Annotated in this window: 55 protein-coding genes, 3 tRNA genes and 1 pseudogene (1 of these 59 running past the window's edge); 27 read left to right on the top strand and 32 right to left on the bottom strand. The window is 67.6% G+C overall.

Going from position 1 to position 56,489, the window contains the following annotated elements; translation table 11 throughout:
- The 3 genes and pseudogenes from recQ to VIM54_RS05740 all read left to right on the top strand — a co-directional run.
- Positions 1-1,341, top strand: partial view of a DNA helicase RecQ gene (recQ, locus tag VIM54_RS05750; RefSeq protein ID WP_331899811.1) — the 3' portion only. 609 nt of this gene lie to the left of the window's left edge; 1,341 of the gene's 1,950 nt are visible here — the last part of the coding sequence; its start codon lies beyond the left edge, outside the window; its stop codon occupies positions 1,339-1,341.
- 174 nt (positions 1,342-1,515) lie between these two features.
- Entirely contained in the window at positions 1,516-2,475 is a 960-nt protein-coding gene (pip, locus tag VIM54_RS05745; protein ID WP_331899810.1) for a prolyl aminopeptidase, read from the top strand.
- Positions 2,476-2,710: 235 nt separating this feature from the next.
- Positions 2,711-4,133, top strand: a pseudogene (locus tag VIM54_RS05740) (N,N-dimethylformamidase beta subunit family domain-containing protein); the annotation flags it as partial.
- A gap of 249 nt (positions 4,134-4,382) precedes the next feature.
- On the opposite strand, the gene VIM54_RS05735 reads toward VIM54_RS05740, so the two are convergent.
- Entirely contained in the window at positions 4,383-5,027 is a 645-nt protein-coding gene (locus VIM54_RS05735; RefSeq protein WP_331899809.1) for an acyltransferase, read from the bottom strand.
- On the bottom strand, positions 5,027-6,562 hold the full coding sequence (locus VIM54_RS05730) for a sugar transferase (RefSeq protein ID WP_331899808.1): 1,536 nt from the start codon (positions 6,560-6,562) through the stop codon (positions 5,027-5,029). Before VIM54_RS05730 ends, VIM54_RS05735 begins: the two co-directional genes overlap by 1 nt.
- A gap of 416 nt (positions 6,563-6,978) precedes the next feature.
- Between VIM54_RS05730 and VIM54_RS05725 the strand changes: the two genes are divergently transcribed.
- Positions 6,979-7,686, top strand: a complete 708-nt coding sequence (locus tag VIM54_RS05725; RefSeq protein ID WP_331899807.1) for a lysophospholipid acyltransferase family protein — start codon at positions 6,979-6,981, stop codon at positions 7,684-7,686.
- A 150-nt stretch (positions 7,687-7,836) separates the two neighbouring features.
- The gene (locus VIM54_RS05720) at positions 7,837-9,915 is read left to right on the top strand and encodes an acyl-CoA dehydrogenase (protein ID WP_331899806.1); all 2,079 of its coding nucleotides are present in this window, start codon (positions 7,837-7,839) and stop codon (positions 9,913-9,915) included.
- Between the two features lie 236 nt (positions 9,916-10,151).
- On the opposite strand, the gene trxA is transcribed toward VIM54_RS05720, so the two are convergent.
- The gene (gene trxA / locus VIM54_RS05715) at positions 10,152-10,529 is read right to left on the bottom strand and encodes a thioredoxin (RefSeq protein WP_331899805.1); all 378 of its coding nucleotides are present in this window, start codon (positions 10,527-10,529) and stop codon (positions 10,152-10,154) included.
- 82 nt (positions 10,530-10,611) lie between these two features.
- Positions 10,612-11,310: an SOS response-associated peptidase gene (locus tag VIM54_RS05710; protein ID WP_331899804.1), complete on the bottom strand. Its 699-nt coding sequence runs from the start codon at positions 11,308-11,310 to the stop codon at positions 10,612-10,614.
- A gap of 93 nt (positions 11,311-11,403) precedes the next feature.
- Between VIM54_RS05710 and VIM54_RS05705 the strand changes: the two genes are divergently transcribed.
- Positions 11,404-12,192, top strand: coding sequence for a putative protein N(5)-glutamine methyltransferase (locus VIM54_RS05705; protein WP_331899803.1), 789 nt, complete (start codon positions 11,404-11,406; stop codon positions 12,190-12,192).
- Here VIM54_RS05705 and VIM54_RS05700 read toward each other — a convergent pair.
- The 15 genes from VIM54_RS05700 to VIM54_RS05630 all read right to left on the bottom strand — a co-directional run bounded on the left by VIM54_RS05700 (position 12,142) and on the right by VIM54_RS05630 (position 28,039).
- Positions 12,142-14,559, bottom strand: coding sequence for a glycoside hydrolase family 3 C-terminal domain-containing protein (locus VIM54_RS05700; RefSeq protein ID WP_331899802.1), 2,418 nt, complete (start codon positions 14,557-14,559; stop codon positions 12,142-12,144). The two genes, VIM54_RS05705 and VIM54_RS05700, sit on opposite strands and share 51 nt — an antisense overlap.
- 188 nt (positions 14,560-14,747) lie before the next feature.
- Positions 14,748-15,689: an NAD(P)/FAD-dependent oxidoreductase gene (locus VIM54_RS05695; protein ID WP_331899801.1), complete on the bottom strand. Its 942-nt coding sequence runs from the start codon at positions 15,687-15,689 to the stop codon at positions 14,748-14,750.
- A complete protein-coding gene (gene fdxA / locus VIM54_RS05690) occupies positions 15,682-16,011 on the bottom strand; it encodes a ferredoxin (RefSeq protein WP_331899800.1) in 330 nt (109 codons plus the stop codon). Before fdxA ends, VIM54_RS05695 begins: the two co-directional genes overlap by 8 nt.
- Entirely contained in the window at positions 16,008-17,384 is a 1,377-nt protein-coding gene (locus VIM54_RS05685; RefSeq protein WP_331899799.1) for an FAD-dependent oxidoreductase, read from the bottom strand. The genes fdxA and VIM54_RS05685 overlap by 4 nt, the downstream gene beginning before the upstream one ends.
- Positions 17,381-18,607: a uroporphyrinogen-III C-methyltransferase gene (gene cobA / locus VIM54_RS05680; RefSeq protein ID WP_331899798.1), complete on the bottom strand. Its 1,227-nt coding sequence runs from the start codon at positions 18,605-18,607 to the stop codon at positions 17,381-17,383. Before cobA ends, VIM54_RS05685 begins: the two co-directional genes overlap by 4 nt.
- Positions 18,604-19,518: an ABC transporter permease gene (locus VIM54_RS05675; protein ID WP_331899797.1), complete on the bottom strand. Its 915-nt coding sequence runs from the start codon at positions 19,516-19,518 to the stop codon at positions 18,604-18,606. Before VIM54_RS05675 ends, cobA begins: the two co-directional genes overlap by 4 nt.
- Entirely contained in the window at positions 19,508-20,266 is a 759-nt protein-coding gene (locus tag VIM54_RS05670; protein WP_331899796.1) for an ABC transporter ATP-binding protein, read from the bottom strand. Before VIM54_RS05670 ends, VIM54_RS05675 begins: the two co-directional genes overlap by 11 nt.
- 4 nt (positions 20,267-20,270) lie before the next feature.
- The gene (locus tag VIM54_RS05665) at positions 20,271-21,350 is read right to left on the bottom strand and encodes an ABC transporter substrate-binding protein (protein WP_331899795.1); all 1,080 of its coding nucleotides are present in this window, start codon (positions 21,348-21,350) and stop codon (positions 20,271-20,273) included.
- Positions 21,347-22,696: a sulfate adenylyltransferase subunit 1 gene (locus VIM54_RS05660; protein ID WP_331899794.1), complete on the bottom strand. Its 1,350-nt coding sequence runs from the start codon at positions 22,694-22,696 to the stop codon at positions 21,347-21,349. The genes VIM54_RS05665 and VIM54_RS05660 overlap by 4 nt, the downstream gene beginning before the upstream one ends.
- Entirely contained in the window at positions 22,696-23,658 is a 963-nt protein-coding gene (cysD, locus tag VIM54_RS05655; RefSeq protein WP_414673177.1) for a sulfate adenylyltransferase subunit CysD, read from the bottom strand. The genes VIM54_RS05660 and cysD overlap by 1 nt, the downstream gene beginning before the upstream one ends.
- Positions 23,640-24,368 (bottom strand): phosphoadenylyl-sulfate reductase, encoded by a 729-nt coding sequence (locus tag VIM54_RS05650; protein WP_331899793.1) that lies wholly within the window; start codon positions 24,366-24,368, stop codon positions 23,640-23,642. Before VIM54_RS05650 ends, cysD begins: the two co-directional genes overlap by 19 nt.
- On the bottom strand, positions 24,365-26,065 hold the full coding sequence (locus tag VIM54_RS05645) for a nitrite/sulfite reductase (RefSeq protein ID WP_331899792.1): 1,701 nt from the start codon (positions 26,063-26,065) through the stop codon (positions 24,365-24,367). The genes VIM54_RS05650 and VIM54_RS05645 overlap by 4 nt, the downstream gene beginning before the upstream one ends.
- Positions 26,066-26,235: 170 nt before the next feature.
- On the bottom strand, positions 26,236-26,988 hold the full coding sequence (locus VIM54_RS05640; RefSeq protein ID WP_331899791.1) for a sirohydrochlorin chelatase: 753 nt from the start codon (positions 26,986-26,988) through the stop codon (positions 26,236-26,238).
- The gene (locus VIM54_RS05635) at positions 26,964-27,344 is read right to left on the bottom strand and encodes a hypothetical protein (RefSeq protein WP_331899790.1); all 381 of its coding nucleotides are present in this window, start codon (positions 27,342-27,344) and stop codon (positions 26,964-26,966) included. Before VIM54_RS05635 ends, VIM54_RS05640 begins: the two co-directional genes overlap by 25 nt.
- Before the next feature lie 446 nt (positions 27,345-27,790).
- Positions 27,791-28,039, bottom strand: a complete 249-nt coding sequence (locus VIM54_RS05630; protein ID WP_331899789.1) for a hypothetical protein — start codon at positions 28,037-28,039, stop codon at positions 27,791-27,793.
- Between the two features lie 459 nt (positions 28,040-28,498).
- Between VIM54_RS05630 and VIM54_RS05625 the strand changes: the two genes are divergently transcribed.
- Both VIM54_RS05625 and VIM54_RS05620 read left to right on the top strand, forming a co-directional pair.
- A complete protein-coding gene (locus VIM54_RS05625) occupies positions 28,499-28,642 on the top strand; it encodes a hypothetical protein (RefSeq protein WP_331899788.1) in 144 nt (47 codons plus the stop codon).
- An 83-nt stretch (positions 28,643-28,725) separates the two neighbouring features.
- Positions 28,726-29,238 (top strand): hypothetical protein, encoded by a 513-nt coding sequence (locus tag VIM54_RS05620; protein WP_331899787.1) that lies wholly within the window; start codon positions 28,726-28,728, stop codon positions 29,236-29,238.
- A 222-nt stretch (positions 29,239-29,460) separates the two neighbouring features.
- On the opposite strand, the gene VIM54_RS05615 is transcribed toward VIM54_RS05620, so the two are convergent.
- Complete coding sequence (locus VIM54_RS05615) at positions 29,461-30,027, bottom strand: GDSL-type esterase/lipase family protein (RefSeq protein ID WP_331899786.1); 567 nt, start codon at positions 30,025-30,027, stop codon at positions 29,461-29,463.
- A 289-nt stretch (positions 30,028-30,316) separates the two neighbouring features.
- Between VIM54_RS05615 and VIM54_RS15920 the strand changes: the two genes are divergently transcribed.
- A complete protein-coding gene (locus VIM54_RS15920; RefSeq protein WP_414673176.1) occupies positions 30,317-30,622 on the top strand; it encodes a hypothetical protein in 306 nt (101 codons plus the stop codon).
- A 48-nt stretch (positions 30,623-30,670) separates the two neighbouring features.
- Here VIM54_RS15920 and VIM54_RS05605 read toward each other — a convergent pair.
- The 3 genes from VIM54_RS05605 to VIM54_RS05595 all read right to left on the bottom strand — a co-directional run bounded on the left by VIM54_RS05605 (position 30,671) and on the right by VIM54_RS05595 (position 30,962).
- Positions 30,671-30,743, bottom strand: a tRNA-Phe gene (locus VIM54_RS05605).
- A gap of 59 nt (positions 30,744-30,802) precedes the next feature.
- Positions 30,803-30,876: transfer RNA gene (locus tag VIM54_RS05600), tRNA-Asp, on the bottom strand.
- Between the two features lie 13 nt (positions 30,877-30,889).
- Positions 30,890-30,962, bottom strand: a tRNA-Glu gene (locus VIM54_RS05595).
- Positions 30,963-31,250: 288 nt separating this feature from the next.
- Between VIM54_RS05595 and VIM54_RS05590 the strand changes: the two genes are divergently transcribed.
- Positions 31,251-32,498 carry a M23 family metallopeptidase gene (locus VIM54_RS05590; RefSeq protein ID WP_331899785.1) on the top strand — a complete coding sequence of 416 codons (1,248 nt, stop codon included), beginning with the start codon at positions 31,251-31,253 and terminating at the stop codon, positions 32,496-32,498.
- A gap of 66 nt (positions 32,499-32,564) precedes the next feature.
- Here VIM54_RS05590 and VIM54_RS05585 read toward each other — a convergent pair whose 3' ends face one another.
- The gene (locus tag VIM54_RS05585) at positions 32,565-33,056 is read right to left on the bottom strand and encodes an inorganic diphosphatase (protein WP_331899784.1); all 492 of its coding nucleotides are present in this window, start codon (positions 33,054-33,056) and stop codon (positions 32,565-32,567) included.
- Positions 33,057-33,103: 47 nt separating this feature from the next.
- Between VIM54_RS05585 and tilS the strand changes: the two genes are divergently transcribed.
- From tilS to VIM54_RS05510, 15 genes are all read left to right on the top strand, one after another.
- Positions 33,104-34,282 carry a tRNA lysidine(34) synthetase TilS gene (gene tilS, locus VIM54_RS05580; RefSeq protein ID WP_414673175.1) on the top strand — a complete coding sequence of 393 codons (1,179 nt, stop codon included), beginning with the start codon at positions 33,104-33,106 and terminating at the stop codon, positions 34,280-34,282.
- 46 nt (positions 34,283-34,328) lie between these two features.
- Entirely contained in the window at positions 34,329-34,880 is a 552-nt protein-coding gene (gene hpt / locus VIM54_RS05575) for a hypoxanthine phosphoribosyltransferase (RefSeq protein ID WP_331899782.1), read from the top strand.
- 284 nt (positions 34,881-35,164) lie between these two features.
- Complete coding sequence (gene ftsH, locus VIM54_RS05570) at positions 35,165-37,159, top strand: ATP-dependent zinc metalloprotease FtsH (RefSeq protein ID WP_331899781.1); 1,995 nt, start codon at positions 35,165-35,167, stop codon at positions 37,157-37,159.
- Between the two features lie 28 nt (positions 37,160-37,187).
- Positions 37,188-37,787, top strand: coding sequence for a GTP cyclohydrolase I FolE (gene folE, locus VIM54_RS05565; protein ID WP_331899780.1), 600 nt, complete (start codon positions 37,188-37,190; stop codon positions 37,785-37,787).
- Complete coding sequence (gene folP, locus VIM54_RS05560; protein WP_331899779.1) at positions 37,780-38,622, top strand: dihydropteroate synthase; 843 nt, start codon at positions 37,780-37,782, stop codon at positions 38,620-38,622. Before folE ends, folP begins: the two co-directional genes overlap by 8 nt.
- Positions 38,619-38,993 (top strand): dihydroneopterin aldolase, encoded by a 375-nt coding sequence (gene folB, locus VIM54_RS05555; protein WP_331899778.1) that lies wholly within the window; start codon positions 38,619-38,621, stop codon positions 38,991-38,993. Before folP ends, folB begins: the two co-directional genes overlap by 4 nt.
- Complete coding sequence (folK, locus tag VIM54_RS05550) at positions 38,990-39,553, top strand: 2-amino-4-hydroxy-6-hydroxymethyldihydropteridine diphosphokinase (RefSeq protein WP_331899777.1); 564 nt, start codon at positions 38,990-38,992, stop codon at positions 39,551-39,553. Before folB ends, folK begins: the two co-directional genes overlap by 4 nt.
- Entirely contained in the window at positions 39,550-40,035 is a 486-nt protein-coding gene (locus VIM54_RS05545; RefSeq protein ID WP_331899776.1) for a DUF3180 domain-containing protein, read from the top strand. Before folK ends, VIM54_RS05545 begins: the two co-directional genes overlap by 4 nt.
- Before the next feature lie 21 nt (positions 40,036-40,056).
- Positions 40,057-40,539: a PH domain-containing protein gene (locus VIM54_RS05540; RefSeq protein ID WP_331899775.1), complete on the top strand. Its 483-nt coding sequence runs from the start codon at positions 40,057-40,059 to the stop codon at positions 40,537-40,539.
- The gene (locus VIM54_RS05535; protein ID WP_331899774.1) at positions 40,536-42,089 is read left to right on the top strand and encodes a PH domain-containing protein; all 1,554 of its coding nucleotides are present in this window, start codon (positions 40,536-40,538) and stop codon (positions 42,087-42,089) included. The genes VIM54_RS05540 and VIM54_RS05535 overlap by 4 nt, the downstream gene beginning before the upstream one ends.
- A complete protein-coding gene (locus tag VIM54_RS05530; RefSeq protein WP_331899773.1) occupies positions 42,086-42,814 on the top strand; it encodes a Rossmann-like and DUF2520 domain-containing protein in 729 nt (242 codons plus the stop codon). The genes VIM54_RS05535 and VIM54_RS05530 overlap by 4 nt, the downstream gene beginning before the upstream one ends.
- A 43-nt stretch (positions 42,815-42,857) precedes the next feature.
- Complete coding sequence (gene panC, locus VIM54_RS05525; protein ID WP_331899772.1) at positions 42,858-43,721, top strand: pantoate--beta-alanine ligase; 864 nt, start codon at positions 42,858-42,860, stop codon at positions 43,719-43,721.
- 55 nt (positions 43,722-43,776) lie between these two features.
- Positions 43,777-45,288 carry a lysine--tRNA ligase gene (gene lysS, locus VIM54_RS05520; RefSeq protein ID WP_331899771.1) on the top strand — a complete coding sequence of 504 codons (1,512 nt, stop codon included), beginning with the start codon at positions 43,777-43,779 and terminating at the stop codon, positions 45,286-45,288.
- Between the two features lie 6 nt (positions 45,289-45,294).
- Positions 45,295-45,435, top strand: coding sequence for a hypothetical protein (locus VIM54_RS05515; protein WP_331899770.1), 141 nt, complete (start codon positions 45,295-45,297; stop codon positions 45,433-45,435).
- Positions 45,436-45,468: 33 nt separating this feature from the next.
- Positions 45,469-45,657, top strand: coding sequence for a hypothetical protein (locus VIM54_RS05510; protein ID WP_331899769.1), 189 nt, complete (start codon positions 45,469-45,471; stop codon positions 45,655-45,657).
- A 19-nt stretch (positions 45,658-45,676) separates the two neighbouring features.
- On the opposite strand, the gene VIM54_RS05505 is transcribed toward VIM54_RS05510, so the two are convergent.
- Together VIM54_RS05505 and VIM54_RS05500 are read right to left on the bottom strand one after the other, a co-directional pair.
- A complete protein-coding gene (locus VIM54_RS05505; RefSeq protein WP_331899768.1) occupies positions 45,677-46,654 on the bottom strand; it encodes a pirin family protein in 978 nt (325 codons plus the stop codon).
- Positions 46,655-46,758: 104 nt separating this feature from the next.
- Complete coding sequence (locus VIM54_RS05500; RefSeq protein WP_331899767.1) at positions 46,759-49,572, bottom strand: helix-turn-helix transcriptional regulator; 2,814 nt, start codon at positions 49,570-49,572, stop codon at positions 46,759-46,761.
- Between the two features lie 136 nt (positions 49,573-49,708).
- Between VIM54_RS05500 and VIM54_RS05495 the strand changes: the two genes are divergently transcribed.
- Positions 49,709-49,957 (top strand): SCO4226 family nickel-binding protein, encoded by a 249-nt coding sequence (locus VIM54_RS05495; protein ID WP_331899766.1) that lies wholly within the window; start codon positions 49,709-49,711, stop codon positions 49,955-49,957.
- A gap of 67 nt (positions 49,958-50,024) precedes the next feature.
- On the opposite strand, the gene VIM54_RS05490 is transcribed toward VIM54_RS05495, so the two are convergent.
- The 6 genes from VIM54_RS05490 to VIM54_RS05465 form a co-directional block, all read right to left on the bottom strand.
- Positions 50,025-51,668 (bottom strand): MDR family MFS transporter, encoded by a 1,644-nt coding sequence (locus VIM54_RS05490; RefSeq protein WP_331899765.1) that lies wholly within the window; start codon positions 51,666-51,668, stop codon positions 50,025-50,027.
- On the bottom strand, positions 51,665-52,294 hold the full coding sequence (locus tag VIM54_RS05485) for a helix-turn-helix domain-containing protein (RefSeq protein WP_331899764.1): 630 nt from the start codon (positions 52,292-52,294) through the stop codon (positions 51,665-51,667). The genes VIM54_RS05490 and VIM54_RS05485 overlap by 4 nt, the downstream gene beginning before the upstream one ends.
- Before the next feature lie 350 nt (positions 52,295-52,644).
- Positions 52,645-52,863 (bottom strand): helix-turn-helix domain-containing protein, encoded by a 219-nt coding sequence (locus VIM54_RS05480; RefSeq protein WP_331899763.1) that lies wholly within the window; start codon positions 52,861-52,863, stop codon positions 52,645-52,647.
- Positions 52,863-53,594 (bottom strand): hypothetical protein, encoded by a 732-nt coding sequence (locus VIM54_RS05475; protein ID WP_331899762.1) that lies wholly within the window; start codon positions 53,592-53,594, stop codon positions 52,863-52,865. Before VIM54_RS05475 ends, VIM54_RS05480 begins: the two co-directional genes overlap by 1 nt.
- Positions 53,594-54,241, bottom strand: coding sequence for a hypothetical protein (locus tag VIM54_RS05470; protein WP_331899761.1), 648 nt, complete (start codon positions 54,239-54,241; stop codon positions 53,594-53,596). The genes VIM54_RS05475 and VIM54_RS05470 overlap by 1 nt, the downstream gene beginning before the upstream one ends.
- A gap of 125 nt (positions 54,242-54,366) precedes the next feature.
- The gene (locus tag VIM54_RS05465; protein WP_331899760.1) at positions 54,367-54,753 is read right to left on the bottom strand and encodes a hypothetical protein; all 387 of its coding nucleotides are present in this window, start codon (positions 54,751-54,753) and stop codon (positions 54,367-54,369) included.
- 320 nt (positions 54,754-55,073) lie between these two features.
- On the opposite strand from VIM54_RS05465, the gene VIM54_RS05460 reads away from it, so the two are divergent.
- The coding region (locus VIM54_RS05460; protein ID WP_331899759.1) for a Clp protease N-terminal domain-containing protein at positions 55,074-56,489 on the top strand (1,416 nt) is incomplete at its 3' end.

Genomic DNA, 56,489 nt, shown 5'->3' with positions numbered 1-56,489 from the left:
CTCTCGGTGCTGCACGAGCGCTGGCCGACCGTGCCGCGCATCGCTCTCACGGCCACGGCGACCGAGCAGACTCACCTCGAGATCCAGAAACGGCTTCAGCTCTCCGACGCCAGGCACTTCGTGGCGAGCTTCGACCGACCCAACATCCAGTACCGCATCGCGGGCAAGAACGCGCCCCAGCAGCAGCTGCTCGAGCTCCTGCGCACCGAGCATCCGGGGGATGCCGGAATCGTCTACTGCCTGTCGCGCGCGTCGGTCGAGAAGACGGCCGAGTTCCTCGTGCAGAACGGCATCCCGGCCCTGCCGTACCACGCGGGTCTCGACACGCGCGTGCGCGCCGCCAACCAGTCCCGCTTCCTGCGCGAGGACGGTATCGTCATGGTCGCGACGATCGCGTTCGGCATGGGCATTGACAAGCCGGACGTGCGATTCGTCGCCCACCTCGACCTGCCCAAGTCGGTGGAGGGGTACTACCAGGAGACCGGCCGGGCCGGCCGTGACGGGTTGCCATCAACGGCCTGGCTCGCCTACGGGCTGCAGGATGTGGTGCAGCAGCGTCGCATGATCGACTCGTCGGAGGGGGATGCCGAGCACCGTCGCCGGTTGAGCGCCCACCTTGATGCGATGCTCGCCCTCTGCGAGACGATCGAGTGCCGCCGGGTGCAGCTTCTCGCCTACTTCGGCGAGACGTCGACGCCGTGCGGCAACTGCGACACCTGCCTCTCACCGCCGGAGGCGTGGGACGGGACGGTCCCAGCCCAGAAACTGCTCTCCACGGTGGTGCGGTTGAAGCGGGAACGCAACCAGCGGTTCGGCGCCGGCGCGATCATCGACATCCTCACCGGCAAGTCAACGCCGCGGGTCACGCAGCACGACCACGCCAGTCTGTCGACCTTCGGCATCGGTGCCGACCTGAGCGAACCGGAGTGGCGGGGAGTGGTGCGCCAGCTTCTCGCCCAGGGCCTCCTCGCCGTGAACAGCGACGGCTACGGCACTCTGCTCGTCACCGAGGCGAGCGCCGACGTGCTCGGTGGTCGGCGCGCCGTGATGCTTCGGCGGGAGCTCGAGCGACCGACGCGCGCGGCCAAGGCCAGGCGCACCGCGGTCGCCGACCTGCCGGCCGGAGCAGCTCCCGTGTTCGACCTCCTGCGCGCCTGGCGATCGGCAGAGGCCAAGGAGCAGGGGGTTCCGGCGTACGTGATCTTCCACGACGCCACCCTGCGCGAGATCGCGACGGGCAACCCGTCGACCATTGCCGAACTCGGCACCATGAGCGGCGTCGGCGAGAACAAGCTGGCAAGGTACGGCGACGCGATTCTGGCCGTTCTGGCGTCGGCCTGAGCCATCCCGCCCCGCCGCGCGCATCCATCCGCGCTTCGCTCTGGCGGTGGCTTCGAAGACGCAGGAGAATCGCGTCGACAGAGACTCAAATCGCGCATTTTCGACCGGACCAGCGCAAATCTCCTGCGATTTCGGTGAGACGACTCACAACTGGCGGACGCCTAGGCTCGGAGCATGCGAAGCTTCTACCCCGAGATCGAGCCGTACGAGACAGGGATGCTCGAGGTCGGCGACGGCCAGAACATCTACTGGGAGGCGTCAGGAAATCCGGATGGCAAGCCGGCGGTCTTCCTGCACGGCGGGCCAGGGGGCGAGAGCGGCCCGAATCATCGGCGGCTGTTCGACCCGTCGAAGTACCGCATCATCCTGCTCGACCAGCGAGGTTCCGGCCGGAGTCTCCCGCATGCGAGCGACGCCGACGCCGACCTCTCCACCAACACGACGTGGCATCTCGTGGCGGATCTCGAGCGACTCCGTAAGCACCTCGGCGTCAATCGCTGGCTCGTGCTCGGCGGGTCGTGGGGCAGCGCTCTCGCGCTCGCCTACGCGGAGACTCACCCGGACTCGGTGACGGAACTCGTGCTGCGGGGCATCTTCACGCTGCGGGCCAGCGAACTCGACTGGTTTTACGAAGGCGGCGCTGAACAGCTCTTTCCCGACCTGTGGGAGTCGTTTCTCGCCCCCGTTCCGCTCGATGAACGCGGTGGTCTGATCGAGGCATACAGCCGTTTGTTGAACAACCCGGACCCGGCGATTCACGGCCCGGCGGCCGTCGCGTGGTCGACCTGGGAGGCATCCACGATCACCCTCCTGCGTCGCCCTGAGGTGATCGAGATCTTCGCCGAGCCGCGCTACGCGATCGCGTTCGCCCGAATCGAGAACCACTATTTCGTCAACAAGGGCTGGTTCGCCGAGGGCCAGCTCATTCGCGATGCCGGCGTTCTTCGCGACATTCCCGCCGTCATCGTTCAGGGCCGTTACGACATCTGCACGCCCCCGGTGACGGCCTGGGATTTGCACCGCGCGTGGCCGGAGGCCGAGTTCGTGATGGTGCCGGATGCCGGCCACGCCTTCGACGAGCCCGGAATTCTCAGCGCCCTCGTCGAGGCAACCGACCGCTTTGCCGAGGGCTGAGAGCTCGCCCTGACCTGCATTTTCTTTGTTCTTTTGCGACACGCCGTGGTTGTGTAAATGGCGCCTCAAACATAGTCTTGCATTTCGCACGCCGTTTTCCCGTTCTGAAAGTTTCTGTTCCTTTGACAGTCAGAAACCTAGACAGGGAGCGGCGTGCGGCCGTTAAGGCGCTCCAAAAACACCCACGGTTACGTCAGGAGAGCCTCATTTTGGCGATAAAAGAAGACGCCGTGCTGTGTTTGTGACCGCCATTGTCACAACTCTCGCTTTGGTGTGCTCGACGCTTCTGGCGTTGAACCCCCAGCCCGTCCAGGCCGTTACACCGTGCGGCAACGGCTCGAACCCGATCGTCTGTGAGAACAGCAAACCGGGAACAGACCCCTCGGTCTGGGACATCGCCGGAGCCGGTGATCCATCGATCCAGGGCTTCTCCTCCGACGTCAGCGTCAATGTCGGGTCGTCGATCGACTTCAAGATCAACACGAGTGCCAAGGCGTACTCGATCGCGATCTACCGCACCGGCTATTACGGTGGGCTCGGTGCCCGCCAGATCGCCACGGTCACCCCATCGGCCACGCTGCCGCAGACCCAGCCCCAGTGCATCACGGATGCGACCACTGGGCTCTACGACTGCGGCACCTGGAAGGTGTCCGCGTCCTGGGCCGTGCCGAGCACCGCCGTCTCCGGCGTCTACTTCGCGCTTCTGCATCGCAACGACACCGGGGGCGAGAGCCACATCACCTTCGTGGTGCGCGACGTCTCCAGCCACTCCACCGTGCTGTTCCAGACCTCAGATCCCACCTGGCAGGCCTACAACACCTACGGGGGCTCCGACTTCTTACCAGGGCGGCGCCGTCGGCCGGGCGTACAAGATCAGCTACAACCGCCCCGTTACGACACGAGGAGACAACTCGGGCCGCGACTTCTACTTCGCCAACGAGTACCCCCTTGTGCGCTTCCTGGAGAAGAACGGCTACGACGTCAGCTACTTCAGTGGGGTGGACACCGACCGCTTCGGGGCCAATCTCACGAACCACAAGGTGTTCCTTTCCGTCGGCCACGACGAGTACTGGTCGACGGGCCAGCGCGCGAACATCGTGGCCGCCAGGGATGCCGGCGTGAACATGCAGTTTCTCTCCGGCAACGAGGCCTACTGGCACACCCGCTACGAGCCATCCGCCGACACAAGTGCGACTCCGTATCGCACCCTCGTCTCGTACAAGGAGACGTGGAGCAGCGCGAAGCTCGATCCGAGCCCGACCTGGACCGGCACCTGGCGCGACCCGCGGTTCGCCTCGCAGGCCAACGGCGCCGGCCTCCCCGAGAATGGACTCACCGGCACCGAATACATGTCGAACTTCAGCGACCTTCCCGTTACCGTCTCTGCGGCGGAAGGCAAGACGCGACTGTGGCGCAACACGAGTCTGGCTACCCTTGCGCCCGGGACCTCGCAGGCGCTCGCCGCTCACACGATCGGCTACGAGTCCGATGAGGATGTCGACAACGGATTCCGCCAGTCCGGCCTCATCCGGCTGTCGACGACGACCGGGGCGGTGCCGCAGTACCTCCAGGACTTCGGCAGCACCGTTGTGCCTGGCACGACGACTCATCACCTCACGCTGTACCGCGCGTCGAGCGGCGCGCTCGTCTTCTCCGCCCGGGTGCGGGAGCCGCGGCGCCGGGATCGGTTGTCGGCGCGGGCGTGGCGGTGGGATTCGCCGGGCCCGTCGACTGCCCGCTCGGTGTCGCCCGCGCGCTCGGTGTCGTTTGGGCGGAGGGTGTCACCGGAACAGAGTACAGCGACGTGAAAGTCAGGGTCACGATGACGATGACAATGACGGCGGCGGCGGCCAGCCCGCTGACGATCGCGCGGCGCGCGAACGTCGGCTTACCTCCCCCTGAACTCGTCATGCCAACCCCAGCGATCCGCCCGATTCCAGGTACTTCTCTCCGGTGACGGGGCAGACGAAGACTCCGTCTCCCTCGTCGCGCAGCGCCGCTCCGGCGCGGCCGATCCAGCCGATCCTCTTCGCCGGCACTCCGGCGACGAGCGCGTAGTCCTGGACGTCCTTGGTGACGACCGCGCCCGCGGCCACGAGCGACCAGCGTCCGATCGTGAGGGGGGCAACGCAGACTGCCCTCGCCCCGATGGATGCTCCGGTGCGGACGGTGACGCCGACGGCCTCCCAGTCGTCGTTGGACTTGCGGCTCCCATCGACGTTGATCGCGCGCGGGAAGACGTCGTTGGTGAACACGACACCCGGCCCGACGAACACTCCATTCTCGAGCAACGCAGGCTCGTAGACGAGCGCGTAATTCTGGATCTTGCAGTTACGTCCGATGATCACACCCGGCCCGATATACACGCCCCGGCCGACGACGGTGCCCGAGCCGATCTGCGCATACTCGCGCACCTGCGCGAGATGCCAGACGAGGCTCCCCTCGCCAATCCGGCAACGCGGGTCGATGTCCGCCGAGGCGGCGATCTGCGCCGGAACCTCCTCGGGCCGCGATGCGCCCCTCACCGTCTCCGCGCGTGCGTGGTCGATCATCAGTACGCCCCGACCGGCCGGGCGAAGACTCGAAGGGTGCGCCACAGGATGATGAGGTCGCCGGTGAGGGACCAGTTCTCCACGTAGTACAGGTCGAGGCGAACGCTCTCCTCCCAGCTCAGGTCTGAGCGACCGTTGACCTGCCACATGCCGGTCAGCCCCGGCTTGATGTAGAGGCGGCGGTAAACGTGCCGTTCGTAATCCTCCACCTCGGTCTGAAGCGGCGGCCGAGGACCGACGAGGCTCATCTCTCCCGTGAATACGTTCCAGAACTGGGGCAATTCGTCGAGGGAGAACCGGCGAAGGATCTGGCCGACCTTCGTCACGCGCGGATCGTTTTTGAGCTTGAACAGCGGCCCGGACCCCTCGTTCTTGTCGAGTAGCAGGGCGATATCCGCCTCGGCGGTCTGCACCATCGAGCGGAACTTGAGCATCTTGAACGTCTTGCCGTTGCGGCCGACCCGTTCCTGCCGGAAGAGCACAGGACCCTCGCTGTCCCGCCGAATGGCGATCGCGATGATCGCGAAGACGGGGAAGAGCATAAGCAGGGCGAGGCCCGACATCGTCACGTCGAACATCCGCTTGAGCAGGTGCTTTCCGCCCTCGAATTGCGGCAGCTCCACGTGCATGAGCGGCAGTCCTTCGACGGGGCGGAAGTGGATGCGCGGGCCGGCCACGTTGGTGAGGCTGGAGGCGACGACGAGTTCGGCGCCGGTGCCCTCGAGTTCCCACCCCAGGTCACGGATGAAGTGGCCTCGACCGGCGGGTTCGCCGGCGACGATGACGGCATCCGCGCCGATGTTGCGCACCGCGGCCCCGACGCTCTCGAGGTCGGAGACCACGGGGACCGGGTGCCTGGCGAATTGCATCGGTAGCTGCTCGTTCGACGGGAGGGCCACCCCGACGACGTTGTACGCGGCGCCGGACTTCTTGTCGATCTGCCGCACGACATAGCTGACGTCGGATGTCTCGCCCACGACGATCGCGCGCGAGAGATAGTGGCCCTCGCCACGGTTGTGGTTGAGCCAGCGTCGCCAGAGCCAGCGCTCGAGCAGGAGGCCGCCGAGACCGGCCGGGAGAGCCACGATGAAGAAGCCGCGGGCGATCGGCACCTGGAACACGAGGAAGCCGATCGCGAGCAGCCCGAACGTGAGCGAGCTCGCGTTGACGACGCTCTTGTATTCGGCGAATCCCACACCGATGACGCTGGCGTCTCGCGAGTGGTAGGCCGCGAGCATCACCATCCAGGCACCGGCGATGACGGCGGCGAGCGCAGCGTATTCGGCCGAGATGCCGAATCCGCCGGCGGGACCGGCGGCCAGGGCGAATCGCGCGACCAGCGAACTCGCGACCGCGACGATGATCACGACGGTGTCGGAGACGAGGAGTTTCCTGCGGAACCGCCGCGCCCAGGACACCCCGGTCCCTGCGAGAACTGCCGGCGGCGATTTCGACGCGTCGGCGTGTCGGTACCGTTCTCGATACGCCGACTGGGTAATGTCACGAGCGGGAAGGGCGTTGCCGAGCTCGCTCATGACTCACGCACAGTTGACGCCTTGAGGCGAGCAGATGGGCGCAATCCAGCACGATGAGGGCGCGGAAAACGGCTTGAATGGGTCGTCAATGTTCGGGTCATTGAATCATTCCTGTAGTTCGGGTATACAGGGAAAACGGATGACCACTGTTCACGCGAGATGTCTCTCACGACGCTCCGACGGGGTAGGTCAGAACGAACGATCAGTGATCACTCGATTTGACCTAGAGTAGCGCTTCTCTCGCCAATGTGACGGCCCCCATTTTGGGGCTCACGCGCCCCCTCGACACCCCCGCTTCGCACCCACAAAAACGGCTCGAATCATAGCCAACACGGCGCCTCCGATGCACCGAATATGCGGCTCGGGGCATGACCGGCTCCGTATGGTGGAGCGAGCAACGTACACGGGAGGCGTGAGTGCTGAAACGACTGTCGAGGATCTTTCTCGCGCCGCTGGCCCGGCTGCTCTTCCGGCCGCGAATCGTCGGGCGGTCTAGTGTGCCGATCACCGGCCCGGTGATCCTCGCGAGCAACCACCTGTCGTTCATCGACAGCGTGGTGATCACGCTCGTGGCCCCGCGATCGGTGTCCTTCCTCGCGAAGGCGAGCTACTTCACGGGCACGGGCCTGCGCGGCTGGCTTTCCCGCGCTTTCTTCACCGGAGTCGGCGCAATACCGGTCGAGCGAGGCGCCGGATCCGCCGCCCAGCTCGCGCTCGACAGCGGACTCGAGGTGCTGAACCGCGGCGAGGCCTTCTCGATCTACCCAGAGGGCACGCGATCCCTCGATGGCCGCCTGTACAAGGGGCGAACCGGTGTGGCGTGGCTCGCCCTCACCTCCGGCGCTCTCGTGGTGCCGGTCGCTCTCACCGGTACGCAGAACCTGCAGCCGGTCGGGTCGAAGCTTCCCCGGTTCGCCCGCGTGACCGTGGAGTTCGGGGCTCCGGTCGAGGTGAGTCGCCACGGTTCGGCCGAATCCGGTCGCGCCAGGCGCGCGGCGACGGACGAGATCATGGGCGCCATCCAGGCGATGAGCGGTCAGCCCCTGGCCGGCGCGTACAACGAGCCGCCACCGGCGAACGTCACCGAGCGGATGAGGCGGTTCTTCCGCCGGGAACGCACCTAGTCTCTCCATCGCGACGATTCGTCTGGTTCCCACAAAGCCCCGACGCATCTGCCGCCCCGACTTGGTGCAAGACGTACCGTGACATTGTCGAAGCCCGCCGACGCTCGTAGCGTTGAAGTGACCCGCTATTCCCGCGCGAATGGACTCACAATGACGCAGTTGACCGACCGCCCAGCGACGGCGAACACCTCGACGCCGACCGGCACCACCCAGGGCGTGGACGTCGTCGCCCTTGGCGAGTTGCTGCTCGGCAGGTGGGCCGATGCCCGGCGCCACTCGCGGGAGCTCGCGTCGCGGCCCGAGTTCCGGCGAGTCGAGGGCCTCTCCATGGCCGACCACCGCGCGCGGGTGTTCGGCCAGCTCGGCCTGCTCGTCGACGACGGCTCCGTGCACCGAGCCTTTCCCCGCTCGGTCGGAGGCTCGGAGGATCATGGCGGCAACATCGCCGGATTCGAAGAGCTGGTGATCGCGGACCCGTCTCTCCAGATCAAGTCGGGAGTGCAGTGGGGGCTCTTCGGCGCGGCGGTGATGCATCTCGGCACGGAGTATCACCACAGCGAGTTCCTGCCGGGCATCATGAGCCTCGAGACACCCGGCGTCTTCGCCATGACGGAGACCGGACACGGGTCGGATGTCGCGAGCATCGGCACGACGGCGACCTACGACGTCGAGGCCCAGGAGTTCGTCATCCACACGCCGTTCCGCGCCGCGTGGAAGGACTACCTCGGCGGCGCGGCCCTCCATGGTCGGGCCGCGGTCGTCTTCGCCCAGCTGATCACCCTCGGCGTGAACCACGGTGTGCACGCCTTCTTCGTGCCGATCCGCGATGCCAGCGGCGCCTTCCTGCCCGGAATCGGGGGCGAGGACGACGGCCTCAAGGGCGGCCTGAATGGGATCGACAACGGGCGCCTGCACTTCTCGGGTGTACGCGTGCCGCGCGTCAACCTGCTGAACCGCTACGGCAACGTCTCGGGGGACGGCGGATACAGCTCCTCCATCGACAGCCCGGGTCGGCGTTTCTTCACCATGATCGGCACACTCGTGCAGGGCAGGGTCTCCCTCGACGGCGCCGCGGTCGTCGCGAGCAAGCTCGCTCTCACCATCGCGATCACGTACGGCTCCGAGCGTCGGCAGTTCACCGGATCGAGCACTGTCGAGGAGGAGGTCATCATCGACTACCAGCGCCACCAGCGCCGGCTCCTTCCCCGTCTCGCCACGACGTACGCCATGTCCTTCGCCCACGAGAAACTGCTCGCCAAGTTCGACGGTGTCTTCTCCGGACTACACGATTCGGATGCCGACCGTCAGGACCTCGAGACCCTCGCCGCGGCGCTCAAACCGCTCAGCACCTGGAATGCGCTCGACATCCTTCAGGAATCCCGCGAGGCCTGTGGGGGAGCGGGCTTCCTCGCCGAGAACCGGCTCACGAGCCTTCGTGCCGACCTCGACGTGTACGTGACGTTCGAGGGAGACAACAACGTCTTGCTCCAACTGGTCGCGAAGCGACTGCTCACCGACTACAGCCGCAAGTTCGCCGGCGCGAATGCGGGCGCCCTCGCCCAGTACGTGGCGGACCAGGTCGGTGAGGCGGCGATCAACCGCTCAGGCCTGCGTCGACTCGGGCAGGCCGTGGCCGACTTCGGATCGACCGCACGCTCGGTCGGCTACGTCCGCGACAGCGACGCGCAGCGGCAGCTGCTCACCGACCGCGTGCAGACGATGGTCGCGGAGGTCGCCGGCCGGCTGAAGGGGGCGTCGAAGCTCGGAACAAGGGAGGCGGCCGAACTCTTCAACCGCAACCAGAACGAGCTCATCGAGGCGGCGCGGGCGCACGCGGAACTGCTGCAGTGGGAGGCGTTCACCGAGGCCCTCGAGTCGGTGCAGGATGCGGGCACGCGCAAGGTGCTCACCTGGTTGCGTGACCTGTTCGGGCTCGGGTTGATCGAGAAAAAGGCCGCGTGGTATCTCATCCACGGCCGGCTGTCGTCGCAGCGCGCGCTCGCGATCACGTCGTACATCGACGAGCGGCTGTTGCCTCGACTGCGCGCCAACGCCCTCGACCTGGTCGCGGCCTTCGAGTTCACGCCAGAGCATCTTCTCGCTCCGATCGCGCTCGGGGCAGAGCGCGCCAGGCAGGACGAGGCCCGTGCGTACTACGACGAGCTCCGCGCGAGCGGCGTCAAGCCGATCGACGAGAAGACGCTCAGGGTGCGCAAGCCCGCCCTGTAGCCAGTTGCCGGAACACCGGAACGCCGGAACGCCGGAACGCCGGAGCGCCGGAGCGCCGGCGCTGTCCACGACGGCATTCACCACCTGGCTGCGGGCCGCCTCCGGCAGGTTGCGATCGGTCAGGCGCGCGTCGAGGGCCGTGCCGGCGCTGGTGAAGAGGATGGTGCCGAGGATGGCGATGCCGAGCGCCGCCGACCGTTGGGCGGACGGCAAGCGGCCGACGGGCATCGACTCGTTTACTCGGGGGTGCCCGCTGCCTCCTGCGAAGCGATCTCGGCGCGCACTTTGTTCATGTCGAGCCCCTTCACGGCCGTGATTACCTGCTCGAGCGCGGGAGCCGGAAGGGCGCCGGGCTGCGAGAACACGAGGATCCCGTCGCGGAATGCCATGAGCGTGGGGATCGAGGTGATCCCGGCCGCCCCGGCCAGCTGCTGCTCGGCCTCGGTGTCGACCTTGCCGAAGGTGACGTCCGAGTGCTGCTCGCTCGCCGCGTCGTAGATCGGTCCGAACATCTTGCACGGGCCGCACCAGTCGGCCCAGAAGTCGATGAGGGTGATGCCCTCGCTCGCGACGGTCTTCTCGAACGCGTCGTAGGTCAGTTCAACGGTAGCCATGGGGCCCCTTCCGATCGAAGATCTTTGCTGTCACTGTATAGAGCAACGCGGCGGCCGAAAATAATCCCCGGCCTCTTCCTGGTCAGGCAGCCGGCCGGGGCGCATCATCCGTCACGGCGACGACCTCGGTGATTTCGAGGGCCTCGGCGACCGGGATCGCGGCGGCGACGGCCGCGTCGACGAGCGACTGGTCGCCCTCGATGCGGGGATCCAGCCAGTCCGCCCACAGCTCGCGCGGGAGCGGCACCGGGTTGCGGTCGTGGATGTAGTCGAGGGTGTGCACGGAGTCCGCAGTGAGCATCGTCACGGTGAGGGTCCAGGGGTTGGGATCGCTGTCGCCGAGCGTGTGGTCCTTCCACCACGAGTACAGCCCGGCGAACGCCATCACCTCGCCCTCGCCAGGATGGATGTAGAACGGGGTCTTCTTGTTGGTCACCGGATCGGTCTGCCACTCGTAGTACCCCGACGCCGGGATGAGGGCCCGCTTGGACTTGACCGCCGCCGCGAACGACGACTTCTCCGCCGCGCTCTCGCTCCTCGCGTTGAACGTGGGCACCTTCATCTTGAGCGTCTTGGACCAGGACGGTGTGAGCGACCAGCGCGCGAGCTCGAGCCTGCGCACCGGCTCACCGCCGCCCGTGCTCGACTCGATCACGGCGAGGATCGGATCGGTCGGTCGGATGTTCCACCCCGGACGCCAGTCCCGAAAGTCGCCGCCGACTGCCACGAATTCCTCGATCAGGTCGTCCGTGGACTTGTCCATCGAAAAGCGTCCGCACATGGCCCCATTGTTGCCGCAGCAACCGACAACCACCAGCAATCCGGCGGGCAGAGACCCGGCAGCCGGGCCGGAGTCGTTCTAGGCTGGCTAGTCGTGTCACACTCCCCATCCGCTCTCTCCGAGCCCGCCATCGTGTCCGCTCTCCGAGCGGCGGGCTGCGTCTTCGCCGAGGACGAGGCTCGGCTGCTCCTGGCAGCCGAGGCGTCCCCCGCAGAACTCGAAGGCATGGTTGCGCGCCGGGTCGCCGGGTTTCCCCTCGAGCACATCCTCGGCTGGGCGGAATTCTGCGGGCTGCGGATCGCCGTCGGCCCCGGGGTGTTCGTTCCCCGGCGCCGCACCGAGTTCCTCGTACAGCAGGCCGCCGCGCTCGCCCCTCCCGGCGCCGTGGCACTCGACCTGTGCTGCGGCAGTGGCGCGCTCGGCGCCGCGCTGATGGCTGCCGTCGACGGGCTCGACCTGTACGCGGCCGACATCGAGCCCGCTGCAGTGGCGTACGCGCGCCGCAACCTGGATCCGGGCCGCGTGTTCGAGGGCGACCTCTTCGACCCGCTGCCCGCCTCGCTCGCCGGTCGAATCGACATCCTGCTCTGCAACACGCCGTACGTGCCGACCGACAAGATCGAGACGATGCCGCCGGAGGCCCGCCTGCACGAGCCTCGGGTGACGCTCGACGGGGGACCGGATGGCCTGGCCGTGCAGCGGAGGGTGGCCGCCTTGGCGCCGCGCTGGCTGGCACCGGGCGGCCACCTGCTCGTGGAGGCGAGTGAGAGCCAGGCGCCGCTCACCGCCGAGATCTTCGGGAGTGCCGGGCTGATCCCGCGGATCGCCAGCTCAGAGGAGCTCGACGCCACGGTCGTCATCGGCACCCGGCCGTCGCCGTAGCGGGGTCCGCCTGAACAGCACCTTCATGGCGGTGAACGGGCGCCCGTTGGCGAGGGCGATCAGCGCATCGAGGGCTGCCCAGGAGGTGCGTCCGTTCGAGAACTGCACCAGCCCCCGCAACGGAAGCTCATCGGTGGTGCGCACGATCATCGCCATGGTTACCGGGTCCTGCCTGGTCTCCTCGGGGAACGTGGTCGTTCGCCGGATGACGGCTCGCAGCATCCGTCCGACGACGGTCACCGAGAGGTCCCCGACGGTTGTCTCCCTGGTGAACGGCCTCGTTGGCACGGGCGCCGGGATGGCGCGGTCGAGCCGGCGCTCGAAGTCCTCATCGCTGGCAGCGATGGGCCGCGTGGCCGCCGGCTCCGCGGAATCCGAACAATCCCCGTGCACGATGACGGTCAGCGCGGTGACCACCGTCTCGCTCGATCGCGCGACTTCGAGTTCGAAGGCACCACTGGGCGTGCGCCAGTCCTGCACACGAACGTCCCAGAAGGCGAAGGATCGCGCGTCGATCTCGATTTCGACGACACGATGTTCGCCGGGCTCAAGGTGCACCCGCGCGAAGCCCACCAGTTCGCGACGCGGCCGCAGGACGGTCGCCGTCAGGTCCCGCGAGTAGACCTGCACCACATCGCTCGTGCCTCGCTCACCCACATTCTCGACCGTCACCGACACGACGACGCCCTCGCCTGACGGGACGTCGGCGCGGTCCACCGCCGCGCCGGACCAGTTCGTGGCACCGTAGCCGAGTCCGTGGCCGAACGGGAACAGGGGAGTCACGCCGGCGGTTGTCGCATGCCGGTAGCCGACGAAGAGTCCCTCCCGGTACTGAACCTGGTGCGTGCCGCCCGGGAAGAATGGGTCGGCCGCGACATCCTCCCGAGACGTCGGGAAGGTTTCGGCGAGACGACCGGCCGGCTCGACGACGCCGAGCAGGGCGTCGACCGCGGCGCCGCCGCTCGCCTGGCCGCCCAGATAGCACTCGAGAATCGCCGACACGCCGGCATGCCACGGCATGAGCACTGGCGCTCCGTTGCTCAGCACCACGACCGTTCGCGCGTTCGCCGCTGCGACCGCCGCGACGAGGTCGTCGTGCTGTTGGGGCAGGGACAGCGTGGTGCGATCGAAGCCCTCGCTCTCCTGGATGTCCGGAAGGCCCACCATCACGATCGCCACGTCCGCCGAGGCGGCGAGGGCGACCGCGTGTTCGATCAGCGCCGCGTCCGGCTCCGATCGATCGGGATCGTACCCGGGCGCGTAGCCGACGTCGATGCCCGCCGCGGTGAAGGCGTCGAGCATGGTGGTGACGCGAGTGGGGGTGACGAGCGAGCTGCCGCCACCCTGGTACCGGGGCTGCGCGGCGAAAGCTCCGATCACCGCGATGCTCTGGCGGCGGTCCAGCGGAAGCGCTCCGTCGTTGGCGAGAACCACGGCGCTCGCGGCCGCGGCATACCTCGACAGGGCATCGTGGGCATCCACGAGGTCGGCGAGAACCCCGTCCTGCCCGGGAAGCGCGTTCGCGAGTGCCCCGATCCGTCCCGCGCTGGTGCCGATCGCCTCGGCCGTGAGAGCCCCGGCGGACACGGCCGCCAGGAGCTCGGCCCGGCGGTCGAGTCGCCCCGGCATCTCCAGGTCCATGCCCGCGCCGATGCCCGCGACTCGATCCGCCTCGGCGCCCCAGTCGCTGACGACAACACCGTCGAAGCCCCACTCGTCGCGCAGGATGCCGGTGAGGAGTTCGCGGTCGTCGGCACAGTGCACGCCGTTCACCCGGTTGTAGGCCGCCATCACCATTCGCGGACGGGATTCACGCACGGCAATCTCGAACCCGCGAAGGTACAGCTCGCGTCGAGTTCGTTCGTCCACAATGGCGTCGATCACGAAACGACGGTGCTCCTGGTTGTTGACCGCCAAGTGCTTGAGGCACGCCCCCACCCCGGTGCCCTGGATGCCGATCACGGCCGCCGCAGCGAGGCGACCGGAGAGCAGCGGATCCTCGGAGTAGTACTCGAAATTGCGGCCACAGAGCGGGTGCCGCTTGATGTTCAACCCCGGCCCGAGCACGATTCCGACGCCGAGCGCCCGGGCCTCATGTCCGACGGCCTCGCCCACCTGTCGCACGAGGTCCGGATCCCAGCTGCTCGCGAGGGTCACCGCCGGCGGAAAACACGTCGATGGCACACTTCCATTGAGCCCCAGGTGGTCGGCATCGTCGGCCTGCACCCGTAACCCGTGGGGACCGTCCGCCAGGCGGATTGCGGGGATGCCGGGGAGCGCTCGCGTGCGCCAGAAGTCCGCGCCGGACAGCAGGGACATCTGCTGCTCCAGCGTCAGTGCCGCGTGTTCAGCCGCCGTCGTGCTCATGTGGTGCTCCGCTCCGTGGCCCATCGTCCTGCGTCCGGGCGTGAACATCAAGCAGCGGGCGTGCGGGGATCGTCGAGGATCTATTGGTGCGGATCCGCAACAGATCATTCTCGATGACTCCACCGCCCCAAACCCCACCCCGCTCGAGCCTCGCGAAACCCCCACGCGGTACTGAAAACGGACCGCCGTCAATGAGAGGTGGTGATACCCAGAAGGTCGTGGGTGATGATTGCGGCGGTGCGGGCACCGGCGCCGGCTGCCACAATGAGCTGCTGCGGTCCGGGTGCAGCGACGTCGCCGCTGGCGTAGAGGCCGTCGACGCTCGTTCGTCCGTCGCGGTCAGTCACCAGGTGCCCGTCCGCATCGAAGGTCAGCGACTCCCGGTCGATCGGGCGCAGAAACTCGAGCGCCGGATGCCAGACCGGCCGGATGAAGCCGCCCGTGACAGCCACGCGGTCACCATCTGCGAGACGCACTGCCGCGAGCGAGCCGTGCGAACCTTCGACGTCGTGAATCTCGCGCCGATCAACGCGGATGCCATTGTCGGAGAGCGTAGAGGCGTGTCGGTCGCTGAGGTGCGCGACGCCGTTCGTGAACACGGTGAGGTTCTTACTCCACCGGGCGATGAGCAGGGCTCTGTCGTAGAGGTCGTCGGTCTCCCCGATGAGGGCGAGGGGCTGGTCGGTGCGCTCGTAGCCGTCGCAGGCGACGCAGCTGAACAGACTCATGCCGTAGTAGCCGCGCACGGACGGGATCGCGGGCAGCGTCTCTCGTAGCCCGGTCGCGAGGAGAACCGTTCGGCCCGCGACTGTCCTCGACCAGGTGCCGGCGGAGAATTGCACCGAGAACGGATGCTCGTCCTCCCGATCCCGTGCGACGAGGGTCACCGCCGAGCGTTGCGCGAATTCCACCTCGGGGTAGCCGTCGAGTTCGGCGCGGGCGAGTTTGCGGAGTTCGTTCGGCGGTATCCCGTCTCTGGTGATGAATCCGTGGGAGAAAAGCGTCGGGGCGTTCCGCGGTCGGTTGCTGTCGATCACCAGGACGGTTGACCGGGAGCGCGCCAGGTTGAGAGCGGCGGACAGGCCAGCGGGTCCACCGCCGACGATCACGCAGTCGAACTCGTCAGCCATGCGCCGCGCCGGATCGGGGCAGGGCGGCGATCAACGGATGATCGAAGTCGAGCACCCCGATCTTCGAGGCGCCCCCGGGGGAGCCGATCTCTTCGAAGAAGTCGACGTTGGCCGCGTGGTAGGCCGCCCATTCGTCCGGAAGATCGGTCTCGTAGTAGATGGCCTCGACGGGGCAGACAGGTTCGCAGGCTCCGCAATCGACACACTCGTCGGCGTTGATGTAGAGGCTGCGTTCGCCCTCGTAGATGCAGTCCACCGGGCATTCGTCGATGCACGCCCTGTCCTTGACGTCCACACAGGGCAGCGCGATCACATAGGTCATCCTGCGAGCACCGATGTGCCGAGGGAGATGCTGACCTGCTCCTCGCGCGGCACGACCTTCACGCGGGTGCGCGGCACTCCCGACTGGTCGGCGTCGCCCAGGGCACGTTCGTGGGCGTCCAGCTCAATCCACCCCTGCCAGGTCGTGAATTCGACGGCCCGCGACCGGAGGAGGTCGACGATGTCGGTGCGGTTGATCGACTCGGCGGCGAGCAGGTCGGCGAGGAGGTGCGCCACGGTCTCGGAGGCGTCGCTCTTGGTGTGGCCGATCAGTCCGACCGGGCCGCGTTTGATCCAGCCCGTGGTGTACAGGCCGGGCAGGATGTCCCCCGACCCGTCGGTGACCCGCCCTTCGATGTTGGGAATGACGCCGCGCGCGTCGTCGAACGGGACACCGGGTAGCGGACTCCCGAAATACCCGACAGCGCGGTAGACGGCCTGCACCGGGTAGTCGACAAATTCGCCGGTGCCGCGGACGACCCCCTCGGCGGTGAGCTCGGTTCGTTCGAACCGGACGGCTTCGACGCGACCGTCCCCGACGATCTCGACCGGGGCGTGGAAGAAATGAAGGTGGAGTCGACGGGACGCGACCCTCGGGCCGGCGTCCAGCCAGCCGCGGAGGGTTCGAGTCATCACCTTCAGCTGGTTGCTGCCCGCCGCGGGCACGCCTGACTCCGAGTCCTGGGCGAAGTCCTCGTCGTACACGACGATATCGACATCGGGGATGTCCCCGAGCTCGCGCAGTTCGATCGGGGTGAACTTGATCTGCGCCGGGCCGCGGCGCCCGAAGATGTGCACGTCCGTCACGGGCGAACCGGCGAGTCCCCGGAATACGGTGGCGGGGATGTCGGTGGGGAGCAGGTCCTCGGCGTGCTTGGCCAGCATCCTCGCCACATCGAGCGCCACGTTGCCGTTGCCGATCACCGCGATGTCGGTGGCATCCAGCGGCCAGTTCCGCGCCACATCGGGATGCCCGTCGAACCATGACACGAAATCGGCCGCGCCGAACGACCCTGGAAGGTCGACTCCGGGGATGTCGAGCGCGACGTCGCGGGTCGCGCCGGTCGCGAAGATGACGGCGTCATAGTGGGTTTCGAGGTCGTCGAGCGTGACGTCGACGCCGAAGGTCACATTGCCGAGCAGGCGGATCGTGCCGGAGTCGAGCATCTCGTGCAGAGAGTTGACGATGCCCTTGATCCGCGGGTGGTCGGGTGCTACACCGTAGCGAATCAGGCCGTAGGGTGCGGGCAGGGCCTCGATCAGGTCGACCCCGACGTCCCTGCCCGCGGCGCGCGCCGAGGTGGTGAGAATGTTGCCGGCGTAGATTCCGGCGGGGCCGGCGCCGATGATGGCGACCTTCAGGGGGGCGGTCATAGCTGTGCCTTTCCGGCGAGTTGATGCGCACGCTGCGCGTGTGGGCTGAGGAGCACGACATCACCGACGACGACGACGGCGGGAGATCGCACGTCGGTCCGCGCGGCGATGTCGGCGATGGTGCCGAGGCTTCCGATGGTGACGCGCTGGTCTTCTGAGTAGCCGTTTTCGATGATCGCGACCGGGCATTCCGCACCGCGGCGGCCCGCGGCGAGCACCGCGGCCGATCCCTCGAGGGCCGCGATTGCCATCAGCAGGATGACGGTGTGATCACGACCACCGCCGACGGCGGCGATCTCCTCGTGCCCGGTCACGACGGTGAATCCGTTGGCGACCCCGCGGTGCGTGACCGGGATGCCGGCCGCTGCGGGCACCGAGATCGCGCTCGTGACCCCGGGAATCACCTCGACTTCGACTCCGTTGGCCCGGCAGTACTCGGCCTCTTCGCCGCCGCGGCCGAGCACATACGGGTCGCCGCCCTTGAGCCGCACGACCCGTCGTCCCGCCTTGGCGTGGGTGACGAGCATCCGATTGATCTCGTTCTGCGGTACCGGGTGGTTTCCCGGGAGTTTGCCCACGTCGATGATCAGCACCGAGTCGCGCAGCTCGCTGAGCAGCGACCGCGGGGCGAGCCGGTCGACGACGACGACGTCCGCGTCGGCGAGGAGGTCCCTTCCCCTCACCGTGATCAGTCCGGCGTCGCCCGGGCCGCCGCCGACGAGGTACACGATTCCCCCGGCCTGGCGCGGCCGGTGTCGTGCGGTGGGGAGCCGGTGCGCATCGAGTTGTTCGCCGATGGCGTCCCTCAGGGCGATCGCCCGGCGCGGGTCGCCTCCCGCGGCGACCGTCACCGTGACGTCGTCACGGCGCAGAACCGCTGGCATCCAGGCCGTCGCGCTGGTGTGGTCGCCCGCGTTCACGCACCACACGCGGTCGCGTTCGGCGTCGGCGGAGACGTTTGCGTCGGCCGCGTCGTCGCCGGTGGCGGTGTGGACGAGCCATGCGCCGTCGAGATCTCCGGTGCGGTATTCGCGCTCCCGCCAGGTGACCGCGCCGGTGGCGAGCAGGGCGAGAAGTGCGGAACTCGCGGCCGGGGCGATCACGGTGACCAGCGCGCCGGCCTCGACGAGTGCCGAGCTGCGACGGGCCGCGACAGGCCCCCCGCCCACCACGATGACCCGTTTGCCGGAGAGGTGGATCCCGATCGGGTAGACGCCGGTCACCGGGTGGTCCTGGTGCTGGTCAGGCCGCGACCGCGCAGAAGTCGACGCTCGATGGGGCCGAACACCGCCAGCTCGACGAAGATGCCGACGGCGAGGATGACCACGATCGTGCCGAGGACGCTGCCTAGATCCGAGAGTTCCCTGCCCTGTTGCAGCAGCGATCCGAGTCCGAATCCGATGGATCCGCCGCTGGCGATGATTTCCGCGGCCATGAGCGATCGCCAGGAGAACGCCCACCCCTGGCGGAGCCCGGAGAAGTAGCCGGGGAGCGCGGCGGGAAGAACGACGATCGTGGCAAGTTGAAGCCGGGAGGCGCCCAGCACGGTGCCGACCCGGGTGAGTTGCGGCGGTACCTGGTCGATGCCGGCGATCAGGCCGTTGGCGATGGAAGGAACCGCGCCCATCAGCACGACGAAGTACACGGTCGCGTCGGACAGTCCGAACCAAATGATCGCCGCGGGCACCCAGGCGACGGACGGGAGAACCTGGAGCCCGGACACCAGCGGGCCGAGCGCTCGTCGAAGGAAGGTGAATTCGGCCAGGAGCAGGCCGAGGGGAGTGCCGATGGCGATCGCAATCACGAATCCGACCACCGCGCGCTGAAGGCTGGTGGTGATCGCCAGAGGGAGAGCGCCGCTGGCCCACGCCGTGGACAGCGATCCGATGACGGCAAGCGGACTCGGATAGAGATCCGGTCGCGGGTGCGCGACGACAACGAAGAGCTGCCACGCGATCAGCGCCGCAACCAGCAACGCGATCGGCGGGAGAACGCCGGCCGTGGCCCGGCGCCACAGCGGGCGTCGGATTTCTGCGACGGACTGGAGCGCGTCAAGGCCAGACTCGAGAGTGCGAAGGTCGGTGGATGTCGAAACGGGATCGGCCCGCTCGGCAACGTGGAGGTCAGGCAGCATTTCTTCGGATCTCCTTACGCAGTTCCTCGGTGATCTCGATCGACAGCCGCGCGACCTCAGGAGATTCGATCCGTCGTTGTGTGGAGGAGTCAACCGCCCAGTCCCTGGCGATTCGCCCCGGGCGCGAGGACATCAAAAGCACCCGCTGACCGAGCCGTGCGGCCTCGCGCACGTTGTGGGTGACGAAGACGATGGTTCGACCGGTGTCACGCCACACGTTCTCGAGTTCCTCGTGCAGCAGATCGCGGGTGATCGCGTCCAGAGCGGCGAACGGCTCATCCATGAGCAGCACCGGGCGGTCCTGGGCGAGCGAGCGGGCGAGCGCGACGCGCTGCCGCATCCCACCGGAGAGTTCGTGGGGGCGCTTCTCCGCGGCATCGGTGAGGTTCACGACGTCGAGGAGGGCGAGCGCCTGTTCTCGACGTCGGTTTCGCGGCACGCCGCGAAGCCCGAGGGCGAGTTCCACGTTCCGTCGGGCGCTCAGCCAGGGGAACAGCGCCGATTCCTGGAACATCATGGCCGCGCGGCCGCTCGCGACGGTGACCGTGCCGCTCGACGGCCGTTCCAGGCCCGCGATCAGGCTCAACAGCGTGGACTTTCCGCATCCGGATGCCCCGAGCAGGCAGACGAACTCACCCGGCGCGATCGTGAGCGACACGTCCTCGAGAACCAGGGCGCCGTCGCTGCCAAAGGCCTTGCTCACGCGGTCGAGCTGGATTGCCGGCGCGCTCGAGGAGTCGAGTCCCACGGCGCTAGTCCGAACCGAGGCCAGCGGCCGAGACCGTCGGCCTGCCGGAGGCACGGAGAACCCGATTGAGCAGGGTCAGGTCGAACAGCCCCGACAGGCTCCCCGCCTTGCCCGTGCCGACAGCGACGGAGTGCGCGACGAGCGTCTTCGCCGTGCCGGCCAGCGGGTCGCTCGAAAACGTCACGTTCGCCAGCGCACGGCCGATGACATCCGCGGAGAGCGGCTTGCCGGCGTCCTTGGTCAGAGCCGCGTTGATGACGGATGCCGCGGTCGCCGGGTTCCCGTTCAGCCAGTCGACCGAGTCCACGTTGCCCTTGACGAGCGCTTCAACCGTCGTCGGGTGTGCGGCAAGGTAGCTGCTGTTCACGACTAGCGCGGTGGTGGCGAACTTTCCGCCCGGCCACAGTTTCGCTTCGTTGAGAAGGACGTGGGCCTTCGCCTCGAGGACCAGTCGGGACGCCCACGGTTCCGGCAGCCAGGCGCCGTCGAGCTTGCCCGCGGCGAACAGTGCGAGGGTCTGCGCGTTGTCGGTCGGCGTGATGGTCACGTCGCCGCCTCCGGTGAGATGGGAGGTGAGACCCTTGGTGGCGAGCCAGGACCGCAGCGCGACGTCCTGCGTGTTGCCCAGCTGCGGCGTCGCCAGCGTCGTTCCCTTGAGCTGGGAGGGGGTGCTGATTCCGGCCCGGACGACGAGTTCGGCACCGCCGATGGCGGCACCGGAGACGACCTTCACGGATGCGCCACCGCTCTTGATGTAGGAGTTGATCGCGGGGCTCGGGCCGATGTACGCGGCATCGATCGCCCCCGAGCTCAACGCCTCGATGGTCTCCGGGCCCGCGCCGAATATCTCGGTGCTGAGCTTCGTCGTGCCGAGTTCTTTCGCGAAGAAGCCCTTCCGAATCCCCACCAGCGCCGGAGCGTGGGTCACGTTGGCGAAGTATCCGAGACGGAGCTCAGCTGCCGGAGGGTCGCTAAGGGTGGTGGCAGACGGAGTTGTGGCGGCGGCGGTGGCCGCGCAGCCGGTCATGGCCACGGTGGCGAGGACCGCGATGCCGACGATTCGAAGTCGTTGGAGTCCCTTCATGAGGTGTGGTCCTGTCTGCTGAGGGTGATGCCCGCGGCCAGGGTCGCGCCGTCGGACGGATGGATGACCAGAAACGCCCCGGAGCGGCGGTTTCGCGCGAAGGTTTCGATCGGCAGCGCCGTGGACAGCCGAATGGTCGCGGTGCCGATGTCGTTGATCTCGAGCGACCCCGCGGCTTCGAGCGCGAGCGTATCGAGGTTGCGCTTGCCGGTGATGTCGACGACCAGGGCCTGAATGGTTGCGGTGCCGAATTTCACCAACACCCGTGCGCCCGGGACCAGAGGGCGTGGATCCAGCCAGAAGAGGGATGCGGTGAGCGCCCTGACCGGCTCGGGAAGGGTTCCGTGCGCGGCGATGACGGCACCGCGCGCGAGGTCGAAGTCGTCGGCGAGACGCAACGCCACCGACTGCGGCGCGCTCGCCGACTCCAGCTCCGCACCGGCGAAGTCGATGCCCGTCACGACGGTCGACGCGCCACCCGGGAACGTCGTCACGGTGTCGCCCAGGCGCACCGTCCCCGACGAGATCTGGCCGGCGTACGCGCGGTAGTCCCGGAAGGCGTCCGCATCCGGCCCCGCCACCGCGCCCTGCGGGCGGATCACCAGCTGCACCGGCAGGCGGAATTCCTCCAGCGCGCCCTCCGCCTCATCGGTTCCGGGGAGGGCCTCCAGCAGTTCGAGCAGGCTTTCGCCCGTGTACCAGGGGGTGTTGGCGGAGCGCTCCACCACATTGTCGCCGAGGAGCGCGGACAGTGGGATCACGTGCACATCGGACAGGCCGAGTTCATCGGTGACGCTCAGCACCTGCTCCGCCACCTTCTCGAACGCCTCCTGCGAGTAGCCGAGAAGGTCGATCTTGTTGACCGCGATGATCACGTGGGGCACGCGAAGCAGGTGCACCACAGACAGGTGACGTCGAGTCTGTTCCAGCACGCCCTTGCGGGCATCGATGAGCATCACGACCGCGTCGGCGGTGGTCGCGCCGGTCACCATGTTGCGGGTGTACTGAACGTGGCCGGGGCAGTCGGCGAGGATGAACGAGCGGCGTTCGGTCGCGAAGTAACGGTAGGCGACGTCGATCGTGATCCCCTGCTCGCGCTCGGCGCGCAGCCCGTCGGTCAGCAAAGCGAAGTCGATTCCGCCGGTAGACCCGCCGAAACCGCGCTCCGCCGACGTGCGCGTGACCGCCTCGAGCTGATCGGCGAGAATCGACTTCGAGTCGTGCAGCAGCCGGCCGACGAGTGTCGACTTGCCGTCATCGACGGAGCCGGCAGTAGCGAAGCGGAGCAGGGTGCCCGGCAGCGTGGGGTTGCCCAGACGCGGGGAGTTGTTCAGGAGCACGGTCATCAGAAGTATCCATCCTTCTTGCGGTCTTCCATGGCTGCCTCGGAGATTCTGTCGTCGGCGCGCGTCGCGCCGCGTTCGGTGAGCGTGCTCCGGCCGACCTCCCGCACGATCTCGGGGAGCGTCGCGGCATCCGATTCGACGGCTCCGGTGCAGCTCATGTCACCGACCGTGCGGTATCGGACCGTTCTGGTCTGCACGGCTTCGGCCGCGGTCGGAAGGGAGACCGGGCCGACCGCGCGCCACATGCCATCGCGGCGGAACACCTCCCGCTGATGAGCGAAGTACAGCGAAGGCAGGGGGATCTGCTCCCGCTCGATGTAGCGCCACACGTCGAATTCGGTCCAGTTGCTGATCGGGAACACCCGCAGATGCTGCCCGACGGTGTGGCGGCCGTTGTACAGGTTCCACAGCTCCGGGCGTTGGTTTCGTGGATCCCATTGGCCGAACTCGTCGCGGAGGGAGAGTATGCGCTCTTTGGCCCGCGCCTTGTCCTCGTCGCGTCGCGCGCCGCCGAACACAGCGTCGTGGCGACCCGCCGTGATCGCATCGAGGAGCGGGACGGTCTGCAGCGGATTCCGAGTGCCGTCGGCGCGCTCGGCCAGCCTGCCGTCCGCGATGTAGTCGGCGACCGAGGCAACCTCGAGCCGCAGGCCGAGACGCGCGACGGTGGCGTCGCGGAACGCGAGAACCTCCGGAAAGTTGTGGCCGGTGTCGACATGAAGCAACGAGAACGGCACCCGCGCCGGCCAGAAGGCCTTGGTCGCCAGATGCAACACCACGACGGAGTCCTTGCCGCCGGAGAACAGCAGCACGGGCCGTTCGAACTCGGCGACGACTTCCCGGATGATGTGGATGGCTTCGCTCTCGAGCACATCGAGAGTGGATAGTCGTCGGCGCTCGTCCGACCGATCGGCGACGTCGCGCGCCTGCGCCACCGGGGCGCTCACTGGTGCAGCCCGCATTCGGTCTTCGCCAGGCCGGCCCAACGGCCCGACCGGGGATCCTCGCCCGGCGCGACCGCGCGCGTGCACGGGGCGCAGCCGATCGACGGATAGCCGGAGGCCATCAGCCGGTTGACCGGCACGGAGTGGGCGGTTGCGTAGTCCAGCAACTGGTCGAAGGTCCAGGCGGCGAGAGGGTTCACCTTGACGAGCCCGTTGCGTTCGTCCCAGCTCACCAGGGGCGTGGCCGCCCGGGTGGGGGCCTCCTCGCGTCTGACCCCGGTGAACCACAGCTCATACCCCGCAAGGGAGCGCTGCAGTGGGGCGACCTTCCGCAGCGCACAGCACTGCCCGGGATCACGGGCGAACAGCTCGGCGCCGTACTCGGCATCCTGTTCCGCCACCGTTTGGAGCGGAAGCACGTCGACCACTCGCACGGGCAACGCACGTGCCACGTCGTCGCGCGTCTCGTAGGTGTCCGCAAAGTGGTAGCCGGTGTCGAGGAAGAGCACGTCGACGTCCGCCAACTGCCGGGAGACGACATGCGGCAGGACGGCATCCGCCATCGAGCAGGCGACCGCGACCGAACGCACGTCGAAGTTCGCGGCGACCCATTCAACGACGCGGTCGGCCGGGGCATCCGCGAGCTCGTCAGCGCCGACGCGGGCCAGGGCCTGCAATTCGGTGTGTCCTCGGCGTGCCCGCGGAGAGGGGATGGTCGTGCTGCTCATCGGAGTGACTCCTCATCGGCGCGGTGTGACCAGGTCGCGAACGTTTCCTCGGGCTCGCGGTCGGCGAGGAACCGGCGAACGAGTCGCTCGACGTAGTCGGCGAGATCGGCCGCGGTGACCTTCAGGCCGCGAACGGTGCGGCCGAGTCCGGCCTCGTCCCGGTTGAGAGAGGCGAGTCCGCCGCCGAGGTGCACCTGGAAGCCGGGCTCCTGACCGCCCTTTCCGTCCGGCAGCAGCTGTCCCTTCAGCCCGATGTCTGCGGTTTGGATCCGGGCGCACGAGTTGGGGCAGCCGTTGACATGCAGGCTGATTTGCTGGGGGAGCTCGATGCCGGCCAGGCGCTGTTCGAGCGCGATGACCGCGTCGGTCGCGGTGTCTTTGGTGTCCACGATCGCCAACTTGCAGAACTCGATGCCGGTGCACGCGATTGTCGACCGCTTGAACAGGCTCGGACGCGCGGACAGGCCCAGCTCCTCGAGTTCCACGATCATCGGCTCGACGCTCGACTCCGGAATGTCGAGCAGCACCAGCTTCTGGTGCGGCGTCGTGCGAAGGCGAAATGAACCGTGACGCTCCAGAATGTCGGCGAGGGCGGACAGGAGCGTGCCGGAGACCCGGCCGACGAACGGCGTGACCCCGATGTAGAACCGGCCGTCCTTCTGCGGGTGGACTCCCACGTGGTCACCGGCAGTCGTGGGAGTCGGGGCAGCGGGCCCGTCGGGCAGGGCGTGGCCGAGATACTCCGTCTCGAGCACGTGCCGGAATTTCACTGGACCCCACTCGGCGAGGAGGAGCTTCAGCCGAGCCTTGTTCCGGAGACGGCGGTAGCCGTAGTCGCGGAAGATCGAGGTGACCCCGAGCCATACGTCCGCGACATCGGCAGGGGCGACGAACACGCCGAGCCGCTCCGCCAGCCTCGGTGCCGTCGACAGCCCACCGCCGACCCAGAGGTCGTAACCGATGCCCAGCTCCGGGTGATCCACCGCAACGAGTCCGATGTCATTGATTTCGTGCACGACATCCTGACTGGGGTGCCCGGTGATCGCTGTCTTGAATTTGCGGGGAAGGTTGGCGAACTCCGGATCGCCGAGGTACTTCTCGACGATCTCCGCTATCGCGGGGGTGGGATCGATCAGTTCGTCGGCGGCAATTCCGGCGACCGGCGAGCCGAGGATGACGCGGGGCACGTCGCCGCAGGCCTCCGTCGTCCCCAGGCCCACGGCCTCGAGTCGGCGCCAGATCTCGGGGACGTCTTCGACGCGGATCCAGTGGAGCTGGATGTTCTGGCGGTCGGTCAGATCGGCCGTGTCGCGACCGAACTCGGTCGAGATTCCGGCGATGACCCGCAGCTGGTCGGTGGTCAACTGCCCGCCGTCGATGCGTACCCTCAGCATGAAGTACTTGTCTTCGAGCTCATGCGGTTCGAGAGTCGCGGTCTTTCCGCCGTCGATCCCGGGCTTCCGTTGCGTGTACAGGCCCCACCAACGGAACCGTCCGTGCAGGTCCGTGCCGTCGATCGAATCGAAGCCCTGCTTCGAATAGACCTTCTCGATTCGCTCCCGCACGCTCAGGCCGCCGTCTTCCTGCTTCCACGCCTCATTGGCGTTGAGCGGTGCGTTGCCATCCACTTTCCACTGGCCGTTCGAGCGCGCCGTCGGGCGTGAGGCAGCCGTGCGAGTCTGTTCTTCGAGAGTCATGGTTGGTCCCTTGCTTCCGTCTGGCACATGCGGCCATGCGTATTCTTCGGCCGGTGACGTGGCCGGAGGTGGGCGTATCGTCGAACTCTAAAGAGGCGACGGCGGATCGGGTGAGAGTCCTGTCACGATTGGTCACAACGTGTAATCCGTTGTCACATTCACCGTTCGGCTCAGGGACGCGCTATGGCGGCGTGATAGCGGTCGTGAATCAGGTCGACGAGCCCCGCAGGGATTGGGCCGTCCGCGGTGAGGAGCGGAGCCGTCACGGCGTCGGCGTTCGAGCGTTCGATGAGCGACTGGAAGTATCCCGGCGCCAGGAGATAGCTGCTCACCACGATCCTTCTCCCGGGCTGGGTATCGCGCACCCGGTTGATTGCGTCGGAGAGCGAGGGTTCGGCGGCCGAGAGGAAGGCGGCATGCACCTCCCGGCCGAGTTCGTCGGCGAGTCCGTTGCGGACTCTGCGACAATCCCCGAGCGCGCGTCGGTCGCTGGAGCCCGCCGCGGCGAGAATCACGACGTCGTCCGGGCCGCATCCCGCGTCGCGGAGTCGACGACGCAGGATCGTGATGAGACGGGGATCGGGGCCGAGCGCGTCCGCCAGGACCACCCGCGGCGCGAGGTCGCGGGTTGCCTCCGTCAGATCGACGTGCACGTGATAGCCGGCCGACAGCAGGAGCGGGACGACCACCGATCGGCTTTCTTCGGGGACGCTCGCCAGAGTTTCCGGGATGGTCGGCCGCTGCATGTCGACGAAACCCGACCGCACCAGGATCGCGGCATCCACCGACGCCACCACGTCCATGAGACGGGCGATCGCCCGCTGGCCGTGCGGCGAGGACGTGCCGTGCGAGATGCCGACGAGCGCAGGCCGAGGCGATGGCACGTCATCCGGTCGGATCATGCCGTTCGGCCGATCTCCCACCAGTGGCTGACCTCCCGGCGGCATTCGGCGGCGGGCTGGCGTTCCGCGGCGACGGTGTGCGGGGCGCCCTCGCCCGGCTCTTCCCTCCACAGCGTGGGCTTGTTGAAGAACTTCAGGGCGTCGCCGCACTGCGGGCAGCGACCGCGATACCGCTCGACGTGCAGTCGGTCGTCGAATCCGGTGATCGCGGGCAGCAGGTGCCATCGGGGCAGGATCCATCGGCGCATCCGGATCGTCCGTGCGGCGGCGAAGCCGGTGGCGGCCACGGCTAAGGCGGCGACGGGGATGACCGCAACCCCGCCACGTGCACTGCCCGAAAGGTCGGTTGACGCGAGCGCGGGGATGCCGGACAGCAACCAAAGAATCGGAACAGCGATTACGAGAGCCAGCACCGTCGCCGCTCCCGCGAGGTAACCCAGGCGCGACACCGGGATCGTGACCGACCAGGCAGCCTCCACGTCGACTCGGCCGTCAGCTGGGGTTAGTCGGGTACTCCCGGGCCTGCCCGAACCGACGTCGCTCGGGTGACCGAGATCCGCGGGCGGGGGTCGTCGGCGAGCAGGAGGTCTCGCGCTCCGTTCGTTCATCGTGCTCAGCGCTCCTCAGCTCGTCGCACCGTCGGAGGCAGGGCATCCGAGGTTCGGGCCACAGCGTAGCTCTCGCACCACCGGGTGGGGCATGATTCGACCGATAGTTACCGCGGGTTACATCCGCGAACGCGTCGGAGGTTCGACCAGAAGCGGGATGATTTCAGAGCGAATCGAGTCAACCGAATCGACAGCAGCCCCGGACGAGTCACCCATCAACCAGCGTCCCTGGGTAGTACAGCTGCGGGCACGATCGGGTCTGATTCGAAGGCGATGGAAACACTCGGCTCAACCGACAGTGTGAGAAAGCCGCCATTCTGCAGCTCCACATGAATCGCAGGCGTCCAGTTTCGACCAGATGCACGCTCAGCGTTGATCTCCTCGTTCATCACTCTGTAGAACTCATCGACAGTCTCGGTATCGGCAAGAACGAATGACTGTCCGGCGTAGTGAAGTTTGGGCACGAGATCTCCTAGTTGAGTGAATATCTCCGAAGCGACTGGTCGCATCGATCTGGGGGGTAGACTCATCGTTCCATTTATGTGAGTATATATTCACTATACAAAGTCAAGGGGGATTGACATGGCAGTCACGGTACGGCGAGGTCTTATCGAAGTTGGTGCCGACGTTCGCGCGTCGTCGGCCTTTGAATTCGGGGTCAGGCAGGGGATTGCCTCGCCTGTGGAGCCATTCGGCCTGAGGTTCGTGCAGTCGTGCATGTCGTCGCGGGCCTGATCGGGAAGACCCCGGCCCCCGGTCGGGTGGGCGCACGCTCACCAGCCCCTCCGAAAGCGGAGCCGGAGCGCGGCGAGGTGCTCATGTCTCGAGTTCGGGCGACCGCAGCGACGGCACGACCTCTGCTTGCCCGGGAGGGGCTGGTCGTGATCCGTTGCGTCGGTCGCGAATTTCTCACACGCATCAGCATGGCCAAGATCTTCCTGCGTCGATCCGAGGAGGTCATCGCGAGGGATGGCTCAGAGCTCGTGCCGTTGCTTCACGAAGGAGGAATCGAGCTGCTCGCCGTCACGAGGCTCATGCCGATATTCGTCACGGATGTCGGCACCTGAGTGCTCGTCGGTCCCGCGCCGATCGGGGTCATTTCTGGCCTGTTGTCGTACCGTGAAGTGCAATAAACAGACGAGGACGGATCATGATGACTTCGATTGGCTATTGGCAGCAGTGCAACGATCTGAACAAAAGGATCACCGAATCGACAAACCGTCGAGGGTGGCAGGACTACGAAATACAGAACGGCGGGCTCCAAGACTGGCAGTTTCGTGTGCTCGCGGCGATCTTGGCATTGGCGGGTGGCGACGTGATCGCCTATCTGACTACGTCGTTTGCCAGGGACGACCCCTGGCAAATCGTCGCCCTGACCGGAGACTCAGTGATCCAGGTGAACGTCTTGGGTGCGGCAACGGGCAGCAGGGAGGTTGTAGCCGTTGCGGCGTCCAGGTACTCGAGGTCTTTGTTATCCAGGATTGATCTCACCTCGGTCCCACAGGTCCACCCAGACACGAAAGTGTGGCCCACCGAGGTTGAAATTGTCATGCACTTCAACGAGACATCCATTTCCCTCCCGCTCGACGGCTACGCATCCCCTGGGAACCACGCCCTATTGGACGATCTGTACCCTTCGTTGCTGGCCGACTTGGAGGCATGACGCGAGATGACGGCCAGCCGCGATGAGGCTGGCACGAGGGGTCGGGGCTATTCGGGACGTTGGCAGCAAACGGATGATCCGAGAACGACGAAACCCTGCCAGATGCTCGTCGGTCTCGCGCCGACAGGGGTCAATTCTTGCCGTTGGTCGGGGGCGCACCGCGGCCATCCCCGTTTTTGTCATCCGGGTCGGCCGTGACTAGATGATGTCGAACGCACGCGCTCAGCTCGCGCCGAGACTCTCGCTGCCCGATTCGAGCTGATGCGGATTCATGTCGTTCAATACACGCAGAGTCGCCGCGGCGAGGACGCGTGCCCACATTTCATGCAGTGACCTCCAGGAGAAGACATCCTGCACATACATATCGCCGACTCGCCAATCAGGGAACGGCACGAAGGACACATCGGATGCCCGCGAAGCGAGCTCGTCCGTAACGCAGTTCAAGCGATCGATCTGAAGCATCAGCATCTTGCGAGCAAGAGGCGGGATAGGCCGGAAGTCACCCATCGGTGGAATGCCGGCGAAAACGAAGCGGCAGTTCGGCGTGGCGTGGACGCGGAGGTGCTCGACCACTTTCTCCAGGTTGGCACCCCAGGCCGTTGCGCTCGTCGCAAGCAGCACATCAGGGACACCGAGCATGACCAGCACGACGTCAACGTGGGCCGCGTCGAGAGTCGACATTTTCGCGACCCGCGCGGCGGTGAGATCGGTTGCCGCGATGGTGGTCCACGAGCAGCCACTCTCGCGGTTCTCGGCGACGAACCGTGCGGTCTTGACGACAATCGTCATCCCATGGTGCAAAACTCCATACCCGGACACCGTCAGGTCACCGATGAACAGTAGCCGGACGGGATCAGGTCCTGGGATGACAGGCTCCGGGGTATCAGCGGGAAATTGAGCCCGCCGGACCTCCAGTTTGTAAAGGGAGAGATGGAGGCGCAGTAGAGGTCGCGCAAGGCGAATGAGCACAGCGACCGTTCCCGGGGAGAGCACGGCAGTCCGATCGCGGGTGGCAAAGAAACCCCTCACAAATTCAGCCGCTCTATTCGGTGTCCGCGCTTCGCACTATCGATATGGCATGAATTTGGCCTTCATGCCGAAAATGACATGCCCCTATGGACGGGACATCCCCATAGTTGATGCTGGCAGGAGCACCCTGAATCTGCTGCCCCCAACTCGGGGCGCCTTCGTGTGGATCAACCGCGCCGCATTCATGCCCTCAGCGGGCTCGGAAGTCGGCCACGCCTCCGCCGCAATGACCTTGGACGTCTACGCGGACCTGTTCGATGATGATCTTGACGCTGTTGCGGTTGCGCTGAATGACAGTGCTGCTGCTGCAACGGGCAAAGTGCGGGCAAACCCGCCTGGTGCGGCGACGAGTTGAGGGCATAAAAAAAGTCCCACCCCCCGTAGAAGCCGGGAAATGGGACAGTGGCTCCGACGGGCGTCGATCCCGTGACCTCTCGATTTTCAGTCGAACGCTCTACCAACTGAGCTACAGAGCCTTGCCGTATTGATTTATACAAGAAGGCACGGCCGTCTGGCGAGAGATGACCGTGCCTTGCGACCCTGACCGGACTTGAACCGGCGACCTCCGCCGTGACAGGGCGGCGCGCTAACCAACTGCGCTACAGGGCCTAGCTATGTTTCGTGACCCCAACGGGATTCGAACCCGTGTTAACGCCGTGAAAGGGCGCCGTCCTAGGCCACTAAACGATGGGGCCGTGAAGTAAAACTTCCTTCATAGCTACCGAGGAACAAGCATAGGGGTGACTGACCCGTTTGCCAAACGGGCTCCGGATGCCGCACCGGCTCGACCGCAATTCCTCGGGAAAATCGGGCAATGTGAGCCACTCCGTGCGAAAGGCGACGGGTTGACTGCGACTGCGCCTAGATTCAACTCGTCGTTGAGACTTCCGGCTCTGGCCACTTGCCAGTGTGCTTGATACTGTGACAGCAGTTGCGGTGTTGCTTACGTGGCCTGGGGACGGCGTCACGAAAGTCGGGGAGACATGAAGAGCATCAGTCGAGTTGTCGATCGAGTCGCGCTCGTGCCGCGGTCGCGCGTCAGGCGATCGCTGGCCATCCTGGCCGTTCTCTCCGTGCTGATCTCGGGCACGGTTCTCGGGTCGACCGGCACCGCCGCGTGGGCGCAGGACTACCCGAGCTGGACCGATGTGCAGAACGCCCGAAACAACGTGACGGCGAAGAAGGCCGAAATCGCGCGGCTCCAGGCCCTGCTTGCGGCGCTGGAGACCGCCGTGACCACCACGCAGGCCGTGGCGGAGCAGAAGGGCGCCGAGGCGCAGGTCGCCCAGCAGAAGTACGACGAGGCGGCCATGAAGGCCACCCAACTCCAGGGCCAGGCCGACGCGGCGCAGGCGAAGGCCACCAAGTCCAAGCAGCAGGCCGGCCAGCTCGCGGCCAAGCTCGCCCGATCCGGTGGCACCGACCTCAGCGCAACTCTCTTCTTCAGCGGCAGCAAGGCCAACGACCTGCTCTCCCAGCTCGGGCTAGCCAGCATGGTGAAGGACCAGTCGGCGGGTCTCTACGAGAAGGCGATCCAGGACCAGAACTCGGCCCAGGCGCTCACCGACCAGGCCAACGTGGCCAAGACGGCGCTCAAGTTGCTCGCGGACGCCGCGCAGAAGGCGCTCGATGAGGCCACCGCCGCAGCGGACGCCGCCACTGCTGCGCTCACTGAGCAGCAGGACAACAAGGCGAGGCTGGATGCCCAGCTCGCGACCCTCGTGGACAACGTCGACCACACCGAGGCCGAGTACGTCGCCGGGATCAAGGCGATGTGGGGCGCGAGCGCCGGCCTCGGCGCCGGCCAGATCAGTCTGAGCGGATGGGCGCGCCCCGCCGGCGGGCACATCACGAGCCCGTACGGGTACCGTCTCGATCCGTACACCCGCAACTACGCGCTGCACTCCGGAACGGACCTCGGCGCGTCCTGCGGCTCGCCGATCTTCGCCGCGCACACCGGTACCGTGGCGTACGCCGGTCCGTACGGCGGCTACGGCAACTACATCCGCATCAACAACGCCGACGGCACCGGCACCGGATACGGCCACATCGTCAACGGCGGAATCCTCGTGCGCGTCGGCCAGGAGGTGGGCGTCGGGCAGAACATCGCGAAGGTCGGCAGCACCGGCTGGTCCACCGGCTGCCACCTTCACTTCGAGGTCTACCGGGGCGGAACGACCACCGACCCTGTGCCGTTCATGCGCGGCCAGGGCATCGAGCTCGCGAACTAGCATCGACGCAAAACGGCCGGTCCACCCGCGAGGGGGACCGGCCGTTGTCGGTGGCTTCTGGTCTGGCTAGTGGCCCTCGGCCGCGAGCTTGGCGATCCCGGCCTGAACGATGGCCTCCGCCTCCGCGGCGTTGCCCCAGCCCTCGGTCTTGACCCACTTGCCGGGCTCGAGGTCCTTGTAGTGCTCGAAGAAGTGCTCGATCTCCTTGCGGGTGTACTCCGGAATGTCGTCGACATCCTGGATCCACGACCAGCGCGGGTCCTTCGACTGCACGGCGATGACCTTCGCGTCTGAGCCGCCGTCATCCGTCATGTTGAAGACACCGACGGGTCGAACGGAGAGGCCGACTCCGGGGAAGAGCGGGTAGTCGAGCAGCACGAGCACGTCGACGGGGTCGCCGTCGAGTCCGAGCGTGTTCTCGAAGAAGCCGTAGTCGGTGGGGTAGACGAAGCCAGTGAAGAGCACCCGGTCGAGGAAGACGCGACCGGTCTTGTGGTCCACTTCGTACTTGTTTCTGCTGCCCTTGGGGATCTCGATGATCGCGTCGTAGCTGGCCATGGCAGTGCACTCCTTGATTCGGGGGTTTGCTGCAATAACGTTATCGGATGGAGACTCGGCCCCGACTGACGCCCGCGATCGCCGACGTGCGCCGCGCGGTGCGCGGGGCCCTGCCGCCCGCCGCCCCCTCCGAAAATGCCGCCCCCGCTTCCGAAAACGCAGACCCCGCTTCCGAAAACGCGGGCCCCGCTTCCGAAAACGCAGGAGATCCGCGACGAAACGCCGCCGTTGTGGGCCGCGCACCGGCATCCGTCGACGAATCTCCTGCGTTTTCGGAAGGGGGCGAAGGGGTGCTCGTGCTCGTCGCGCTCAGCGGCGGGCCGGACTCGCTCGCGCTCTCCGCAGCCACCGCCTTCGAGGCGGGTCGGGCGGGTATTCGTGCCGGGGCCGTGATCGTGGACCACGGCCTCCAGAAAGGTTCGGCGGATGTCGCGGCTCGGGCCGCGCAGCAGGCTCGCGACCTGGGGCTCGACCCGGTCATCGTGACGAGCGTCGAGGTGGGAACGGCCGGGGGACCGGAGGCCGCGGCCCGTGACGCTCGGTATGCGGCGCTCGCCGAAGCCGCCCGCGAGACCGGCGCGACGGCGGTGCTGCTCGGCCACACGCTCGACGACCAGGCCGAGTCCGTGCTGCTCGGCCTGGCGCGCGGGAGCGGCCTCGGGAGCCTCAAGGGCATGGCGCCGGTGTCCGGCATCTATCGGCGCCCCCTGCTCGCGATCACCCGCGCGACCACCGTGCGGTTCTGTGCCGACTCCGGGCTGCAGCCATGGAACGATCCGCAGAACCACGACGAGCGATTCTCCCGGGTGCGCGTTCGGAAGACCGTGATCCCGATGCTCGAACGTGAGCTCGGTCCGGGTTTCGCCGAGGCCCTCGCTCGCACGGCCGACCTGGCGCGGGAAGACACGGACGCCCTCGACCAGTTCGCCGCCGACCAACTCGAGGAGCTGGCCGAACACGCGGAAGCGGGCATCTCGCTCCCGGCTCGAGCACTCGAGCACGATCCGCCGGCGCTGAGGCAGCGGATCATCCGCGCTACCGTGCTGGCGGAGTTCGGGGTGAGCCTCAGCCACACGCAGACGCTTCAGGTTTCGCAGCTCGTGACCGACTGGCATGGGCAGGCCGCCATCGACCTTCCGGGCGTCAGTGTGGAGCGGGTGGGCGGGCTGTTGCACTTCCGCTCCACTCGCGCCGAACCCGGCACTGAGGAGCGACCGGGCCGATGAAATAACCGGGCCGATGAAGCGACCAGGCCGATGAAAGAATGGGGCAATGGAATACAGCGACATCGCCGATGACCTCGAGAGTGTACTCATCACCGAGCAGGAGATCCGCGACAAGATCGCCGAACTGGCCCGCCGCATCGAGGCGGATTACGCGGGCGAGCGGCTGCTCCTGGTGGGGGTGCTCCGCGGCGCGGCGATGGTGATGGCCGATCTCGCCCGGGAGCTGTCGCTGCCCATCGAGATGGACTGGATGGCGGTGTCGTCCTACGGATCGGGAACCCAGTCCTCCGGGGTGGTGCGGATCCTCAAGGACCTCGACACCGACCTGCACGGCCGCAAGGTGCTGATCGTGGAGGACATCATCGACTCCGGCCTCACCCTCTCCTGGCTGCGAGCCAACCTCGGCACCCGCGGCGCGGATTCGGTGGAGATCTGCGCTCTGTTGCGCAAGCCGGCCGCGGCGAAGCTCGCCGTCGACGTGCGCTACGTCGGCTTCGAGATACCCAACGCCTTCGTGGTCGGCTACGGACTCGACTACGCGGAAAAGTACCGCAACTACCGCGACATCGGCATCCTCGCCCCGCACGTGTACGAGTAGCAGAGTGGGTGGGCCCACGCGACGCAGTCCGCACGATCCTGCACGTGTACGAGTAGCCGAGTGGGTGGGCCCACGCGACGCAGTCCGCACGATCCTGCACGTGTACGAGTAGCAGAGTGGGTGGGCCCACGCGACGCAGTCCGCCCGATCCTGTATTTGGATCGGGCGGCGGCATCGTGGGGATTACGCCCACGGCAAACACGCAGCGGTCATCCAGCGGTGCTCCGGTAGCCTAGGGCTCACATTCTTCGTCAGAAAGGTGACGGGCCCGAGCCCGGAACACTATGGACTACAAGCGCTTTCTTCGCGGCCCGCTGATCTACATCCTGCTGGCCGTCATCGTCGTTTCCGTGGGATTCAGCCTCCTCAGCGGTTCGGGGTTCAAGGAGATCACGACCAAGCAGGGTCTCGAGCTGCTCAAGTCGGACAAGGTCGCGTCAGCCAAGATCGTCGACGCCGAGCAGCGGGTGGACCTCGTGCTCACCGACGCGGGCACCGACGGCAAGCAGGTGCAGTTCTACTACGCCGCCCCGCGCGGTGCGGAGATCGTCAACGCGATCACTGCCGCGAACCCCAAGACGTTCGACGACCAGGTCGACAAGGGCAACTGGCTCTCGTCCCTGCTCGGCCTCGTGATCCCGTTCGTGATCATCGGCCTCATCTTCTGGTTCCTGCTCTCCAGCATGCAGGGCGGCGGATCCAAGGTCATGCAGTTCGGCAAGTCGAAGGCCAAGCTCGTCTCCAAGGAGAGCCCGAAGGCCACGTTCGCGGATGTCGCGGGGGCCGACGAGGCGATCGAGGAGCTCGAGGAGATCAAGGACTTCCTCAAGGATCCGGCCAAGTTCCAGGCCGTCGGCGCCCGCATCCCGAAGGGCGTGCTGCTGTACGGCCCTCCCGGAACCGGCAAGACGCTGCTCGCCCGTGCCGTCGCCGGCGAGGCGAATGTGCCGTTCTACTCGATCTCCGGATCGGACTTCGTGGAGATGTTCGTGGGCGTCGGTGCGAGCCGCGTGCGCGACCTCTTCGCCCAGGCCAAGGAGAACTCCCCGGCCATCATCTTCGTCGATGAGATCGATGCCGTCGGCCGTCACCGCGGATCAGGCATGGGTGGCGGGCACGACGAGCGCGAGCAGACCCTCAACCAGCTCCTGGTGGAGATGGACGGCTTCGACGTGAAGACCAACGTCATCCTCATCGCCGCGACCAACCGCCCGGACATCCTCGACCCCGCCCTGCTGCGCCCGGGCCGCTTCGACCGCCAGATCGGCGTGGACGCGCCAGACCTGCTCGGCCGCAAGCAGATCCTCGAAGTGCACGGCAAGGGCAAGCCTCTTGCCGCGGGGGTCGACCTCGAGGTCGTCGCCCGCAAGACGCCGGGCTTCACCGGCGCCGACCTGGCCAACGTGCTCAACGAGGCGGCGCTGCTCACCGCCCGCTCGAACGCGCAGCTGATCGACAACCGCGCCCTCGACGAGGCGATCGACCGCGTGATGGCCGGCCCGCAGCGCCGCACACGCGTCATGCGCGACCACGAGAAGCTCATCACGGCCTACCACGAGGGCGGCCACGCGCTCGTCGCGACGGCGATGCGCAACACCGACCCCGTGACCAAGGTGACGATCCTGCCCCGCGGTCGCGCCCTCGGCTACACGATGGTGCTGCCGCTCGAGGACCGCTACTCGGTGAGCCGCAACGAACTGCTCGACCAGCTCGCCTACGCCATGGGCGGCCGGGTGGCCGAAGAGGTCGTCTTCCACGACCCGACGACCGGGGCATCCAACGACATCGAGAAGGCGACATCCACCGCGCGCAAGATGGTCACCGAGTTCGGCATGAGCGCCAGCATCGGGTCGGTCAAGCTCGGCTCCGGTTCGGGCGAGATGTTCCTCGGCCGCGACATGGGCAGCCAGCGGGACTACTCCGAGCGTCTCTCCGAGCAGGTGGACGCCGAGGTGCGTGCCCTGATCGAGAAGGCCCACGACGAGGCCTGGGAGGTGCTCAACGAGAACCGGGACATCCTTGACAGGCTCGCGACCGCGCTCCTGGAGAAGGAGTCGCTCGACCACAACGAGCTCGCCGAGATCTTCAAGGACGTGAAGAAGATGCCGGAGCGCCCCCAGTGGCTCTCCAGCGACAAGCGTCCCGTGTCGAACCAGCCGCCGGTGCTCGTGCCGCAGAAGGCCGCGATCGACCCCGGTGTCGTGGACGGCGACGTCACGTCCGAGATTCCCAAGAAGGCACGCGCGCCGCGCAAACGCCCCGGTATCGCCACCGCCTGAGCCGGGTCCGACCGCCCGAAGGGGACCAGTGACCACATCCACACCCGGGCCGATTGACGCGGCCCGGATCGAGAAGGCCGTGCTGGAGATCCTCGCCGCCATCGGCGAGGATCCCGGCCGGCCCGGCCTGCGTTCCACCCCGCAGCGTGTCGCGCAGTCGTACGCGGAGTTCTTCGGCGGACTCGGTGTCGACCCGCAGGTGCACCTCGCGGATAGCGAGGAGTTCTCCGCGGTCAGCGGGGACCAGAGCGAACTCGTGCTCCTGCGGGACATCGAGTTCCGCTCCATCTGCGAGCACCACCTGCTGCCGTTCTCGGGGGTGGCGCACGTGGCGTACCTGCCCCGCACGAGGATCATCGGGCTCGGCCGCATCCCGCGCGTCGTCGAGACCCTCGCCGCGCGACCGCAGTTGCAGGAGCGCCTCACCGAGGAGATCGCGGATGCGCTGCAGGCCGGACTCGATCCCCGGGGCGTGCTCGTCGTACTGACCGCGACGCACGGCTGCGTCTCCGACCGGGGTGTTCGCCAGGCGAAGAGCTCCACCGTCACCATGACAACCCGTGGCATGCTCAAGGAACCGCTCGAACGTGCGGAGATCATGGCCATGATTGGAGCGCAACGTGAGTAGCGAGCTCGTCTCGTTGAGACCGTACCGACCGATCGGTCTCTCCCGGCCCCGGATCATGGGCATTGTGAACGTGACGCCGGACTCGTTCAGCGACGGAGGCCGGTACGAACAGGTCGACACGGCGGTGGAACACGCCATGGGCCTCGCCCTGGCCGGCGCCCAGCTGATCGACGTGGGCGGAGAGTCCACCCGCCCCGGTGCCGAGAGGCTCCCCGTGGAGGAGGAACAGCGGCGCGTGCTGCCGGTGATCCGAGAACTCGTCGACCGCGGGATCCCGGTGAGTGTTGACACGATGAACGCCTCGACCGCCGTCGCCGCCGCGGCGCTCGGTGTCGTGATGATCAACGACGTCTCGGGGGGACTCGCCGACGAGGGAATGCCCCGCGTTGCCGCCGAGACCGGACTGCACTTCGTGGCCATGCACTGGCGGGGCCACAGCTCCACGATGCAGGACAACGCGGTGTACACGAACGTGCTGCGCGACGTGCGCAACGAACTGAAGCTCCGGGTGGCCGAACTCATCGTCAACGGGGTGCGCCCTGACCGCATCATCCTCGACCCAGGCATCGGCTTCGCGAAGACGGGCGAACAGAACTGGCAGTTGCTGGCCAACCTTCCGGCGCTCAACACGATCGGCTATCCCGTGTTGATCGGTGCGTCGCGCAAGAGGTTCCTGGCGAAGCTGTTGGAGAACGACGCCCCGCCGACCGAGCGCGACACGGCGACGGCGACGGTGAGCGCGCTCGCGGCCCAGGCCGGGGTGTGGGGCGTGCGCGTGCACAATGTGGCCGCGACCAAGGCCGCCCTCGACGTATGGGAGGAGATGCAGCCGTGAACTACGCCGACACCATCGCGTTGACCGGGCTGCGGGTCTTCGCCCACCACGGGGTGCTCGACCACGAGCGGGAGAATGGCCAGGAGTTCGTGATCGACGTGCGGCTCTCGCTCGACCTCGCGGCCGCCGCGGAAACCGACGACGTCGCCCAGACGGTTCACTACGGCGTCCTCGCTGAGCAGATCGCGGCCGCCGTGTCGAACGACCCGGTGAATCTCATCGAGACCGTCGCCCAGCGCGTCGCGGACGTCGTGCTCGCGTACGAGCTCGTTCTGCTGGTGACCGTGACCGTGCACAAGCCAGAGGCGCCCATCAGCATCCCGTTCGACGATGTCTCGGTGACGGTCACGAGGGGGCGCGGGGTAGCGTGACGCGTCAACGCATCGTGCTGCCGGCCGTCATCGCGCTCGGATCCAACCTCGGCGACCGTGAGGCGAACCTGCGAGACGCGGTGCGCGACATCGATTCCCTCGACGGCGTGATCGTGACGGTGGCCTCCGGAATCGTGGAATCGCACGCGGTCAAGCCGGAGGGCGTGGACGAGTCGTCGCCGAACTACCTCAACGCCGTGGTGCTCGTGCAGAGTGCCCTCCACCCGGACGACCTGCTCGACGCCCTCAACCGGATCGAGGCGGAGCACGGCCGGGTGCGCGAAGAGCGCTGGGGCGACCGCACCCTCGATCTCGACATCGTGTCGTTCGACGGCCTTCGCCGGGACGACGAGCGGCTGACGCTGCCGCATCCCCGAGCCTGGCAGCGACCGTTCGTGCTCGTGCCCTGGCTGCAGGCCGACCCCGACGCCGAACTGCCGGGGCGTGGCAGAGTGGATGCGTTGGATGCGGCGGTATCGCCGGAGGTGTGGGCATTCGAGGCGGCTCCGCTCCGCGAGGAACCGACGAGCGGCGAGAACAGGGAACGGCGAGGGAAATGAAACGCACCAGCATCGGAACGCTCGTGCTGCTGGCCGTGATCGGGGCTCTCGGCGGAGGGTTCGCGGAGACCGGGCTGGCCGCGGCCGGCCGGCCGATCATCCTTCCCCCCTTCACCCTCTCGGTGGCGCTCGCGCTGATCGGCGGGATCGTCGTGTGGCTCGCCGTGCCGATTCGGCGTCTCACCAAGGGTAAGGCGAAGGCCCCCATCGACCCGTTCTACGCGACCCGGGTGCTGATGCTCGCCAAGGCCTGCGCGCTGAGCGGCGCGCTTCTCGCCGGGCTCGGTGCCGGCATCGCGCTGTACCTCCTCACCCGGTCCGTTGTGCCAGGGGTAGGCTCTGTTGGGCCAGCGATCTCCACCCTTGTCGGTGCCGGGCTGCTGCTGGCGGCGGGGCTCATTGCGGAGCACATGTGCACCATTCCACCCAGCGACGATGACGACGGCGAGTCTGGCAAGAAGACCGTCAGGGTTCGGCCATAAGGCCCCAGCGGAGGAGCACAGGTGAACCGAATCGAACTGCCGCAGACCGGTGAGTGGCGCCGGGTCTCGCCCAAGCTCATCGCGGTGGAGCTCGTGAGCGGTGCGGTGTTCCTGCTCGCCATCTCCGCCGTCGGCATCGGCATGTGGTATCTCGGTATCGGCTGGCTCGCGATCGGCCTCTGGGCCGTCGCGCTGGTCACCCTCATCAACCTCGCCCTTACCCCGCGCCGCGTGCGGGCCATCGGCTACCAGCTTCGCGACGACGACTTGCTGTTCCGGCGCGGAATCATGTGGCAGCGATTCGTGGCCGTGCCGTACGGGCGGATGCAGCTCGTCGACATCAATCGCGGACCGATCGCGCGGAGCCTCGGCCTGAGCGAACTCAAGTTCGTCACGGCCGCCGCGGCAGCCGGAGTGACGATTCCCGGTCTCCCAGAGGCCGAGGCGGACGAGCTTCGCGACCACCTCGTCTTGCTCGCGGAAAGCCGCCGGGCCGGGCTGTGAGCGACACCGACCACGCGGGCGCCGTGCGGGAGGGCGTGCCGGAGACGGTCGCACGCCTCACCGACGGGCAGTGGCATCGGCTGCACCCCGCCTCCCCGCTGCTGCGGGGTGGCATCGCGCTCATCGCCATTCTCGGCGTGGTCGTCTCCAATCTGCGCGAGCGTCTCGTTGGGCTCTTCCTGCCGCGGTTCGACGAGGAGGGCGACCCGGTCGACTACATCCTCAGCCACGGCATCGTCATCCAGGCGTTGCTCGTGATCGTCGGGGTGCTGCTCGTGCTGATCGCCGTGTTCTACGTGTCCTGGCGCATGCACAGCTTCCGCATCACCAACGAGGTGGTCGAGGTGCGGTCCGGCATCCTGTTCCGTACCAACCGCAAGGCGCGGCTCGACCGCATCCAGGGCATCAACATCGTTCGCCCGTTCTTCGCCCGCCTCTTCGGTGCGGCGAAGATGGAGATCAGCCAGGCCGGCCACGACGCGAACGTGCACCTGGCGTACCTCGGGTCCGCGGCGGCGGACGACCTGCGCCGGGAGATCCTGCGCCTCGCCTCCGGCACGCGGAACGCGGCGCTGCCGGTGTCGGGCGCCTCCTCGCCGAACAACCTGCTCGACCGGCGGCTCGGCGAGTTCCTCGCCCCCGAGCTCGACCCGGATGCCGCCCCGCCGGAGTCGGTCGTGAAGATCCACCTCGGGCGGCTGATCGGTTCGATCCTGCTGAGCGAGGCGACCCTCTTCGCCATCGCCATCGTGGTGGTCGGCGGCATCTGGATCACCAGCACAGGCCAGTACTACGCCCTCTTCTTCGCGCTGCCGAGCCTCATCGGCTTCGGCGGGTACTACGTGCGCCGGTTCACCCGGTCGCTGCGCTATTCGATCGCGGGCACGCCAGACGGGGTGCGCATCGGCTTCGGCCTCCTCTCGACGAGCAACGAGACTCTGCCGCCCGGCCGCATCCACTCGGTGGAGGTGAGCCAGTCCGTGCTCTGGCGGCCGGCCGGGTGGTGGCAGATCCGGGTGAATCGGGCGAGCCACTCGTCCAGTCGCGGTGCCGCCAACCAGGCCAACACGACGATCCTGCCCGTGGGCAACCTCGATGACGCCCGGCGAGTGCTCGAACTGATGCTTCCCGACCTCATCGGCGAGGAAGCGGTCGCCGTAATCGAGAAGGGGCTCGTCTCCCGAGGCCACGATGCCTTCACCACCTCGCCGCGCCGCGCCGCGTGGCTGCTCCCGCTCTCCTGGCGGCGCAACGGTTTCCTGGTCGTGTCCGGCTCGCTCGTGCTGCGCAAGGGAGCGATCTGGCGTCGGATCATCATTGTCCCCCAGCCTCGGCTGCAGAGCGTCGCGCTGAGCCAGGGCCCGGTGCTGCGCGCGCTCGGCCTCGCCGACGTTCACCTGCACACCGTCGCCGGACCCATCCGCGCCACCCTCGAGGCGATCGACGAGGATGCCGCCGTCGGGTTCTTCGGTGACGTGGCCCAGCTCGCCGTGCTGGCCGGGCAGAACGACACCTCGCATCGCTGGCGCTCCGGCGAGGCCGAGGCATGAGCGACCAGTTCGCCGGCCGGGTGCCGGACGCGAACCCACGGCATCGCACGGGCCGCCTGGGCGTGGGGATCATCGGCGCCGGGCGCGTCGGTCCCGTGCTCGGCGCGGCCCTCGCGGGGGCCGGGCACGCGATCGTGGGCATCTCCGCCATTTCGGAGGCGAGCCGGGAGCGCGCGGAGGTGATGCTCCCGGGAGCCCCGATCCTCGAGGTGCCGGACCTCATCGAGCGGAGCGAACTCGTGATCCTCGCCGTGCCGGCCAGCGAACTCCTGGCACTCGTCACCGGCCTCGCCTCGACCGGAGCGTGGCAGCCGGGCCAGCTGGTGGTGCACACCGCGGCCGAATTCGGCACCGAGGTGCTCGCGGCGGCCACCGCGGCCGGGGCGATACCGCTCGCCATTCATCCGGCCATGTCCTTCACCGGCACGAGCATCGACCTGACGCAGCTCATCGGCAGCTACTTCGCCGTGACCGCGCCCGGTCCGGTGCAGCCCATCGGTCAGGCGCTGGTTGTGGAGATGGGGGGCGAACCGATCGTCGTGGCCGAGAAGGACAGGCCGGCATACGCGGAGGCGATCGCCACGGCGACGAGCTTCTCGAGCGCGATCGTCGACCAGGCGACGGCGCTGCTGGCAGGCATCGGAGTCGAGGCGCCCGGGGAGATGCTCGCGCCCCTCGTGCGCTCGTCGGTGGAGATCGCCCTTCGCCGGGCGCAGCGCCCGTAGTCACGCGCGCGGGGGGCTTGGTGGGGAGCACTAGCATCGAGGGGTGCCCACCGCCGTTGCCGAAACCATAACCGAACTGCGTTCCCTCCTCGCCGACGAGCGGGCGGCCGGCCGGCGAGTCGCCCTGGTCCCCACGATGGGCGCACTTCACGACGGGCACCTGGCTCTCATCGAGCGGGCGGGCGAGATCGCGGACACCGTCGTCGTCTCGATCTTCGTCAACCCCCTCCAGTTCGGCCCGACCGAGGATCTCGACCTGTATCCGCGAACCCTCGCCGACGACCTGGACAAGGCCGACCGCCTGGGTGTGGACTTCGTCTTCGCGCCGACCGCGCACGAGATGTATCCGTCCGGGGCGAGCGAGACTCGGGTCACGGCCGGGGCCGTCGGTTCGCTCTACGAGGGTCGCTCGAGAGTGGGCCACTTCGACGGCGTACTGACCGCGGTGTCCAAACTTCTTAACATCGTGCAGGCGGACTACGTTCTCTTCGGCCAGAAGGATGCCCAACAGGTGTTCCTCGTCAGCCGCATGGTTCGCGATCTCAACGTGCCGGTGCGCGTCGAGGTCGTCTCGACCGTGCGCGATCCGGACGGCCTCGCCCTCTCGAGCCGCAACCGGTACCTGGACGCCCGGGAGCTGCGTGCGGCGCGCGGCCTCTCCATCGCGCTCGAGGCTGCGGAGTCCTCGGCGGATCGCGGCATCGACGCCGTGCTCGCGGCCGCCCAGTCGGTGCTCATGGGGGAGTCCCTCGTGCAGCTCGACTACCTCACGATCGTGCATCCCGACACCTTCCTACCCGTCGACGACGACCACCACGGCAAGGCGATCGTGCTCGTGGCGGCGCGGGTCGGGTCGACGAGGCTCATCGACAACGCGACGATCTACCTCAGGGGCACCCGCTCCTGAGCCGCCTCTCGGCCACCGTAAACTTGGGGCGAGTCACAATCCCCTGGAGCAACGAATGAGCAAGACGACCGCCGTGCACGAGCCAGCAGCCGAACCGACGGACGAAGAGCTGTCCGAGCAGACCCAGGTGCGGCTCGCCAAGCGCGCGCGGCTCATCGAGTCCGGCGCAGAGGCCTACCCGGTCTCCCTGCCGATCACCACGACGATCCCGGCCGTGCGCGCGAAGTACCCGAACCTCGAGACGGATGCCACCACCGGCGTGACCGTCGGCGTTGCCGGCCGCGTCGTGCACCTGCGCAACACAGGCAAGCTCTGCTTCGCCTCCCTGCAGTCCGGCGACGGCGCCCGCATCCAGGCGATGGTGTCGCTCGCCGAGGTGGGGCAGGAGTCGCTCGACGGCTGGAAGGATCTCGTGGACCTCGGCGACCACGTCTTCGTGTCCGGCGAGGTCATCTCGAGCCGCCGCGGCGAACTGAGCGTGCTGGTCAGCGAGTGGAAGGTGGCGTCGAAGGCCGTGCGTCCGCTGCCGAACCTGCACGCGGAACTGAGCGAGGAGACGCGGGTGCGCAGCCGTTACCTCGACCTCATCGCGCGCGAGGGCGCGCGCCAGATGGTGCGCAGCCGTTCCCGGGCCGTCGCGTCGCTGCGAGCGACCTTCGACCACCACGGCTACATCGAGGTCGAGACGCCGATGCTGCAGACCATGCACGGCGGAGCATCCGCCCGTCCGTTCGTCACCCACAGCAATGCGTTCGACACCGAGCTGTTCCTGCGGATCGCGCCGGAACTCTTCCTCAAGCGCGCGGTGGTCGGCGGCATCGAGCGCGTGTTCGAGATCAACCGCAACTTCCGCAACGAGGGTGCAGACTCCACCCACTCCCCGGAGTTCGCGATGCTCGAGGCCTACCAGGCCTACGGCGACTACAACCAGATGGCGGACCTCACGCAGGAGATGATCCAGAACGCCGCGTTCGATGCGGAGGGCAGCCACGAGGTGACCTGGGCCGACGGCACGCGGTACGACTTCGGAGGCGAGTGGGACCGCATCAGCATGTACGACTCGCTCAATGACGCGTCCGGCTGGCAGGTCACGGCCGACACGACGCTCGACGAGCTTCTCGCCCTCGCGGAGAGCGTGGCGGTCGAGGTGCAGCAACCCACCCATGGCAAGCTCGTGGAGGAGCTGTGGGAGCACTTCGTGAAGCCGCACCTCGAGCGCCCCACCTTCGTGATGGACTTCCCGGTCGACACGTCGCCGCTCGTGCGCGCCCATCGCTCGAAGCCCGGCCTCGTGGAAAAGTGGGACCTCTACGTGCGCGGATTCGAGCTCGCCACCGGCTACTCCGAGCTGGTCGACCCCGTTGTGCAGCGTGAGCGCTTCGTGGAGCAGGGCAAGCTCGCGGCGGCCGGGGACCTCGAGGCCATGCGCCTCGACGAGGAGTTTCTGCGCGCGCTCGAATACGGGATGCCGCCGAGTGGCGGGATGGGCATGGGCATCGACCGACTCCTGATGGCGCTCACCGGGCTCGGCATTCGCGAGACCATCCTCTTCCCCCTCGTGAAGTAGGCGACGATGACCATTCCTCCGCAGGATCCGAAAGACAAAGACCCGAAGAAGCTGTCGGCGACGCGGGTGGCCCTGTGGGTGCTCGTGGGCGGTTTCGGGCTCTACTACGTGATCTCGGGCATCGTCGGCGTGCTGCGGCACGGATAGCCCTCTCCCAGCGGGAGGACGTATTCTGGACTGGTGATCGAGAATTTCTGGTTGGGCGCGCTCTTCTCCGTGACGCCGACCATTCTCGTCGGCCTCATCTTCTGGCTCGTGATGCGGTCGATATTCCGTGCCGACCGCACGGAGCGCAAGGTCTACGCGGAGATCGAGGCCGAGGAACGCGCCAGGCTCAACCAGCCGAAACCGGATACGCGCGAGGCCTGAGCGCGCCGGCTGATGACCCCTACTCCCGGGGACGCAGCCGCACGTTCGGCAGCTCGGGAGCCGGCAGCGCGCGGCCGTCGTAGCCGCGCACGGTTCCGAAGCGGCCGTCTTTGGTGCCGCCGGCAATCACATCCGCCTGCCACTCCGCCCGGAACTGCACGATCTCCTCGTGGCTGCGCCCGATGAAGTTCCACCACATGACGATGCCTTCGCCGAGGGGCACCCCGCCGATCAGCAGCGCGCGAAGCGGGTGGTCTCCGGCCGTGATCCGGATGCTCGCGAGACCCGGTTCGAGGCAGCCGAGGTGCGAGGCGGGCACGGTCGCCCCCTCGAGGGTGGCCTCCCCGGCGTCGACGAGCAGGCCGTGCTCGAACCGCGGGTCGACGGGCAGGTCGACGGAGGCGCCGGCCGGCAGGTCGAGCTGTGCGCCGACGAGCTCGGTGAACGTCGTCGCGGTCGAAACCTGACCGGCGAGCGTGCCGATGAACACCCGGAGCACGGCGTCGCCGAACGCCGCGGGCGCCGGCACGAAGTGCTCGAAGAACGGCGCGCGCCGGCGACTCGCCTCGGGAAGGGCGACCCACAGCTGGGCGCCGTGCAGCACGGTGGTCTCCGTGGTGGACACCTCGGAGTGCGCGATGCCGCGGCCGGCCGTCATCAGGTTGAGCTCGCCCGGCCGCACCATGGCGTGGCTGCCCGCGCTGTCGCGGTGCTCCACCTCGCCCGCGAACAGCCAGCTCACGGTTTGCAGGCCGGTATGCGGATGCGGCGGCACGACCATCCCGCCCCGCTCGGCCACCACATCCGGCCCGTAGTGGTCCACGAAGCACCAGGCCCCGATGAGGGACCGCTTGCGCTGCGGCAGCGTGCGGCGCACGTTCATGGCGCGGGGACCGCCGAGCGGCACGTCCCGAGGCTCGAGGATCTCGACGCCGTCGGAGAGCACAACGGGCGCCCGCTCGAACAGTTCAGCCGGATGCTTTTCGAGGTTGCTCATGCGGAAATGCTACGCGGGTCAGTTCTCCTGTGTCGCGGCGCGGCGCGGTTCGCTCGCCCCGCCTGCTGCGCCTGCCCCACCGCGGTAAGTCGCGCGGGGCCGGCTCAGCCGTGCCGAGTGACCCAGGCCGCGATCTCGGCCCGCCGCGAGTACCCGAGCTTGGCGAGGATGTGCTCGATGTGCGACGAGGCCGTCTTCGGCGAGATCGTGAGCGCGGTCGCGATCTCACGGTTGGTCGACCCGGAGGCCACGAGCCGCGCAACCTCGAACTCGCGCGCACTCAGCGGCCCGGCATCCGCGCCCGGTCGGAGGCCCACCGCATCGGCGAGCGAGGCGAGAAGCAGCGAGCCAGTCGCGTCGGCTCGGCGTCTCGCCTCGGCCAGGAGCCGAGACGCCTCGGCTGGCCGCTTCGAGCGGATCGCGCAGCGCGCCAGATCCACGAGAACGCGGTCGCCCTCCCAGCGCCGGCGGCGCTCGGTCCAGCCCGCAGCAGCCGATTCGAGCAGCGCCCGCGCACTACCCGTCTGTCCCTCGGCGAGGTGGATGAGGCCGCGGGCGTGATCGAGCGCGGGCAGCGTGCCCGGGATTCCGCGGGCAAGTAGCAGGCGCTCGCCCCTCCGCAGGAGTTCGCGGGCGAGTCGGGGCTCGTGCAGGTCGAGGAACGCCCGCACGCCCGTCACGACGAAGGGGAACAGGTACGCGGCATCCGCCACCTGTTCAGACGCTTCGAAGCCTCGCTCGCAGAACCTCACCGCGAGCGCGGGATCCTCCTCGGCCAGTGCCACCTCGGCGAGGCCCCAGAGCGCGGGGGAGAACCGCTGCAGCTCGCCCATCCGCTCGCCCTGCTCGAGCGCCTCGGTGAGCAGGGCCCTCGCGGAGTCGAGTTCGGCGCGTCCGAGCGCGAGGTACCCGCACACGATGAGAGCGGTGATCCTGGTGGTGATGCCGCGGGCGTCGGCGAGAGCGTGGCGCGCGCCGAGCTCGGCCTCTCGCGATTCGCCGGTCGCCCACTGCACGTGGCCGAGATGCGCGGCAAGGTAGTGGTAGTCGTTCCAGCGCTCGGTTCTGGCCGTCTGGTCGAGCCCGGCCGCGATCCACTTCTCGGCACGGTCGTACTCGACGAGCACGGATGCCGAGGTGCCGACCATTCGGTATCCGCGCGCGGTCTCCGCTTCGAGGCCCGCCGCCGCGCTCGCCGCGATCGCCGACTCGAGGAGCGCCCAGCCCTCCGCTCCGCGTCCGGCGAAGACGAGCACCGAGCCGAGAGTGAGGTCGATGTCGATGCGCAGCGTGAGGGCTGTTGGTCCCGTCGCGAGGGCCGCCGCCTGCCGGCCGAACTCGGTCGCCTCCTCGAGGCGCCGGTCGAGCATGTGGGCGGCCGCGAGGGCGCCGAGGAGTTCTGCGCGCACGGGCGAGACATCCGCCACCCCCTCGATGCGCTCGAGGGCAACACTGGCGAGTTTGGAGCGCTCCTCGAGCCCCACACCGAGGAGGTGGCGGGCGGCCATCAGCGGGGCCACGAGCAGCGCGGCCGCCCTCTCGTCCCCCTCCAGTCGATACAGGTCGATGGCCTCGACGAGGCAGCGCTCGGCGCTCTCGTTGTCGTCGATCGCGGCGAGTTCCACCGCGAGCGCCGCGTGAAGTGCGGCGCGGGCCGGCCCATCGACGTCCTGGGGCGCGGTGCGCTGCGCCCGACGGTAGAGCTCGGCCGCTTCCCGGTGAGCCGACACCCGCACGGCCTCGGCGGCCCCGGCCAGCGCGTGGCGGTGCGCGCTCGCCGCATCGCCGGCCCGTTCGAAATGCTCGGAGATATAGGCGTCGCCGAGCCCGGCCCGCTCGGCGGCGGTCGCCACGGACCCGTGCAGAGACCGTCGTCGATTCGGGGCGATGCCCGCGTACACGGCGTCGCAGATGAGGGCGTGGCGGAAGACGAAGATGCCGTCGTCTCCCACCGGCACGACCAGGTGCGAGTCGACGAGGATCGTGAGGGCGGTGTCCACCGACTCGGCCGGCTGCTGGGCAGTCGCCCCGAGCAGGTCGAGGTCGAACGTCCGACCGACCACCGACCCGGCCTCGAGGATCGCCCGGGTGCCGGAATCGAGCGCCGCGGCGCGGGAGCCGACGGCCTCCGCGACGGTGTCCGGCACGGCGGCCGTCGCGCCACCCGCGATGAGCTCCTCGACGTGCAGCGGGATGCCGTCGCTGCGCGACTGGAGAGACGCCAGATAGTCGGTGGACGGCACGACTCCGGTGATCGCCTCGACGATGGCGGCGGTGCCGTGCGCATCCAGCCGCTGCAGCCTCACCTCCTCGGCCGCCCGCCGCTCGAGCAGCCGGGCGCGCCAGGCGCCCGGCGGGGTGTGCGGAACAAGCTCGTCGCTGCGGTAGCTCGCGAGCACGAGTGCCGGGCGCCCGGCGAGCCCGCTCGCCACCCGTTCGAGCACCTCGAGGCTGATGTCGTCCGCCCAGTGCAGGTCTTCGAGCCGAAAGAGGATCGGGCCGCCCTCCGCCACGGCGAGCATCGTCTCCGTCAGGTCGCCGACGAGCACGCGCCGACGTCGGGCCGGGTCGCCTGTCCGGTCGGTGTGCAGCAGGCGGTCGCGCAACAGGGCGGCCGGCCCGGCGAGTCCGACCCGGTGGAGACCGTCCGAGATGGCGAGAATGAGCGCGCCGGCCGCCTCGGCGTCACGCGGGAAGGCCCCGGCATCCACGATCGGCGCCGACCCGGCGACCCGGTTGGCGATCTCGGCGAGCAGCCGGGACTTGCCGATGCCGGCCTCGCCGGAGACGAGCAGAAGTTGGCCGCTTCCGAGACGCGCGGCCTCCCAACGCCGCAGGGCGTGCGCGAGTGCCTCGTCTCGACCGACGAGCACGGGACTTACCCGCTCGAGAGAACGCTGCGCCGGCTCCTCAACCATGGCGAAAGTATAGGTCTGGGCGGCCGTGGTCCGTGGGGTCGCCCTTGATCGGTCAGTCGACCGATGTCCGGCCGCCGCGCCGACGGGCAATCTGGCATTCCACGAAAGAAATTCCACGAAAGAGAGGGAGTGTCTGATGGCACGATTCATGGATATCCACGACGGGTTCGTCGGAGTCACCGAGGCCCAGTTGGCCGAGGCGCACGCCGCCGACCTCGCCGTGGAGGCCGAGGAGGGCATGCACTTTGAGAAGGCCTGGCTCGACCCGGAGTCCGGCAAGGTCTTCTGCATGTCTACGGGGCCGTCGAAAGAGGCGGTGATGCGAGTTCACGAGCGCGCGGGGCACCCCACGCACGAGGTGTACGAGATATCCGTCGAAGTCTGAGAGACAACGAAGCCGACGCATCCGAGCGACCACCCGGATGCGTCGGCTACGCCGCTCGGCTCTGCGGCTAGGCGATCACGAGTCCCGTGGACGGATGAGTGCGATCGGCCGCCGCGGACTCGTCGGCGACCAGAAGCGCGAGTTGCGGCTCCCGGACATCCGCGGCTACCGCCGACTCGACCGCGGACTTCGCGTCATCCGCACGGTCGATCGTCGTGGCAAGCGGCTTCTCCTGCACGAAGAGCAGCAGCACTGCGGCGACGAGCACGAGCGGCACGAGGTAGAGGAAGATCGGCGCGAGCGACTCGTTGTATGCCCCGACGATGATGTTCCGCACGCCCTGCGGCAGCGAGTTCACGACCGCCGGGGTGAGCGAGTTGGTGTTCGATCCGCCCGAGGCCCCCGCGGGCAGGTTGTCGGCGAGGCTCGCGGTGAGGCGGGAGACGAAGAGGCTTCCCACCACCGCCGAGCCGAGCGACGACCCGATCTGGCGGAAGAAGTTGTTCGACGCCGTCGCCGTGCCGACCTGCGACACCGGGAACGAGTTCTGCACGACGAGGATCAGGATCTGCATGCTCATGCCGAGCCCGAGGCCCATGATCGCGAGGTAGACGCAGATGATCCACACGGCCGTCGTCGCGAGGAGCGTCGACATCAACGTGAGCGCCACGGCCACGAGCACCGTGCCGACGACGGGGATCGCCTTGTAGCGACCCGTCTTCGACACGATCTGTCCGGAGACGACCGAGGAGACGAGCAGCGCACCCATCATCGGGATCATTAGGAACCCGGCCTGAGTCGCGCCGACGCCGGTCACCATCTGCAGGTAGGTGGGCATGTAGGCGAGCGCTCCGAACATTGCGACTCCGACGATGAGGCCGGCCGCGGTGGTGAGGTTGAAGTTGCGATTCTTGAACAGGTGCAGCGGGATCACCGGCTCGGCCGCCCGACGCTCGATAAGCAGGAAGGCGACGGCGGCGACCACCGTTCCGGCGATGAGGCCGAGGATGACGGGCGAGTTCCAGTCGTAGGTGTTGCCGCCCCAGGTGGTGAAGAGCACGAGGCAGGTTGCCGCGAGGGCGAGCACCGTCATGCCGGCGTAGTCGATCCTCGGCTTGCTCGTGCTGCCCTTGGGCAGCTTGAGGAAGAAGACGGCGGAGGCGATCGCGATGGCGCCGAGCGGCAGGTTCATCCAGAACGCCCAGCGCCAGCCGGGTCCGTCGGTGAAGAAGCCGCCGAGGAGGGGCCCGGCCACGGAGGAGATGGCGAAGACCGCGCCCATGATGCCCGAGTACTTGCCGCGCTCGCGGGCCGGAACGACATCCGCGATGATCGCCTGGGCAAGGATCATGAGTCCGCCGCCGCCGAGGCCCTGGATGGCGCGTCCGACGATCAGCGCGGTCATCGAGCCGGCCATTCCGCCCACGACGGAGCCGACGATGAAGAGCCCGATCGCGGCGATGAACAGCCACTTGCGCCCGACCAGGTCGCCGAGCTTGCCGTAGACCGGCATCACGATGGTGGAGGCGAGGATGTAGGCCGTCGTCACCCAGAGCATGTGGTTCACGCCGTCGAGCTGGCCGACGATCGTCGGGAGCGCGGTCGAGAAGATGGTCTGGTCGAGGGATGCCAGCAGCATCGCGACCATGAGGCCGGCGAACACCAGCAGCACGTTGCGCCTTGTGGTCGGGGCGACCGTGGTGGTTGTCATGAAACTCTCTCCATTACTGTGCGGAGCAGATCGACTGCCCGGGTGTAGTTCTCTCTGGGGTCGCCCGAGGTATCGCGCGGCCACTTCTTCATCGCGACGCGCATGGCGGCCAGGCAGACGCTGAGCAGGATCTGCGCGGCCTCCTGGCGTTCCTCGACGGAGTCGTCGGCGAAACCTGCTGTCGAGCCGAGCCAGTCGGCCACGACGAGTCCGAGGCGGTCCTCCATGGATGCGACCCGCAGAATCTGCCGGGTGAGCAACTGCGGGTAGCGCTCGAGCACGCGCTTGCGCAGGTCGACCTTGTCGATTCCGGCGCTCGTCTCGGCGATGATCGAGTAGACGAGCGACGCGACGTCGCGCAGCACGTCGTCGGTGCGGTGACTGGAGAGGTGCTCGATGACCTCTTCGTCGATGCCGGAGGAGTCGATGCCGAGCACCGCGTCCTCCTTTGAGGCGAAGTAGTTGAAGAAGGTGCGGGATGAGACGTTGGCCCGGTCGCTGATCGCGTCGACCGTGGCGTGCTCGAGGCCCACGTCGAGGGCGAGCTCGGCCGCCGCCTCGAAGATCGTGCGGAAAGTCCGGACGCGCTTGCGCTCCCGGAGCCCCTGCTCGGCTAAATCATTCATGACTAAATTATTGCATATTCCGCAAAAACGCGCAATCTGCAATCTTGCGGGCGTGCATTCCGCCGGTCGCCGCCCGAAGCGCCCTGTGCCCGAAGCGCCCTGTGCCCGAAGGGCCTTGTGCCCGAAAACGCCTTGTGCCCGAAAACGCAGGAGATACTCCACCGAACCGACCGGAATGCCGCGACGGGCGGCGATTTGCGGCGAATCTCCTGCGTTTTCGGGTAAGCGACGCGGCCACGCGCCGTCGTGCGCCCCATCCGGACCGCGAGTGGGCAGAACTGCACCTACCCGGCGCCGGGAACGTGCACTATTGCCCACTCACCGCGGCGCGCCGATCTCACGCGGTCCGGCTACGCGATGACGAGCAGCTCCCCGACCTCGCACTCCAGCGCCCGGCAGATCGCGGCGAGCGTCGAATAGCGGATGGCGCGCGCCCGGTCGTTCTTGAGCACCGACAGGTTCACGATGCTCACGCCCACGAGCTCGCTCAGCCTGGTGAGGGTCATCCCGCGCTCCTCGAGCAGTTCGTCGAGGCGGCAGTGGATGCCGGTGAGGTCGTCATCCCCCACTAGACAAGCCCCTCGGTGTCGTGCTGCAACTTCAACTTCTCCTGCAGCAGGCGTTCGGATTGCGCCTGCAGCCGTTCTCCGAAGCGGAACGCGACGGCGACGGCGACGATGGCGATGGCGAAGGCGACCGGCCACGAGTCCACGGTGAAACCCTCGGAGGGCAGCGGCCAGCCGATGTCTCGAAGGTTGCCGCCGATGACATCCCGGTCATCGATCCCCCAGCCGGTGACGGCGAGTGCCTGAGCCGACGCCGCCATCCCGCCGACGCCGGCGCAGACCTGCGACGCGATGCCGGCCACCGCCACGACCCCGGCCGCGCGAAAGGCCGTCTTCGACAGCGCGGGACCGAAGGGGTTACCCCGAAGCAGGCGCGCGCAGAGCACTGCGATCGCGATGCCCACCGACACGGCCACGGCGCCGAGGAAGAGGTGGCCCCCAGCGAGCCAAAGCCGCGCGTCGAGACCGAGACCGGACACCCCGACATCGGCCTGGCGGAATCCGCCGGATGCGATCGAGGCGACGGGTGCCGGGTCGAGGCGCACCGATGGCTTGAGTTGCGGCCAGAAGCTCGCGACGGGGAGTTGCAGGTTGACAACGGGCGCGAGGAGATCCGCGCCTGCGGCCAACAGCGTGAGCGCTGCTGCCGCCACGGTTTCGAGCGCCGCAATCCAGTAGACAGCTCGCAGCCACACGGGCCGACGCGGCGTCAACTGCACGGTGGCGAACGCCATCAGACGAGCCCCTCGGTGTCGCGCTGGAGGCGCTCGCCGTAGCGAAACGCGGCCGCAAGAACGAGCATCGCCAGGCCCACCCAGATCGGCCAGAAGTCAACCTGTATGTGAGGCGTCGGCCGCGGGAATCCGATGATCGTGTTGATGTCGTCCCAGGTGACGACGTTCTGGAACGCCGTCGAGCCCAACTGCAGCACCTGGCTGGATGCGAGTGACTCGCCCACGCCGGAGCAGACCTGCCAGCCGAGTCCGCCCACGAGGATGGTGATGCCAAGCAGTCGGATGCCGCGAGCGACCGCCGGTTGGAACGGGTCGTTTCGCAGGATGGTCGAACAGAGCGTGACCACGACTATCGCGATCGTGATGATCGTGGCACCCTGCAGTAGCGAGCTCGCGGCGAGCCAGGCGCGAGCGGCTACGTCCAGCCCGGAGACGGAGACCTGGGCGCTGGTGAAGCCGCCGCCGGTCACCAGTGCAGTGGGGCCGCCGGTGATTGTGGCGGCCGGCGGCAGGGCCGGCCAGAACTCGTAGACCGGGAGGCTGACCGACACGGAACGGGAGGCGAAGTCGGAGATCATCATGTCGCCGGTGTAGAGCGCGACACTGGCGATGGACAGCCACGCGATGACCCGACTGAACGAGACCACCCCGAGCCCACGGGCCTCATATCGGGCCCGGCGATAGTTCGGACCAAACGCTGCAGCGGCGGTTCGCGCCGCTGCCCTCACGCGGGCCGCTCGAGCAGCAGCTTCCGGGGACCGGGTCCTGCTCATCAGACGAGCCCTTCGGTGTCGCGCTGCAGGCGCTCGCCGATCTTGAACGCGGCAGCGATAACGGCGAGAACTACACCCGCCGCGATCGGGCCGAAGTCGAGCGTGGACGGCGGGTTGCCTATCTTGAGGTGATTCAGGGTCGCGAGGTACCGAAGGGCGTCGATCATCGACGGCCGTGAGATCGCATGCAGTATCTGGCTGATCAGACCGCCGGTAATCAGAATGACTGCGGCGCCGCCCACCAACCAGGTCACGGTTCGGCTGAATGGCCCGCCGCGAAGTAGCTTGCTGCTCAAGACGAGCACCATCGCGGCGATCGCCGTCACAGTGAGAATGCTCGCGATCGTCGCCAGGAGGTAGAGCTGCACGAATGACAACAGGGCCACTCGGTCGAATCTGCGCGTGACTGCGCGGCCGGGATACGTCTGGATCTCCACTTGATCCCCTAACGACAATCGATAACAACGATAATCGTTAACCTAGTGCCTCGGGGCGCCACGAGGCAAGCGCCGAAAACGCAGGAGATTCGCCGTCAAAGGGCACGGAATGACACGGGGAAAGGCGTTTGGCGACGAATCTCCTGCGTTTTGGGGAAAGACGGTCGGGATACCGTCACGCCTACGGCGAACAAGGGCAGTAAACGCAGGGTTGCCTCGTTACTCTCTCTATAACGGCGCCAACCCTGCACGGTGCCATAGGAGTCAAAATGTTCGAAAGATTTACCGACCGAGCCCGCCGGGTCGTCGTTTTGGCGCAAGAAGAAGCCAAGATGCTCAACCACAACTACATCGGTACTGAGCACATCCTGCTCGGGCTGATCCACGAGGGTGAGGGCGTCGCTGCGAAGGCCCTCGAGTCCCTCGGTATTTCCTTGGACGCCGTGCGCGAGCAGGTCCAGGACATTATCGGCCAGGGCCAACAGCAGCCCACCGGGCACATCCCGTTCACGCCGCGCGCCAAGAAGGTGCTCGAGTTGAGCCTGCGCGAGGCGCTGCAGCTCGGCCACAACTACATCGGCACCGAGCACATCCTGCTCGGCCTCATCCGCGAGGGCGAGGGCGTCGCGGCCCAGGTGCTCGTCAAGCTTGGTGCAGACCTCAACCGCGTGCGCCAGCAGGTGATCCAGCTGCTCTCCGGTTACCAGGGCAAGGAGCAGGTCGCCGTCGGCGGCGAGACTCAGGCGGCAGCCCAGGGCGGCAGCCAGATCCTCGACCAGTTCGGACGCAACCTCACCCAGGCCGCGCGCGACGGCAAGCTCGACCCGGTGATCGGGCGCGAGAAGGAGATGGAGCGGGTCATGCAGATCCTGTCCCGTCGCTCCAAGAACAACCCCGTGCTGATCGGCGAGCCCGGCGTCGGCAAGACCGCCGTCGTCGAGGGCCTCGCCCAGGCGATCGTGCGCGGCGACGTGCCGGAGACCCTGAAGGACAAGCAGCTCTACACCCTCGACCTCGGCAGCCTCATCGCCGGCAGCCGCTACCGCGGTGACTTCGAGGAGCGCCTCAAGAAGGTGACCAAGGAGATCCGCACCCGCGGCGACATCATCACCTTCATCGACGAGATCCACACCCTCGTCGGTGCCGGCGCGGCCGAGGGCGCAATCGACGCGGCGTCGATCCTCAAGCCGCTGCTCGCCCGCGGTGAGCTGCAGACGATCGGTGCGACCACGCTCGACGAGTACCGCAAGCACTTTGAGAAGGATGCCGCGCTCGAGCGGCGCTTCCAGCCTGTGCAGGTGCACGAGCCCTCGCTGCCCCACACGATCAACATCCTCAAGGGACTGCGTGACAAGTACGAGGCGTTCCACAAGGTCTCGATCACGGATGGTGCGATTGTCGCGGCCGCGAACCTTGCCGACCGCTACGTCGCCGACCGGTTCCTTCCCGACAAGGCCATCGACCTGATTGACGAGGCTGGCGCACGCCTGCGCCTGTCGATCCTGTCTGCGCCGCCGGAGCTTCGCGAATTCGACGAGAAGATCGCCGTCGTTCGCGGGCAGAAAGAAGCGGCGATCGAGGATCAGGACTTCGAGAAGGCCGCGTCTTTGCGCGACGAAGAGAAGAAGCTGCTCGGTGAGCGTCTTCGCCTCGAGAAGCAGTGGAAGTCCGGCGACACCGGCACC

Source organism: Lacisediminihabitans sp. (assembly GCF_036569425.1).
In the GTDB taxonomy this organism is placed as follows: domain Bacteria; phylum Actinomycetota; class Actinomycetes; order Actinomycetales; family Microbacteriaceae; genus Lacisediminihabitans.
This window is presented reverse-complemented; position numbering and strand designations above follow the sequence as displayed.

Coding starts and splice junctions, on each gene's coding strand:
- pip (WP_331899810.1), top strand. CDS start 1,516: ATGCGAAGCTTCTACCCCGAGATCGAGCCGTACGAGACAGGGATGCTC.
- VIM54_RS05735 (WP_331899809.1), bottom strand. CDS start 5,027: ATGATCGACCACGCACGCGCGGAGACGGTGAGGGGCGCATCGCGGCCC.
- VIM54_RS05730 (WP_331899808.1), bottom strand. CDS start 6,562: ATGAGCGAGCTCGGCAACGCCCTTCCCGCTCGTGACATTACCCAGTCG.
- VIM54_RS05720 (WP_331899806.1), top strand. CDS start 7,837: ATGACGCAGTTGACCGACCGCCCAGCGACGGCGAACACCTCGACGCCG.
- trxA (WP_331899805.1), bottom strand. CDS start 10,529: ATGGCTACCGTTGAACTGACCTACGACGCGTTCGAGAAGACCGTCGCG.
- VIM54_RS05710 (WP_331899804.1), bottom strand. CDS start 11,310: ATGTGCGGACGCTTTTCGATGGACAAGTCCACGGACGACCTGATCGAG.
- VIM54_RS05700 (WP_331899802.1), bottom strand. CDS start 14,559: ATGAGCACGACGGCGGCTGAACACGCGGCACTGACGCTGGAGCAGCAG.
- VIM54_RS05695 (WP_331899801.1), bottom strand. CDS start 15,689: ATGGCTGACGAGTTCGACTGCGTGATCGTCGGCGGTGGACCCGCTGGC.
- fdxA (WP_331899800.1), bottom strand. CDS start 16,011: ATGACCTATGTGATCGCGCTGCCCTGTGTGGACGTCAAGGACAGGGCG.
- VIM54_RS05685 (WP_331899799.1), bottom strand. CDS start 17,384: ATGACCGCCCCCCTGAAGGTCGCCATCATCGGCGCCGGCCCCGCCGGA.
- VIM54_RS05675 (WP_331899797.1), bottom strand. CDS start 19,518: ATGCTGCCTGACCTCCACGTTGCCGAGCGGGCCGATCCCGTTTCGACA.
- VIM54_RS05665 (WP_331899795.1), bottom strand. CDS start 21,350: ATGAAGGGACTCCAACGACTTCGAATCGTCGGCATCGCGGTCCTCGCC.
- VIM54_RS05660 (WP_331899794.1), bottom strand. CDS start 22,696: ATGACCGTGCTCCTGAACAACTCCCCGCGTCTGGGCAACCCCACGCTG.
- cysD (WP_414673177.1), bottom strand. CDS start 23,658: ATGCGGGCTGCACCAGTGAGCGCCCCGGTGGCGCAGGCGCGCGACGTC.
- VIM54_RS05650 (WP_331899793.1), bottom strand. CDS start 24,368: ATGAGCAGCACGACCATCCCCTCTCCGCGGGCACGCCGAGGACACACC.
- VIM54_RS05645 (WP_331899792.1), bottom strand. CDS start 26,065: ATGACTCTCGAAGAACAGACTCGCACGGCTGCCTCACGCCCGACGGCG.
- VIM54_RS05625 (WP_331899788.1), top strand. CDS start 28,499: ATGGCCAAGATCTTCCTGCGTCGATCCGAGGAGGTCATCGCGAGGGAT.
- VIM54_RS05620 (WP_331899787.1), top strand. CDS start 28,726: ATGATGACTTCGATTGGCTATTGGCAGCAGTGCAACGATCTGAACAAA.
- VIM54_RS05615 (WP_331899786.1), bottom strand. CDS start 30,027: ATGACGATTGTCGTCAAGACCGCACGGTTCGTCGCCGAGAACCGCGAG.
- VIM54_RS15920 (WP_414673176.1), top strand. CDS start 30,317: ATGAATTTGGCCTTCATGCCGAAAATGACATGCCCCTATGGACGGGAC.
- VIM54_RS05590 (WP_331899785.1), top strand. CDS start 31,251: ATGAAGAGCATCAGTCGAGTTGTCGATCGAGTCGCGCTCGTGCCGCGG.
- VIM54_RS05585 (WP_331899784.1), bottom strand. CDS start 33,056: ATGGCCAGCTACGACGCGATCATCGAGATCCCCAAGGGCAGCAGAAAC.
- tilS (WP_414673175.1), top strand. CDS start 33,104: ATGGAGACTCGGCCCCGACTGACGCCCGCGATCGCCGACGTGCGCCGC.
- hpt (WP_331899782.1), top strand. CDS start 34,329: ATGGAATACAGCGACATCGCCGATGACCTCGAGAGTGTACTCATCACC.
- ftsH (WP_331899781.1), top strand. CDS start 35,165: ATGGACTACAAGCGCTTTCTTCGCGGCCCGCTGATCTACATCCTGCTG.
- VIM54_RS05545 (WP_331899776.1), top strand. CDS start 39,550: ATGAAACGCACCAGCATCGGAACGCTCGTGCTGCTGGCCGTGATCGGG.
- VIM54_RS05530 (WP_331899773.1), top strand. CDS start 42,086: ATGAGCGACCAGTTCGCCGGCCGGGTGCCGGACGCGAACCCACGGCAT.
- lysS (WP_331899771.1), top strand. CDS start 43,777: ATGAGCAAGACGACCGCCGTGCACGAGCCAGCAGCCGAACCGACGGAC.
- VIM54_RS05515 (WP_331899770.1), top strand. CDS start 45,295: ATGACCATTCCTCCGCAGGATCCGAAAGACAAAGACCCGAAGAAGCTG.
- VIM54_RS05505 (WP_331899768.1), bottom strand. CDS start 46,654: ATGAGCAACCTCGAAAAGCATCCGGCTGAACTGTTCGAGCGGGCGCCC.
- VIM54_RS05500 (WP_331899767.1), bottom strand. CDS start 49,572: ATGGTTGAGGAGCCGGCGCAGCGTTCTCTCGAGCGGGTAAGTCCCGTG.
- VIM54_RS05495 (WP_331899766.1), top strand. CDS start 49,709: ATGGCACGATTCATGGATATCCACGACGGGTTCGTCGGAGTCACCGAG.
- VIM54_RS05490 (WP_331899765.1), bottom strand. CDS start 51,668: ATGACAACCACCACGGTCGCCCCGACCACAAGGCGCAACGTGCTGCTG.
- VIM54_RS05485 (WP_331899764.1), bottom strand. CDS start 52,294: ATGAATGATTTAGCCGAGCAGGGGCTCCGGGAGCGCAAGCGCGTCCGG.
- VIM54_RS05475 (WP_331899762.1), bottom strand. CDS start 53,594: ATGGCGTTCGCCACCGTGCAGTTGACGCCGCGTCGGCCCGTGTGGCTG.